Below are 55,183 nucleotides of genomic sequence, written 5' to 3' on the forward strand. Positions count from 1 at the left end.
AAAACCCTCTCCATCCACAGCATTTTCACCCGCCGCCGGGAGGTCTTCTACTGGGCCACCGTGATGGCCACGTTCGCATTGGGCACCGCCGCCGGAGACCTGACCGCCACGACCATGCGGTTGGGCTACCTGGCGTCCGCGGGTCTTTTCGCCGTCCTGATCGCCATTCCGGCACTCGCGTACTGGAAACTGCGGGTGAACGGCATTCTTGCCTTCTGGCTGGCATATATCGTGACCCGGCCGCTGGGCGCGTCTGTCGCCGACTGGATGGGCCTCCCGGTCAGCCGTGGCGGCCTGGACTGGGGCACCGGCACGGTCAGCCTCGGGTTGACCATCATCATCGCCGTTTTTGTGGGATACCTGACGATCAAAGCCCGGCGCGACTGACAACGAACAGCCCCGGACGTGAGACACACGTCCGGGGCCGCCGATATCTGGCTACTTCAGGAACGAGTCGATCTCCTTCGGGGCGATCCACTTGTAGTTGCTGATGTCGGCCATCTTCTTCCAGCCCTCACCGATGGCTTTCGTGGCGGCCCCAAATGCCTCCTTGGCAGTGGATCCGCGGGCAAACGGAGCCTTGGCGTACTTCCAGGCACTCGAACCAAAACTGCTGCCGGCCGCGCTCATCAACCCGGACTGGGCACCGCTGATCATCCCGCTAAGTCCCCACCCCGCGACCTTGTCCGCGTCGACCTTCTCCCCGGTCGCCTCTGCAGCGGCGGTGTTGAGCACGGCACTGCCGATCCCGCCCGCGATCGCACCCACCGCCATCGCGCACAGCAGTGCCGCTGGCCCACAGATCGCGGTCGCCGCGACCCCGGCGAGAATGCCGGCGCCGATGTTCGCCGCCTTGTGCAGGATCTCGTTTCGATGGTTCCACGTCCATTGGGCCGCATCAGTGGCCGCTCTGGCTATCGAGCCAGCGACTTTGGTGGCCAACGCGCCGGCCTGTCTAGCGGCCGTCTTGATGAAGTCCTTCGTCGCGGACGCCACCTTTTTGGCGACTTTCGCGACCTCCTTCACCACTCTCTTGGCGATCTTGATGGCCTTCTTGACGATTTTCTTGACCGTCTTGACTACTTGTTTGACGACCTCGATCGTCTTCTGCACGAAGGTCTTGACGGCCTCGATGGCCTGGTTCACCTTGTTCTGCACCCAGTTGATCACCGGGGCGACCACCTGCACCGCCGCTTTCACCGTGTCCACCACACGGTCGACCACCACCTGCGTCACGGTGGTCACGGCCGAGACAATGCTGCTGAACCACGAGGTCCCGGACGGGTCGGTGAAGGTCACCGGGTTGTTGTTCGCGTACGCATAACCGTTGAGGCTCTGCGGGTTGGTGAAATCCGCCTGCGGGTCAACAGAAATGAAACGGCCTAATGTCGGGTCGTACTGTCTGGCCCCGAGATCGGTCAACCCGGTGGTCGGATCCGTTGTCCCGCCGACGAATCCGCGTTGCCCGGGCCAGTTCGTCGCGACCGCGCCGCGGGTGTTGCCGAACGGGTCCAGCCACCGCCTGGTGATGTTTTGGTCCTGCGTGTCGTCAATCGCGGTGAGCGAGGTGCCGTGCTGGTCCGCGCCGAGCCAGTCGAGCTTGCCGTCGGTCCGTACCGCCACCACCTGCTGACCGTGCCGGTAGTAGCGAGTGCCGCTGAGCGTGGTCCCGTCGGTCTTCAACAGAATTTCGGTGTCACCGAGGTAAAGCGTGGTCCCACTGGTGTCCCGACGCAGGAGCCGGTTGCCGTCCGCGTCGTACACGAAGTCGGTGTTCCGGCCGTCCGCGTTGGCGACCCTGGTCAGGTTGCCGTCCGCGTCCCACGTGTACTTCTCCTGCGCACCTCCGAGAACGCGTTGGATCTGGTTTCCGGTGGCGTCGTACGAATAGTTGTCGACCTTGCCGCCGGCCGGCATTCCAGTGCCGGTGGTGGTCACCTGGTTCACCCCGTGTGGCTGGGCCTGCCCAACCGCGGGATAGCTGTAGGTAGCGGTCGTCGAGCCGGTCGCCCAGGTGTTCGTTTCGGTCTTGCGGTTACCCGAAACGTCGTAAGACCACCCTTCCCAGTACGGTGCTGGGCCACCCAAGGTGCTGGCGCTCGGCGCGGCCGAACAGTCACCACTGGACGGAGTCCACCACGCCGAGGTCAGCCGCCGCTGGTTGTCATAGTTGAAACACTGGGTGTCGTTCGCCTGCGGGGTCTGCGACGGAGTGTCGGCGATCTTGGTGATGTTGCCACTCTGGTCGTACGAATAATGCACGTCCGAAGCCGTCGTCGACTCGGTGAGCGTGGTGGCGTGGCTGAGCCGGCGGGTGCCGGTTTCGTAGTCGTAGAGAAGGTCTACCTCTTTACCGCTGGTGGAGCCCAAAGCGATGGTGCTGACCTCCTGGTACGGCGTGTAACTGGTGTCCCGTACGTAAGTGCTGAGGTTCGATGACACCGTCGTCGGTAGATCGTTGTCATCGTAGCCATAGCTCATGGTCTCGGCCGGCAGGCCGGCCTCCGGCACCGCGGGAAGCGTTGAGGTCTTGACCTCGCCATCCGGGTTGTAGGTGGAACTCGTCGCGTACGTGCCGGCAAGTTTTCCTTCCGAGGCGGGAATGGTGACCTCGGGTACCCAACGGTTTGCCCTGCGGGCTGTAGCCGGTGATCCGGGACGTGTACGCGTTTCCGTTCACCCACCGGGTAGACGAACTCGGCGATCCCATTTCCAAGGTGTCGTAAGTCCATTCGGCCAGCTTGGTGCCGCTGGTCGATCCCGCGTACTCCCCGGTTTTGCGACCAACGCTGTCATACGTGTACGCGACGGTGCTGCCGTTCGCGTCGGTGCTGCTCGTCATCTGGTCAAGATCGTTGTACGTGTATTTGGTGTCGCCCTTGTCCGGGTCCGAGTCCTCGATCTTGCGGCCCCGTACGTCGTACTTGAAACTCCACACATTCCCGGCCGGGTCGGTGACACTGGCCAGTTGTCCCGTCGGCGTGTAGGTGTAGGCGGTCTTGTCGTAACTCCCGGTCGTCGTACTTCCCTTGAACTCCCGGTATTCGGTCAACTGCCCCTTCACGTCGCTGATGCTGGTGGTTGGCGTCTCGCCCTGCTGCGGCGTCACGCTTCCCCGGTCACGGCATACGTGTGCGTCGTCGACCATTGCGTCTTCCCCAGCGACACGAAGCTTTCCACAGTCGGTCGGCCAGCCTGGTCGTACTGCAGGGTCTTCTGAGTGGGCACCGACTTGTCGTCCGGCACCACCAACACGTCGGTCGGCGGTTCGGAGTTGTAATACGGACCGTTGTCCTTGACCTCGAGGCCGCGGTCGTCGTAATAGACATCGGTCAGGGTTTGACCGCCGCCAGGAGCCGGCTCTTTGGTCTGCCGCTTCCGCAACAGGCCGTCGGCGAGGTCGTAGGTGGTCTGCACCGAACCGTCGGTCTGCAACGTCTGGGTTGTCACCACATTCGCCGCACTGTCGCTGAGAGTGTACGAGTAGTGCATATTCGGCACCGATGGGTCATCCGCGGTGACCGCCTTGCCGGCGATGTTCTTACCTGCCTTGGCGGCTGGATCCCCGGCCGGTGTGCTGGAACCAGCGCGGCCCGGCAGCCACACGTCAGTGGTGCGACCAAGTGGGTCGTAAGTCGCTCTCGGTACGCAGGCCGCCCTGGTCGGTCATCCCGGTTTCCTTGCCCCAGGCCGGTTCCAGCTCGGTGGTGGTGACCCCACCGTTCGGATCGGTGGTCACCGCCTTGGTGAGCGGCCCGGCACCAGCAGGCGTGAACGTCGTCGTCGTTTTGTTGTTGAAAGCGTCATCAACCTCGACGGACCGGCCGAGCGCGTCATATTTCGCGGTGTTTACCGTCTGGTAGGTCGGATTGCCGCTGGAATCGAAGCCGGAGAGCCGGTCGGTCCTGGTCACGTCTCCCTTGGTGGGCGGGGTGTCAGACGAGGTCGCGTTGTCGTAGAAGGTCTTGGTGTCACTGACAATCTGGCTTTGCGTCGGAGTCTTGTCACACGAAACCGAAGCCACTGTCTGTCGGGTCGGCTTCTCGGCGATCCCCAGGGTGGCGTTACTCGCGTACTCGTAGCGCGTACAGGTGTCGTCGTTCGGATTGTTGATGATGTCATGGAGGTCATTCGACGCGCGGTCAGCACGCCGTTTCCGTCGTACGTGTTGGTCGCCGCGCTCTGCCGGGTGCCGCCAGTGTCCAGGCTCTCCGTCTGGTGGTTTCCGGCCTGTTGGGTCTGAAACGCGCTCGTCGTCGCCCATGGGCGAACACGGGTCGCGGTCGGCGCGGACACCCACTGGTCGGTGATGGTCTGGTCGAGCATCGCCGTGCCGTTGAATGTCTGCTGCTCCCGCATCTGGCCGGCCAGCGGTGCCTGGTCAGGAACTTGCCCGCCAGTCGAGTCGGTAATGGAAACCGACTTGTGGGTGCCGTCCGACTTGAGATCACCGTCCATGCCACGGAAATACCGCGACTCGGTCTTGGTCTGAGTGGCCGGATTGCTGCCCTTCAGCACGATCACATCGTTGTAACCGCGCCACTGTGCCCAGGTTTTCTGGCCAATGGGGACCAACCCGTCCTCGTCGTCGTGCCGCCACGCCGCCGGACCCGGATATTGCACCTGCGTCACAATGGGTGGGTTCCAGAGAACCGGTCGGTCTCCACCACCTGGGTGACCACGTATTTGTGGAACCAGTCCGTTCTTTCGGTGGTCTGTGTCGGCGGCGTCCACTGCATCGGATAACAGCGTCGGGTGTTCGAGTCCGGCGTTGGAAGGTCGGTCGCGGAACAGTCAGGATCGGAGTAAGTGACGGTCAGGCTGCCACCGGTGCCGTAGTTCACCGCGTGTACCCGCAGCCAGTTCATCGGCGGCAGGTTGTCATTGTTCGTACCGACCACCCTGTTCGCCATCTGCACCGAGTCGAAATTCACCTCGGGTGTCTGGATACTGCCGCCCACCAGGCCGGCATTGGTGATCGCTTCCAACCATAAACCGGCCCGAGTGCCGTCACCGGGATCACGGAAGGAATGCCGCATCGTCCAGGAATCCACGTCCCCGAACGCCGTTCCTCGCCATACCTGAGTCGTCACCTTGGACAGCATTTTGGTGGTGAAGAAGGTGGGACTGAACTTAAGGTCACAGTTGGTCGTACTCGTACACATCTGGTCGAGCGGTGTGTCCGGATAGGTGGTCGGCTGACTGTACGTGCAGGCACTGCCCGGCACGCAGCGTTCCTCGGTGGTGAACAAAACGCGCGCCACCGCCGGTTGGCTGTAGACCTGGCCGTCCTGCTGGCCGTAGTCGATCTCGGCGACGTTGCCGCCTCGTACGTACGAACTGACCGCGGTCGCGGTGTCATTGCGCCCGTAGTTGTTCGTTTCGGTGTCGTAGAAGAAACTCATCGTGTTGCCGTGCGGATCCACGACGTAGTCCAGATTCCACTTGTACGCCTGCGAGCACGACGAGTCGGCGAACGCCGGCTTGTTGCAGGGTTCACCCGCATTGTTGCCAAAGACCGGCACGGTGAACGCTGACTTCGTCTCCCTCTTCTGCGCCGCCGGAATAGCCGGATTATCGTATCCGGGTAGGTGGTTCAGGCCGAAGTAGTACTTCGTGCCGTCCTTGGTGGTGACAATCCAGTATTCGCCATCGTTGTCACCGTTCGCGGCGCCAGTGGCTCGCTGAATCTTCGTACCATCGTCGTTGGCGAGGTGCCACGACTGGTCCTTGTCGTCCTGGATCAGCTCGCCGCCCTTGCCATTCAGGGTAAAGGTCGCATTGTCCGTCTTCCAGCACAGGTCGCCGGTAGTTTTGGTGCCGTTGTTGCCACCGGTGTCCTGCGAGCAGCTCGCGCATAGCGGCGCTCGATCGATCCGCCCGGCGCGAGCTCGAAACCCTCGCCGACCCACGACGGCTGGTTGTTCGTGGTGGACGTACGGCCGTCCACCTCGCCCGACGAATAGTCCAGGCCGAACTGCGGCGCCGGCCCGCCAACGCTCGGCGGCACCCCCATGGGGTACGACCAGTTGAAGTCGCCGGAAGAGCCGCCCACCTGCCAGGTGGCGCTGGGGCTCAGGGCGGTCGAGGTGAAGTCACCAGAGCCACCGGAAGCGGCCGCCTGGACGGCGTAGGTCGCCGGCGTGGCGCCATCCGCGGTCGCGGCCACGTCCGCGCTCAACACACCGGCTCCGTTGTTCTGGGTGAGCAGTGTCTGCGGCACACAGCCAGCTGTCGTAGGCGCCTTCTTTCCAGCATCCACCGCGGCTTGGGCCGCTACCGCACAGTCCGGCAGCCGTACCAACCGCAGCCGGCTGGCCCAGTCGCCGCCGAAGGCATTCCGGAACTGCTGATAGCTGACCTGCAGGTGGACCTGCCCATCCTGCTTCACACCATCACTGCGGCCCACCCGCAGCCACAGGGCGTTTCCCTTGCGGCCCAACGACTCCACTCGTACCCGACTGGGGGGCGAGGCGGTCGCTGCCGAGGTGGCGGCGGTGGCGGCCTTCGCCGGTGCACTCACCCACACCGGCAAAGCGCCGGCCTGGCTCGCCGCGGTGGTCGACTGCGGAACCGCGTTCGCGGACTTGGCCGCTGGCTGAACAGCCGGAGCAACCGTCGCGTCGGCGGTGGCCGGCGCTGGCCAGCTCACCGTGGGCGCCTTTTTTTCACGTCCAGCGTGGCGCCAGCGTCCACAGGCTGTGGCTTGACGCTTGTTTTGGTGATCGGAACAGACTTCTCGTGCTGCGGTTTTGCCACCTGATCTCGCGAACTGCCGAGAAGGCCGGCCACCGCCGCATCCGGTGCGGGCAGGATCAGGGCCGCGGCTGTGAGCGCGGCGACGCTCGCCTGAACCAAACGGTAAAACCGTCGATGGGTTGTCTTGGGAAATGCGGGCATGGCGGTCCTCCTACCGGCCGACAAGGCACGGTCGTGAGGGTCGCATTCGGATCGGCCAGGTTCCATTACTTCGATAATCATCGGAGCTTTAGCGCTTAACACCGATCAGCGGCACAGTGGTCAGCGAACTGTCCACTGGGAAGAACACCCAGCGAGACAAGTAAAAAAAAACGGCTGAAGTGAGGCGCCCGTATGGCCAAGTATAGCTGGCGTTTAATGACCGGAGTTTTGGCAATCGTACTCGCCATTCCGGCTACCGGATCACCAACCGCCACTTATTCATCGGTGGGCGCTCATTCCACCGGCAGCTCGACACACAGCACGGCGAGCGCCCCATTGGCTCCGTCGCACGCTTCGCCGGAGGCGACGGCGATGACAGCCGCGCGAACAACCGGCAAACGCGTGGAGATGACCACGCTGCGTACCGAAACAGGCGAGGTGTTCGCCAATCCGGACGGCACGAAGACGCTCGAACAACACGCCGTACCGGTACGGGTACGACGCGGCAGCAGTTGGGTGGCGCCCGACACCACGCTGCATAAACTGCCAGACGGAACGATCCGGCCAGCGGCCACCGTCACACCGATTGTCCTTACCGGAGGCGGAAGCACCTCCCTGCTGACCCTCGGCAATCCAAACGCGCACATCCAGCTGGGATGGTCGGGCCGCCTTCCCACACCCGTACTGGCCGGCGACACCGCCACCTATCCGAACGTCCTGCCCGGTGTGGATCTCCAGGTGCAGGTTTACGCCGACGGCGGCTTCTCGCACCTGTTGGTCGTACGAAATCGGGCCGCCGCGGTAAATCCGGCATTAACCTCGCTTAGCTATCCGATGACCGCGACCGGGCTTTCCCTGACCAGAAAACCAGACGGAACGACGATTGCGGCCGACAGTTCCGGCAAGGTCGTGTTCAGCTCAGCCACACCGAACATGTGGGACACGCCACCGGCTCCCACCACTGCCGACCAGAAAGCTGCCGCGGCGGCACTCGGCGGGCTGCCGGCCCCTCGGCACGCACCGGTCGCGCTCACTTTAAGTGGCGGCGGTTTGGTCAAGCAGGCAGTCAAAGCCGGCACGGCCCCTTCGCGAAACTACGCATTCCAAGTGTCACCGGACAAAACCATGCTGACCAATCCTGCGGCCCACTTTCCGCTCTATATCGACCCATCACTCAGCGGTGGAATGATCCGCTGGCTGCACGTGAGCAATGGGATGGGGAACCAGTCGGGCGGAACTACGATCGCAGCGACGGTGGCGCGAAGGTTGGCTATGCATGGGGCTGCTCCAGCTACATCTATCGGTCGATGTTCCAGTTCTCCACCGTGAACGGCGCCCAGACCATTGCCGGCAGCCAGATCACCGACGCGAAGATGTTTGTCAACCTCACCTGGAGTCCGACCAGCGGCGCCGCCCCCGGTCGACCTCTTCCAGCTGCCGGACCTGGATCCCAATGCCGCACTCGACTGGGACAACACCGGCGGCTATTGGGGTTCCTATCTCGACGAGCGGTCCGCGGCCGCGCACAACACCACGACTCCGATGTCATTCCTTGGCGACAACCTGAAAAACAGCGTACAAGCGGTGGCGAACAGCCGAGCCACCTCGATCTCGCTGGGGCTGAAGGCGCCAAATGAGAGCGGCTGCAACAGTGCCAGCGAATCCCAGTGGAAGAAATTCGACCCAGCCTCCGCGGTCATGTCCATCACGTACAACAATCCGCCGCGAGTCCCGCGCGGACTGAATCTCGTACGGCCGATGCCCTGCGGAACCGCGACAGCACCGACCGCGATTGACACCGCCTCCCCGCAGTTCGCCGCCACCGGAGACGATCCCGACGCCGGCGACTCCATTACCACTACGCTGCAGATTCTCAATTCATCAGGAGCCGTTGTCTACCAGGACCACGTGGGTCCGACAGTCAGCGGTGCGTCATTTTCGTGGGCACCGGTGCCCGCCGCGACCCTCGGCGAAAACACGGTTTATCACTATCACGCCTTTACCACCGACGCCGTGGTCCAAGGACCCTCCACTGACGACTGCTATTTTCTCGTCGACTCGGTGAGTCCGAACGTTCCGCAGATCCAATCGACCGACTATCCGAATGGCTCGGCGGTCATTCCGGCCCGTACGGTCGGCAAGGTGACCTTCAGTCCGGCCACTGGCGACACCGATGTCGCCGCGTACAACTACGGTTTCTCACGTGACAAGGTGAACGAGCGCGTCAACGCCGCCACCGACGGCACCGCGACCGTGCCGATCACCGTCACCCCGCCAACCACTGGCCTGCCGACGGCCCGGCTTTACGTGCAGGCCGTCGACAGGGCCGGCAACGTCAGCGACGTCAGCGACGGCTGGCTGTTGGTGGCACTGCGCAACAGCACGGTAAAACACGTACGCGGCGACACCAACGGTGACGGGAAAGCGGACGTGACCGCGGTTTTCGACCAAGGCTTCGGAAGTACGTCCGTGTGGAACGTCACGTCTGGAGGCAGCGGCTTCGTCAACGGCGTGATGGGCTGGCACAGCAACGAAGGCGGCGGCTTCGCGCTCTATCGCACTCGTACGGTCCAGGGTGACTTCGATGGCGACGGCAAAACGGACATGGCGATCTTCCGGGAGGGCTCCGGCCGGCAGATCTGGCTCTATTTGCTGATGTCCGACGGCCTCGGCTACAACGCGATGCCATACTCGTGGACCAGCGGACCGAACGGCTTCCCACTGAGCACCGCCCGGATCGTCAGCGGTGACGTGGACGGCGACGGCAAGACCGACCTGGTGGTCCAGAACGCCAACGCCGACGGCACCTGGCAGGCGCTGGTTTTCCTGGCCTCCAACAATTTTTCTCCGCACCGGCCAACTGGGGCATGTCCGCGGCCGGCACCACCTGGGCGCAGAGCAGCCCGCTGATCGGCGACATGAACGGCGACGGCAAAGCCGACCTGATGAGTATGCGCAGCCTCGGTAACTGCCAGACCGAGGTCGACCTCTACACTTCCACCGGCACCTCCTTTTCCGCCGCCAGCAAGGTCTACGACTCCGGCGCGAACGGATTCTGCTGGGAGAAGGCCAAACCAGTGGTGGCCGATGTCAACGGCGACGGCAAGGACGACATTGTCGCGCTCTACGAATACGCGGCAACCGACTACGGCTTGACCGTCTTCCAGTCCTCCGGTACCAGCCTGACGAGTTCCTCCTGGCTGCGCCGCAGCGGTGCGACGGACCTGTCCCAGGCCATCTTCACCGCCGGTGACTATGACGGAGACGGCAAAGCCGACGCGGCGATCGTCCTTGGCGGCGGCGCGGCCGGACACCAACAGGTTTACAGCTTCCATTCCACCGGAACATCGTTCGCTGATTCCACCCTCGGGTGGGATGGTGAGGTAGATGCTTCGGCCGGGCCGAAGTTCGACCTGGAACACCGAGAATACGAGCTGGTCAACCGTAACAGCGGCAAGTGCCTGAATGTTTCGCACGTGAGCCTGGACAATGGCGCACCTTTTATCCAATACACCTGCCTGCCGGTCGACCTGAACGCCCGGTTCCGGCTCGATTCCATCGGCGGCACAGACCAATACAGCATCATGCCGATGCACAGCCAAAACAAGTGCGCGGATGTGGTCAACGGCAGCCAGGACGACAACGTCCAGGTCCAGCAGTATGACTGCGGCGCCGGCAATGGTGAGCCGTTCGCCTGGCAGCAGGTGAAAATCGAGTACGTCGAAGGGGCCAGCTCCGACACGGTCGTACAACTACGGTTCGCGCACAGTGGAAAGTGCGCCACTGTCGCCAATGCCGGCCTCGACGACTACGATCTGGTGCAGCAGGACACCTGCGGTCAGGCTTCGAACCAGCAGTGGATTCTGCGCCCGACGTACAACGCCACCCAACTCGGCGAGAACGGCACCGCCCGCTACCGGATCGAGACCGACACCAATCACAACATGGTGCTGGACGTGACAAACTGCCAGCAACAAGATGGCGGCGACGTACGAATGTGGGACTGGGTGCCGGGAAGTCCGTGCCAGGGCTGGGAACTACAGAGCCTCGGCGACGACGTTTACCGAATTATCGACCCGGACGCCAACAAACCACTGGATATCACCGGCTGCTCGAAACTGCCACATGGCGAAGTCGCCATCTGGACGGACGGAGAATGACGCGGACGACTGTCAACTCTGGCGGATCGAGCCCAGCGGCACCACCGGCAGCTACAACGTGTCCTCACTCGGCACCCGGCCTTTCGATGGACGTCGCCGGCTGCGACGCCAACCCCGGCGCCGACGTGATCACCTGGACGTACTGGGGCGGGCCCCTGCCAGCGCTGGTATTTCAAGAAGCTCTAAACCCACCGCGAAGGTGACGTTGCAGGGATGGAATGCCCATTTTTCCACCCCACAACGTCACCTTCGCGTGGATCCTGCTGAACGTACGGCATCAGCCGCCGTTGATCATCCGGCCGAGGCCGGCGCTGTCGCCATTGAAGACATCCAGGTCGGTGTTGCCAGATGTGCCGGGAACGCTGCCGGTCGAGGTCCACTGCCAGAACGTGTAGACGCCGAAGCCGCTGGGCATTGTGGGGCTGGAACCGCCCCAACTGGCCGCCCAGAGCGGATTGGTGGCGGCGAAGGCGTTGCTGCCGCCGGTGCACGGGTCCCACCAGCCCTTACTTGTATAGATCACCGCGTCCCGGGTGGTCACCGCCTTGTATTCGGTGGTGAAATCCCGAATCCACTGCACCACCATCTGAGCCTGGCTCTTGCCATAGCACGTGGCATGGCCACTGCGGGATTCCAAGTCGACCGCGCCCGGCAAGGTCAGCCCATCTCGCGACCATCTTCCACCGTGCGCAAGGAAATAGTCAGCCTGTGCAGTGCCTGTGGAGGCGTCCGGGATGGCGAAATGGTACGCGCCGCGAGGGACTCCAGCGTTGTACGCGCCGACGTAGTTCGCGCCGAAAGTCCCGTCGATGAAGTTAAGGTTCTCGGTGGCTTTGACATACGCGAACTGTTGCCCGCTGGCTTTCACCGAGCTCCAGTTCACTGGCGGATTGTTGTTGGACACGTCCAATCCCGGCGGCCCGCCCAGCGCGCGGCGGCGGCCGGCTGGGCCGGGATCGCCATGATCAGCCCGGCGGCGGCCACCACGAGCCAGCGCAGGACGGTTTTGCCTCGACGGTACGCAGGCGCGACTGCAGTGGACATTCGCATCCCCATTCCTCAGGTTAGGCGGTGTGCCCTTGACGTACTCCTGAATCACAGGGAAAACAAATGACATCTGTCAGAAAGCGCTGATTTGACACGCGTGCGAGCGAATCCGGCGGTGCCGCAGCCGGGCCACCGGCCGCGGCGGGCGCGACGAGCGGCGGTGCCGGCCAGCGGCCTGCTCGGCGGCGAGCAGCCTCTCCGCGGCGCCGGCCACCGCGGCCGCGGACGTCGGCCGATGCCGGGGATCCTTGCGTAGCAAGGAAGTCACCAACCGGCGCAGCGGTGCCGGTACGGTCAGCGGCAGCATCGGCGGATCCTCCTCGACGTGCGCCTTCACGGTGCTGGTCTGGGTGTCGCGTACGAACGGTGGCTCACCCGTCAGGCACGCGTACGCCACGGCGCCGAGCGAGTAGAGGTCGGACGCGGGCGTGGTCTGCTCGCCACGGGCCTGTTCCGGGCTGAGATAGGTGGCGGTGCCGGTGATCTGGCCGGGTCCGCTGACTGGCGACTCGTCGACTGCCTGCGCGGCCGAAATCGGCGATCTTCACGGCGACTTCGGCGGCGATCAACAGATTGGACGGCTTGATGTCGCGATGCACGACCCCGGCATCGTGGATGGCCTGCAGCGCCTCCGCGACCTGACAGACGATGCCCGAGCGTACGGCTGCCGCCCACCGGCCCCTGCACCCCAAGCTCGCCGGCCAGCGTCGGCCCGTCGACCAGCTCCATCGCGAGGTACGGCACCTCGTCGCCCTCGCTGTAGTCGTACACCTGCACGACGCCGGGATGGTGAACACGCGCTGCCGCCCGCGCCTCCCGGCGGAACCAGTCCAGGCACTGCTCGTCGGCCGAACAGGCCTCATGCAGCAGTTTCACCGCCACCTGCCGGCCGAGCCGGCTGTCCACCGACTGCCACACCTCGGCCATCCCGCCGCTGCCGACACGCCGGGCGAGCCGATAGCGACCCGCCACCAGGTCCCCCCCCTTCGCGGCTCTCGTTGCCGGCACGCGCCACCCCTTTCAGCGAAGCCTCGCCTTCGCTCTGGGGGTTCCCGCCAACCGGCCGGGTCAAACCTCACAGCTCGAATCTGCCGCTATCGCTGATCGGTCGATCGATCGTCGTCCCGCCGAACCGCCCGGTGGTTCACGCGGACGCGAGCAAGCCGAGGATGCCGTCCACAGCAACGGTGAATGGCTCGGCCGAGCCGGCCGCGCGGGCCAGCACATAGCCGCCCTGCAGGACCGCGACGACCGCGGTGGCGGTCGCGGCGGGATCGAGCGTCGCGGCTATCTCGCCCTGGTCACGCCCCTGCGCCAGCACCTCGGCGAGGCGCCCGCGCAGCCACCGCAACGTCTCGTCGACCGGCTGGCGCAGGGAGTCGTCGGCGATGATCTCCGGGTCTGGGTGAGGCCGCCGATCGCACAGCCCTTGAGCACGTCCCGCTCGCGGCGGAGATAGCCGGTGATCCGCTCCATCGCCGTCCCGGGCCTGGAAAGCTGAGCGTCGATCTGCGCGCGCATCTGCGCCGGGTACGGCTGATCGCGGCGCGAGCCAGGTCCGGCTTGCCGTCGAAATGGTGATACATGCTGCCCTGGCCGACACCAGAACGCTGCTGGATCGCTTTCGGGCTGGTGCCGACATATCCGCGCTCCCACAGCAGTTCGCGGGTGCTTTCGATCAGGCGCTCGGACGTACTCATGACGGCCACTATACCTACCAGTAGGTACAGGCGTCACCTCAGCGCAGCAGCGGAAGCAGAAAAGTGGTCGCGAAGGCGCGGAGATCCTCTTCGGTATCCAGCGGGATGTGGCCGCGGGGCGCGAAAAGAACAGACAGGCCGAGCCGAACCATCACCTCGGCGGTCGCCTCCGGGTCGGCCAGGCCCAGCGGCTCCGGGGTGTCCATCAGCTGCGCGACCAGCAACAATCGGATCGCCGCGAGAGCGCCCTCGGAATCCACCGTCAAATAAGGAAGAGTCGTCTCCGGCTCGGAGGCCAGCAGCTTGGTCAGCAGGGAGTCGTCCCTGGCCAGCCGTACGCCGGCCACGAAACCCTCCACTACCCGTTCCTGGACCGTCGGCAAACTGGCCACTCGCCGGGTGACGTGCTCCATCATCCGGCTCACCTCGCGTACGGCCACTACCCGTACCAACTCCGGTTTGTTCGCGAAGCGCCGATAGATGGTGGCGCGGGCCAGACCGGCCCGCCGGGCCACGTTCTCCACACTGGTGCGTTTCAGGCCGTAGTCACGCAGCTCCGCGAGCGCCGCGTCCAGGATCCGGGCGGTCAGCTCTCGTCGTCGGCGGGTGCGTCGTACGAGTTCATGGGGGTCCGAGCATATCGGATCGACCAGCCTCTTGATACAGAGAGACAAAGTTTGATATCTGTATACGAGAGGAAGGTGGCGACGATGACGGCGACAGCTGTTCCTTCGACCCGGCCGCAGCCGGACCTGATGACGCTCGCGTTCTGGGTTCGGCCGCAAGCGGAGCGGCTGGCGGCTTTCGCGCGACTACGCGCCGAGCCCGAACCGGCCTTTTTCGACATCCCCAAAGTGCCCTTGTTCCCTTCTGGCACTGGGGCGTACGCGCTGGTCACGCACGCCGACGTGACCGAGGCCAGCCACCGTCCGAAGCTGTTCAGCAACGAGCCGACGGCCAACGCGATGGTCGATATGCCGCGCTGGCTCGCGCCGTACTTCGGCTCGATGATCAACATGGACGACCCGCGGCACGCGCAAATCCGCCGGGTGGTGGCGCAGGCGTTCACCCCGCGCACGCTGGAGAACATCGAACCGGACCTGCAACGGCGGGCGACCCGGATCGTCGACGACCTGATCGCCACCGGACCGCGTGACTTCGTCGAGCAGGTCGCCGCCCGGCTGCCGGTCGAGGTGATCTGCGACCTGCTCGGCATCCCGGAGCGCTACCACCGGCGGATTGTCAGCCGTACGAACGTGATCCTGGGCAACACCGATCCGGAGTACATCGGCCTGTCCCGAGACCGGCTGCTGGCCGGCACTGTCGGGCGCACCGAGATGATGTTCGCCTCAGCGCGGCTGATCCGGGCCGGGCGGGATCTTTTCGGGCTGGTGCGCAGGCTCGGCCAGGAGCGTCGACGACAGCCCACCAATGACGTGATTTCCCGGCTGGTGAACGCGAACGTCGACGGCGAGTCGCTGACCCCGCAGGAACTGGGATCGTTCTTCATCCTGTTGGTGGTCGCTGGCAACGAAACGACGCGGACCGCGCTCGCGCACGCCCTGCATCTGTTCACCATCCACCAGGATCAACGCGACCTGCTGCTGTCCAACTTCGACGGCCACATCGCCGGCGCGGTCGAGGAAATCCTGCGGTATGCCACGCCGGTCATCCAGTTCCGTCGTACGGTCACGCAGGACTGCGACCTGAACGGCACGCAATTCCACGCCGGCGACAAGGTCGTCCTGTTCTACAACTCGGCTAACCGGGACGAAAGAGTATTCGAGGATCCAGACCGCTTCGACATCACCCGCTCCCCCAACCGGCACCGAGTTTCGGTGGCCCCGGCCCGCATTACTGCCTGGGCGCGCACCTGGCTCGCCGGGAAATCACCGTGCTGCTGCGAGAGGTTTTCACCCGGCTGCCGGATATTCGTACGGTCGGCGAGCCCGAGGCGCTGCTGTCGAACTTCATCAACGGCATAAAGCGGATGCCCTTCGATTTCACCAACCCGACTGGCGAGACGGCACCACTGGGCCCGGATTCGTTGACCTGGCGGTATTTCGGCGACACCCGGATGCTGCTGGTCGGGCCCCGAGCCGGCGTGCTGCAGAACATGCTGCCCGCACTGGGCCAGGGCGTGCTGGATCATTCAGTCTTCTTCTCCGAGACCCTCGCTCGCCTGCGCCGCTCGGTCGGCCCGATCCTGAACACCGTCTACGGCGGTTCCCGGGCTCGCCAGACCGGGCACCAAGTGCGCGACTTTCACCTGAAGATCAAGGGCGAAATGCCGGACGGCACGCGATATCACGCGCTCGACCCAGAAACGTACTACTGGGCGCACGCCACGTTTCTGGACAACATGATCTACGGGATCGAGACCTTCGTTCGCCCCCTTTCGTTGACGGAGAAGGAGGAGATCTATCGGGAGTCCAAGGTCTGGTTTCGGATGTACGGGGTGAGCGATCGCACAATGCCGGCTGACTGGACGGCTTTCCAGGCGTACTGGCAGAAGATGCTGGACGACGGGATCGTGGCGCACAAAACGGCCCGCTACGGTGTCGGCTACGTGACCAAAGGGCTGCCGGCGCCACCGAAAATGCCGGGCTGGCTGTGGCGTACGGTCCGGCCGCCGGCCAATGCGGTGGCCGCGTTCCTCACCACCGGCGGGATGCCACCCTCCACCCGCGAACAACTCAAGCTGCCCTGGACAGCCGCCGACGAGCGGCGCTATCGACGCTTCGGGGCGCTGGTCCGGCGGACCGATCCGGTCTGGCGGTTGCTGCCCGAGGCCGTACGCTATCTCCCGCAGGCGCGAAAGGCTTTCGCCCGCGACGGCCATCCCAGGAGGTCCTGATGCTGACCAAAGAAACGTCGTCGTCCATCGCCGATCGGGTCGGCGAGTTGCGAACGACGTTCCGCAGTGGTCGTACGAGACACCCTGCCTGGCGACTCGCGCAGCTCACCGCGCTGGAGCGGATGCTCACCGAGCGGGAAAGCGATTTCGCGCAGGCGCTGGAGAAAGACCTGGGCCGGTCGGCGGCCGAGTCCTGGCTGGTCGACCTGGCGCCGACCACGGCCGAGTCGGCGTTCGCCCGCGGGAACCTGCGAAAGTGGATGCGCGACCAACGGGTGGGGCTGCCACTTGGCGCACTTCCGGGCCGTGCCTGGTATGCGTACGAGCCACTGGGGACGGTCCTGATCATCGGGCCGTGGAACTATCCGGTGCACCTCACGCTCGCGCCGCTGGTCGGTGCGCTCGCGGCCGGCAACACCGTGATCCTCAAGCCGTCCGAGCACGCCCCACACGTCAGCACGGCTTTGGCCCGGCTGGTCCCGGAATATCTCGACCCGACCGCCGTCACCGTGGTGGAAGGAGCCGTCGCCGAGACACAGGAACTGATCGATCAGGCTCTGGACCACGTCTTCTTCACCGGTGGACCGGAAATCGGCAAGGCCGTGATGGCCGCGGCCGCTCCACACCTCACTCCGGTGACGCTGGAGCTGGGCGGCAAGAGCCCGGTGATTGTGACCGCGGACGCCAACATCGCGGTCGCGGCCAAGCGGATCGCGTGGGCGAAGCTGATGAATTCCGGCCAGACCTGCATCGCACCGGACTACCTGCTGGTCGAAGAACCCGTACGAGACCAACTGGTCGACAAGATCGCCGCCGCGATCACGGCTTTCCGTACGGATGATGGCAAAGGCGTGCCGCTGGCCACCGACCGGCAGGCGACCAGGCTGAAACGTCTCCTGGACAGTTCTGGCGGCCGTACGGTCACCGGCGGCACCCTGGACTCCTCGACTCGCCGGTGTGAGCCGACGATCATCGTCGATCCGGACCATGATTCCGCGGTGATGACCGAGGAGATCTTCGGGCCGATCCTGCCGGTTCTCACCGTCGACTCGCTCGACACCGCCATTGATTTCGTACGTCAGCGACCTAAACCGCTGGCCGCGTACCTCTTCTCGTCTTCCAAACAGGCGCAGCGGCGAGTGCTCGCCGAGGTGAGCAACGGCGGGACGGTCATCAACCACCTGATGTTCCACGTGCTGGTCAGCCAGTTGCCGTTCGGTGGGGTAGGCGTCAGCGGCATGGGCAGCTACCACGGCAAATGGGGATTCGAGACGTTCAGCCACCGCAAATCGGTGCTACGCAAGCCCATCTGGCCCGACCTCGCCGTTCTTTATCCGCCGTACACGGAAAGCAAGCTGCGGATGCTGCGGAGGTTCATGTGATCACCGGAAAGACCGTCGCGATCACCGGCGGCGCTCGCGGTATCGGCCTCGCCACCGCACGGACGTTGCTGGCCGCTGGCGCGCGGGTGGCGGCGATCGGCGACCTGGACGGCGAGCTGGCCGGCAAGGTCGCCGCCGAGCTGGGCTGCGTCGGCATGCAGCTCGACGTCACCGATCGGTCGTCTTTCGCTCACTTCTTGGACGAAACCGAAAACCAACTGGGACCGTTGGACGTACTTGTCAACAACGCTGGCATCATGCCGTTGGGATCCTTCGCCGAGGAAAGCGACGACCTCACCCGGCGGATTGTCGACGTGAATCTGCACGGGGTTTTGCTGGGCAGCAAACTCGCGATCGCCCGGATGCTTCCCCGCCGCAGCGGCCACATCATCAACGTGTCTTCTGGCGTGGGTCGCGTCGCGCTTCCCGGCGCCGCCACCTACAGCGCGACCAAATACGCGGTGATTGGCCTGACCGAGGCGACCCGCGCCGAACTGGCCGACACCGGCATCGATGTTTCCTGTGTTATCCCGATGATTGTCAACACCGAACTCGGCGCCGGCCTGGTTCGGGTCCGCGGCGCTCGTACGGTCAGGCCGCCGACGTGGCTGCGGCCATCGCGAAGACGATCGAAAAACCGCGCTTCGACCGGTGGATTCCCCGCTCGGGCCGCTTTCTCTACTTGTCCGCGACCCTGCTTCCGCGCCGCTGGGCCGAAGCGTTGGGACGGGCCACCGGCGCCGCGCGGGTGTTGGCCACCCCGGACCAGGCCGCCCGTGGCGCGTACGAGAAACGTGTCCGCCAGCTCTGAGCTAGCCGGAATACCACTGGAAAAATGCGTACGCGACGAAACCGGCGCCGAGAGTGCTGAGGTTGACGGCGAAAACCCGCAGGACACGACTGACCAAGGAAGGCACCGGGAACCCACTTCCCGGGTGACGTCATGGAACAGACGTCGATGTCCTCCAAGGCTCACCCACATTTGGCGACCAGGCGGTACGCCTTCCATCCTGGCAACTGACCGCCCCCGACGACAGCACCGGTCAGCACCTGGCCGCGTCCGGCCAGGGCGGTACTGTGCCGGCCATGAAAGCCCCGCCCGGTCGCATGGGTTCTGGTGGCGGCATGCGCGGAACTGGCACTGGCCGCGTTCGGCCTCGTTTTCACGCCTACCGCGGCCCGCGGCAGCGGCCTGCTCGGCCTCGCCGGAGTGGCCGTGGCCCAGGCGTTCTGCGTGCTGGCGGTCGGGTACGGGCCGGTGTCGCTCCGGCGCGCCGAACCGGTCGCGGTGCGGACCGGCGTGACGGTCGGGGCGATCGCCGGGCTCCTCTACGGCGCCGAAGGCCTGGCGGAATATCTGAGTCCAGCGGTAACCGACGCCAGCGTCACGATCGGCTGGATCATCGTGGCGGGTTTCGCCGGATCAAGCGTTGTCGCCGCTGTGATCGCGAGCGTACGAGCCGGATCCGTACGAGCCGGCGTGACCGCGGCTTTCTCCAACGCCATCACCGAATATCTCGTCTGGTATCCGACCGTGCTGCTCTGCTACTACTTCTTCCGTACGAGCACGAACATCGACCGGGTCTGGCGAGCCGAGGGCACGTACGACGACTTCGCACGCAGCGGGATGACGGACCTGCGGGCCTTCGTTCTCCAGGATTTCTGGGGCGCTGGGTTCTTCCATCTCGTCGCCGGCTGCTGATTCTCGCCGCGCTGCTGGGTACGGCGACGGCATGGGCGGTCCGCGTGCTGTCGCGACGCTAATACTCGCCACGTACTACTTGGGGCGTACCATGACCTGAGGGTCCGCCGAGGAAAAGAGAAGGACATTGCAGGCCAACGACTCCCAGACGCTGGTGCTCTGCGCGCTTGCCGGTGGTCCGCTGCATGGGTACGCGATCAATACGGCGATCGAGGAACTGAACGGCGAGCGGCTCGGGCCGGGCAGTCTTTATGGTGCTTTGGCCCGACTGGAGGCGAAAGAGCTGATCGAGGCACTCGGCGAGAGCGGCCGTCAGCGTCCGGTCCGGCTCACCCTCGCCGGTCGCGAGGTGCTCGAACGTGAACTGCGGTCGATGGCACGGGTAGCCGAGGTGGGCCTGCGCCAGCTCGGGTTGCGGCCGGCATGACGGTCATCCATCTGCTGGTCAGGCTCTATCCGGGGCCTTTTCGGGACCGCTGGGGCTCCGACTTGGCGGCCGAAGCCGGCCGTACCGGACCGAAGTCGTGGCCAAGCCTGCTCTTCGGGATCGCCGACAGCTGGCTGCATCCAGTGATCTGGCCGGCCACGTCGAATGTGGAGCGTCGATATCGCGCGACCGCGATGGCGCTCATTGTCGCGTTTTCAGGTTGGCTGCTCGGGCATGTGGTCGGCGAGCTGGACGCTGTGTTCCCCACCGGGACGGCGCGTGGTTGGCCGCTGGCCACCGCCGACGTGGCCATGCTGGTCGGGCTGGCCCTGCTCGCGCCCATGCCTCACTGGACTTTCGCCACGATCACCACGATCGCGCGGCGTGCCACCCGCGGCCTGGCCGTGCCGGCCACGCTCGGAGCCGCGGTGGCCGTGCTCGCCAACTCGGTGGACGCCGCCACCGTGCCGGCCGTCCGTCGTACGCATCACCGCCCTCCTGTGTTGGTGGCTCGCCCTGATCGCCGGCGGCATCCAGAGCTGCCGGATTTTCGCCGAACTGCAAGACGAAGTCACGGTGCCGCCCTCTCCCACCCGACTGCTGCTGGGCATCACGGTGGTGGCGGTGGCGCTCGCCGTCCCCGGCTCGGTGATCGTGGCTTCTTCGGTGGCGGGCGGCCGTTTCGACCTGTTGGGGGCCGCCCTCGGGACCGGCATCCTGCTGCTGGTGTTGGCATTCGTCGCTACTCTGCGCGATCTGCGCCACCTCACCTCACCTCACCGCCCGGACGGCAGCACCTCTGGATAACGTGCGGACGGACCGGTGAGCAGTGGTTCGGCCGTGCCGCGAACGACATGGTCCGTGAATGCGACCACGTACGCATTCACGATGGTCAGCCCTCGATCGCCGTCGATGGGACCCAGCGGGATCAACGTATTCACCGGCGGCGCCAGATAAAAGGCCGCGTACGGTGAAATTGAAATGCTGGGTGCCGGAAATGCTGTAACGCCAGGTCGGGCCAGTGCTCGCGGTCAGCAGCGACCGGGCGATCGTGCGCTGCTCACTTTCCTGCCCGTTGGCCGGTTGACAAAATCCGGTCACACAAGAGTTCGCACTGCCCAGGATCATCATCGGCGCCTGCACGCCGCCCTTGACGACACTCCCGAACTGGGCACCATCCAGGTCAACCGCACCGCCGCATCGAGCATCGAGATGACATGCCTGCAGCGAAGCGGCGCCGCCAAATGAGTGTCCAATGTAGACGACCCGGCCACCGCCCAGTTTCGCCGCCACGAAACGGGCGTCAGCGGCCCAGAGGTCAACGAGTCGGGTCCCCTGGACCGCATCTGGGTCATCTGGATTGCCAGCGGTGGTACTGGTGACCGTACGACCACCGATGACCGTCAGATTGGCACTGTAGGTCGGCGTGATGCCGGCGACCAGATATCCGTGACTTGCCAGGTTTTCCGCGATCGTGGTGAAATATGCCGCGGACAGACCCATTCCGGGCTCCAGCACGACCAGCGGAAACTTTCCGCCGGCGGCCGGCGCACCGTCGTACGAATGACCTTGCAGCAGGCCGAAACTCCCTTCGAAGAGGCCCGGCCCGAGGACCGGAAAATGCAGCTGGGACCACAGCCCCGGTGCGTACGGCCCAGCGGCGCCGGTCGCTCGCGCGGCTGGATACCACAGCCAGACCGACAACTCCCGCCGGGTTCCTGGCACCGGCGCGAGCGGGTCGACTCGGCTGCCGTCCGTCCAGTCGAGCAATTTTCGACCCACTGTAAAGAAACCCGTCGGCGCCGGCAGCGCAGACGGCTGGGCTCGGGCGACGGTCACCGCCGCGACATAGCTGGCAATCAGCAACACGGGCGTCAGCGCCACAGCCGTCACCACCCTGACCCAGCGGCGTTTTATCCGCCAACCGCGCACGCACCAGCCGAGAAATCCCACCACCGCCCCGCTCGCCGCGCCGACGGCCACGATCCCAGCCAACTGCGCAGCCGTACGAACTTCACTGTCGTGGCCCATCAAAAACCCAGCCGGCGTCGCGCAACGCGAAGGCCGCCGGCGCACCCAACGCGGCGAAACCCACGACCGTACGGCCAAGCCTTGCCGGACGTGGAACGATCCGCAAAACCCCATTCGCCATCATGCAGAAGGCGAACAGCCCAGCCGCGTAAGTCAAGACCGCTACCGCGAAGAGAAGCGGATCGAGGCCACCTTCGCCCACCGCCAGCGCGCCGGTCACCACTAGGCTCGCCGCCGCGGCCACCAACAGAGCACTGAAGGTGAAGTGCCGCCGCACAAACCCGGCGGCGCCGGCCGCCGGGATCCGGAGCCACGCCAACACGGTCACCGCATCCCCGAGCCAGTCGCCGTCCGGCTCGGCGCCCCGGAACGCCAACCTCTGCAGGAAAAAGCTGACGACCGCGAGCGCGGCCAAGGCCACCAGACCGTACCCCAGCCACTGTGTTCCAGCGGTCCAGTGAACTCGATCAGCGCCGGCCAGCACGGCCATCGCGTCCGCGGCAACCGTGAGCGCGACCAGCAGCGTGGCCAACAGGACGGACCGCAATAACTGCCAGATCCGGCCGGACAGACCGAGACACATTCTCGCCACTAGCAGAACTACCAGTGTGGGCACCAAAAATTCGCTAAAGGACACGACAGAGTCGTACGGGTCGTCCTGCCACGGACTCACCGCACGTACCGAATCGACCTGCGTCGTCACGAACGCGGAGACGGTGAACAGGACCGCTGTGACAGTTGACACGAACAAGGCCAGTCGGGTGCGAGTCAAGGAAACCCTCTCTCGAAAGGACACCTCACCGGTGAGGCTCGAGAGGGATAGTACACGTCGCGTACTACTCGTCGCGTACTACGCCGGCCACCAAAAGTGGACGCAGTGGCGTACGCGCCAGCCTCACCAGTAGTGGCGCCAGCGCGGCGACCAGCGGAATCATCAGCGCCGCCGTCACCGCGAACCCGATCAGCAGCCCGCTGATCACGTCACTCGGATAGTGCACGCCGACGTAGACCCGCGCGAATGCGAGCAGGCAGGCGAAAACCACCGCCACCAACCCGAGCCGGCGGTGGATCAGCAAGATGCCGGCGGCGAGCGCCCCGGCGACCATCGCATGATCGCTGGGAAACGAGCTGTCGGCGGCATGCGGCAGCAGCTGCAGGACATGCGGCATCGCCACGAACGGGCGCGGCCGGTTGATCAGCGGGCCGAGCAGGTAGCTGCTCACCGCCAGCGCGACCACGCCGGAAAGACCGGTGGCCAGTACGCCGGCCATCGACCGATAGCCATCCCGTTCGCGGCGTACCCGCCACCAACAACACCCCAACACGAGGACCAGCCCGACCAAGCCGCCCCACAGCGCGTACGCGGCCATAAAGCCGTGCACCCAGGGAGTGGCCGCGGCGAACTGGTTGATCTGCAAGAAAAGCGTGCTGTCAGGCCCCCCATAGACGCGACTCCCCACCAGTGTTACTACAACAATTGTCGTAGACTGTACTACGACGAACCTTGTAGTAGCCTGAGAGCCATACCGAACGGTCGTCATCAGGTACATATAACAACTGTTATGATGTGCTCGTGACCGGTGGAGCGTTGTTCGTTGCGGTGTTCCTGGCCTGCGCCGTCGAAGCGGTCGAGGCGGTGACCATCGTGTTGGCCGCTGGCACGGCCCGACACTGGCGGTCCGCCGGCCTCGGCGTTGGTGCGGCCCTGCTCACCCTCGCCGCCATCGTCGCGGCCCTCGGGCCAGCCCTCACAGCCGTCCCACTCAACGGCCTGCGGTTGGTGGTGGGCGGGTTGCTGCTGGTTTTTGGCCTGCAATGGCTGCGAAAAGCGGTGCTCCGCGCCAGCGGCCACAAGGCGTTGCACGACGAGGACGCGATTTTCCGTACGCAGCTGGGCATCCGCGGCCACCGCGACCGTCCAGTCCCGCGGCATTGTCAAGGACTGGTACGCCTTTATCCTGTCCTTCAAGGGAGTCCTGTTGGAAGGTCTGGAAGTCGCGTTCATCGCCCTCACTTTCGGTAGCAACCAGCACAATGTGCCGCTGGCCGCAGCCGCCGCACTGGTGGCCGTGGCCCTGGTCGCCAGCGCGGGTTTCGCCATTCGGGCGCCGCTCGCCCGTGTCCCGGAGAACACCCTCAAATTCGTCGTTGGCGTGATGCTCACCGGCTTTGGGATTTTCTGGGCCGGCGAAGGCGCCGGCGCGCAATGGCCGGGAGCGGACACCGCGCTTTTGGTCATCATTCCGGTGATCGCGCTGCTCGCGCTCGGCCTGACCGCCTTGCTCCACCGCACCTCACCGCCGCTGGAGGTCATCCCGTGAGGAAATTCGCCGCCTTCTGGTACGACTTCGTGGTCGGCGACGATTGGCGAGTCGCCGTCGCGGTCGTCATCGCGCTGGCACTCACGTACGGACTGAGCCGTCTTGGCCTGCCCCGCCTGGTGGGTGCTGCCGGTGGCCGTCGCGCTCGTCCTCCCTTGGAGCCTCTGGCGTGCGCGGCGGCGGCCGTGACCGAGAGTCGTGGCTGGCTTTTGCTGGTTTATAAGGTGCCTTCCGAGCCGACTCGGCTGCGCGCGACCGTGTGGCGGCGGCTGAAGGGCATGGGCGCCATCTATCTGCAGAGCGAGCGCCGCCGCCGCGCTGCCGGCCGGACCGGCCGCTGAGCGGGCGCTGCGCAAACTCCAGCACGAGATCGTCGGCATGTCCGGCACGGCCGTGCTGATGAACTGCTCGGTGCTGGTGGGCGAGCACGACGTACACGCGGCCTTCCAGGCGGCGCGCGACGACGAGTACGAGGAAATCGCCGACAAATGCCAGGATTTCCTCGCACAACTGGAAAAGGAATACGTGGCAAATCATTTCACCTTCGCCGAGCTGGAAGAGAACGAAGAGGACTTGATCAAGCTGCGAAACTGGTTCGCGAAGATCGTCGACCGGGATGTCTTCGGCGCACCCGGCCGCGCGGCGACCGCCGAGGCGTTGCAAACCTGCGAGGCGGCACTGGAGAAGTACGCGGCGCGTTTTACGTCGAGGAAGCCGAAAGCCGGTAACCTCGGCGCTGTCGAAAGGGGACCGCAGGTGCCGACCGATCGTCGCGGCTACGGGCGGCTGGCCGACGAGGTGTGGCAGGTCCTCGTCGCCGCCGAACACCCCCTCACGCCCGCCCAGGTGCGCGCGGCCCTCGACGGCGACTTGGCCTACACGACGGTGATGACCGTGCTCGGCCGGCTGGTGGAGAAGGGCATAGCCACTCGCGAGCGAGCCGGTCGTGCGTACGCGTACACCGCGGTCGCCGACCAGGCCGAGCTGACCGCGCGGCGGATGCACCGGCTGCTGGACGCCCGCGACGACCGGGCCCGGGTGCTGGCCAGGTTTGTCAATGAGCTGTCCGCCGACGACGAGAAGCTGCTCGGCGACCTGCTCGGACCGGACGACGATGACCGTCGCGGTCCTCGCCTGCCTGGCCGCCACTGCGATTTTCGCTGTTGTGGGGCCAATAGTCGGACCTCGACTGCCACCGGCCGGCGGCGTACGACTACTGGTCTGCGGCAGCGTGCTGACCGCTGGATCATCCGCTTTCGCGCTCGGCGCGATGGCCTTCCTCGGGCTGGCACAATTCAGCGAGGTCGCGGAATGGGGCGGTTGGTCGCCCACGGTCGTACGCGCCGGCACCGACCTCCCACCGATCGTCAGCGCCGGTTGTGGCGCCGTCGTCGTCCTGGGGGACCGCGGGGTGCGCTGTCGTCGTCGCGGTCCAACGAGGCCGCGCACTGCTCGCGGTGCGCCGCTGCTGTGCCGGTCTCGGCTCGCCGGGCAGCGTCACGGTCGTGGAGAGCGACACCGCGGATGCCTTCACCACGCCCGAAATGGCCGGCCGGATCGTGATCACCACGGCCCTCCTACGGGTCCTGACCGCCCAGCAGCGGCACGCATTGCTGGCCCACGAGCGATCGCACCTGGCTCATCGACACAGCTGGTGGCTGCTCGTCGCCGACCTTGCCGCCGGGGTGAACCCGCTGCTCAGACCCACTGCCACGGCCATCGCGCAAGCGGTGGAGCGGTGGGCCGACGAAGACGCGGCCACGGTCGTCGGCGACCGCCGCCTCGTCGCCACCGCGGTCGCGACCGCAGCCCTCGCCCGCCGGCGCAGCGTCTCCCCCGGCCTCGCGGCCGCCGGCGGGCACGTGCCCCGGCGCGTACGAGCGCTGCTGGCACCACCCCCTCGCCGGCGGCCCATCCTGCTCGGCACGGTCATCGTCTTGCTGGCCTGCACGGCCGCGGCGACCATCGCGGTGGAACGCAGCGGCGACCAGATCTTCGACCGCGCCGGCATCTCCAACAGTCGCTAGCGGGAGACTAGGGCGCCATCTCCAGCACCGTCGTCAGCGGCACAAATCCGAACCGCTGATAGAAGCGGATCGCATCGTGATTTGTGGCGTACGCCGTCACCGCGATCCGATCGGCACCGCGCTCCCGCGCCCACTGCCGGAACGTGTCCGCCAGCCGAAACCCAACGCCACCGCTGCGATGCTCCGGCCGTACGTACAGGCTGGCCAGCGTCGCGACACTGACCGGCCGCATCTCGCTCGGCTCAGCCCACAGCCCGGTGAGATGCCCCACCACCTGCCCGTCCGCCACCGCGACCAGCGTCAGCCTGTTGGTGTCCGGCAGATTCTCCGCGAACCTGCGCTCACCGTGCTGGCGCGGCCAGTCGGTGTTGACCGTCGGGTCGCGGGTGCCCGCGTCCTCCGCGAACAAGGCGATCGAAGACGCCACAAACCCCGCCACATCCGCCGGCACAGCCGGCCGAATCTCGACTTCACTCATGCCACCTACGCTAATCGCTGTCCCACCGCTCTCAAACGGGAATTCGGATCTGCCGGCCCAAGGGAACGGATCCGACGACTAGCCAGCTCGCCCCGCCGCTATACCTGGCCGCAAATTCCACTCCACTATCTCCTCAGAGCCACTCCCACCCACCTGCCCTGCCGACAGGCGATAGGCCGTATCCAGATCATCGAAAACTGTCAACAGCGGTAGATCGCGTGCAGCCGTCGGTTCAAGTGCGGCGCGCAACAGAATGCGGTCCGTCCAGAGCTCCATCGTCAAGAACGTGAGCGCACTCTCCGGCAGTGCTTCCATCAAACGAAAACCCTTGGCAGGCTCGCGCCGCTGGGAAGCCGAGTCGAGGTCTCGTCTATCGGCACAACAGTCTTGCCGTACGCCTCATCCTCAGACCGGACTATCAGTGAAGTTGCCGTTTCGCTGACTCCAGGGACGAAAACCCGATCCATTACCTCCGGAGTATGCGAGCTCCAGCCAGCTCCCGACACAGCGCGAAATGCCGTTCCCCCCATCATCGGCAACGCCAAGCGCCGATCGGCCGTCGCTCGCGGTCATCCGGAGGTTCACCCGATGGGGCCAGAGTTCCACGGTCAGCAGCACACCCATCCCGGCGATGTGCTTCACCGGCACAAGAATCCTGGGAAGCGGGAAAGGCTGGCCCATGGCACTACTCTAGCGTTGGGCCGGCGAGTGGCCGGAACGATGCTGAGGTCACAAGGCAATGTAGCCGGGCCGCTGGGCAGATGTCCCGCCCAGCTGCCCAGCTGCATTGACCGCTAGTTGGGATTCTGTGCGTGGGTCAGGGTTTCCCAGGCGACGAACAGGCTGTTCGTACCCGCCGGCCGGTTGTTTTCCGTCAGCGTCTGGGTGTTGGCCATGGCGTTGCCCAACCGGAAGCTGAGCGCGTTGAAGCCGACCTCGGTGACTGGGCCGAGGCCACGGTTCACCGACCCTTTGCACAGCCATGAAGGGGGCCCGGTGCCCAGCTCGTACAGGGACTGGAAACCCAGCGCATACCGCAGCCGAGTGCCAGTGTCACCGGTGTAGAGATCAGTGCCCTGGATGCGAGACGTCTCCGCGACATCGGAAATGGAAGCGATCCCGTAGCCGGTGTGAGTGAAGTCCCGACACGTTTCCTGGGTCAGACCATTGACAAAGGTGCTCTGACCTTGCCAATAGCCGATGATCTGCGCGCTGGTGTTCAGCCCGCTACCCGGGACGGTCTTGGGCAGCGAACCGTCCGACGTCAGGTAAACGTACGCAGGCACCCGCAGCAGGTATTTGGCCATCGCCTTGTCGTAGTTCGACTTGTCGTCCAGGAACACCGAAATACCAACTGCCGCCTCCATCATGGCGAGTTCCCAGTTGCCGTTGCTGTTGCTGCCCTTGATCACCACCGGCAGGTAGACATTGCGCAGCATGGTGGCGAAACGGTTCATGTTCGGCCAGCCGCCGGTGTACGTGTAGCGGATGATTTCGGCGGCCCGCGGCCACACCGAGCCGGCCCAACCGGTCTGCAGCGGCGCGTTGCTGTTGGTGTGGTTGGTGATCGTCGCCGACCACGCGTCCATCAGCCGGATGGCTTCGGTGGCATAGCTCGTGTTGCGGGTGACATACCACGCGAGCGCATCGGTGTAGGCGGCGATCGCGTCCTGCCGTTCGTCCGTACAGCCCAGGTTCGGGTCCGAGTAGGGGCCGCATTCGACCACCGAGCGCGGCTTTGGCGTACGCGAAAGAGACGCGTACGCACTGCCGATCATCTGATCGTAGGCCGCTTTCCACGGCTGCGCGTTGGCGTTTACCTTGGTGCGTACGAAGTCCAGCTGGGCCTGGCTGACCAGCACGCCGGGATGGACGAAGGTGGCCGGCGCGGCGACCGCGGGCGTGGTCGCCAGCGGAGCCGTGAACAGGGTCGCGAGCATCGCGATCAGGAGCAAGAAGATCTTTGCGGGACGTTTCCTGGACATGGCACTCCCCGGTGACGGCGAAGGCTGAAAGTGACCCGGATCACCCGTGGATGACGTGCCTCAGTTTCATGTCCAGGACATCGGCCGTCAAGACCTTCGAGCACCCTTTTTATTCAACAAAAACTAAGACGTTCACACCCATGAATTCACTGTTCAGCGGACTGAATATTTCGGCTCAGCTGAATTGATCCACCCGAGCCGCGACAAACTCCCGCATGGACCGCGCCGGCGTCACATGAAGTTGCGGGTGTGCAGCGCGGACAGGTCGGCCGCCTCGTCGGCAGGGAAACCCAGGTGCACCAACCGGCGTTGGCGTCCATCGTCCATCTCCGACTGCAGCTTCTGTACGGCGTCATAGCCGTTGGCGATCGCCGCCGGTGTCCAGTCGCCGGCCGCGAGGATCACCAGCGAGTCGAAAACGTCCTGGTTGAGCCCAGCGGTGTCCACCAGCGCCGCGTACCTGCGCTCCACCGCCGCCCGCATGCGGCTTCGCACCGACGGGTCCTTTTCGGCCTGGTGCTGGAGATGTGCGACTCCGAAAGCCACATGCCGGGCTTCGTCTCGGCGGGCCAGCCGGGTGACCTGACGCGTCACCGGATCCGGCGCGTGCCGGTCGAGAAACTCCAGTAGATTGAGAAAACTCCCCTCCCCCAGCACCGACAACAAAAATGACGCCATCGAGAACTCGGCCTCGGTCAGCAGGGTGGCCAGCGACTCTCGCCCACTGGCCGACGACGTACCCATTTCCTTACCACGCAACAACGCTCGCCGGGTGAAAACCTCCATGTGCCGCGCCTCATCGGCGGCCTGCACCGCCAGCAGCTGCAGAACTTCCCGGAAATGCGGGTGAATCCGGGCCAGCAGCTTGGCCGGGATGACCAGCGCGGCCTGCTCGTTTTCTACCAAATAGGTCATCACTTGTACGACCGCCTGCTCGATCTCTGACGGCAACACGAAATCCGCATTCCAGTCAACAGCGGTGTTCGGATCCCACTGCGCGGAGGCAGCGTGGGCGTAGAGTGCCGGGGCGATCTCCGCCCACACCAAGTCGCGATCGGTGATGTCGAAGGGCGTCTTCGGTCCGCCACCCTCGACAAGGGCTCCTCGCGCGGCCAGTCCAGTCCTCAGTCTGTCGGCGGACGGACTGCTGACGATGCCCTCGACGGCCGCACCGCCGGCTCGTTGGGCCCCCGCCCAACGATCCAGATCAGCCTGCCCTCGTACGATCCGCGCCGGTTCTCCCGCACCGGGGTCGAGCCGCTGGCTGATCCGATGCCCGGACCGCCGGCACCAGGCCTCCACATGCACTCGCAGAGCCGGATCCGTGCCGTGGACGACGAGTTCTTCGCCTGGATCCAGGGTTTTCAGCGCCTGTTGCAGCAGGATGTGCGCCCCACGCTCGAAACCGAGGTTCTCCAGGTCCAGCAGGTGGTCGGTCATGGCGTGTATTCCGCCGCGGTCACCCGCCCCTGCTCATCGTAGAAACCGTCCTCGTCCACCGCCGTTTCCAGCAGCACGTAGCCGGACTCACGCCCCTCCCGCCAGGCGGTCAGACCCTCCAGATCCAGCAACGGCCTGACCTCCGCGTCCGCGTACGACATGGACAGCAGTAATTCGCCAAAAGTCGCCAAGCTCAGGCGTGGACCCGTCGACCACCGTCATGTTGCAGTGGTCGTACGGTGCTGTCTGACCGATGATTCTGGTGCTACCGGCGGGGAAAGTGCCTTCCCGGCCGAACAGCAGGTGATTCGCGTCGATCACCGCGACAGCCTCGACCTCGCCGGCGATCAACGCCCGAGCCGCGTCCCGCTCCCCGCCGATGTGGTCGCCATGCAGGCCGACACCCACGTCGTATCGCCGGATAGTGACGTTCTCGCCAGGCGTCAATCCGGCCGTACGCAGGAAAGAACGCGGGATCAGGGTACCCTGCGGCGAGTCGACCGCACCGACCCCGACGGCCTGGTCCTTAAGATCGGCGGGCTTCTCGTACGCGGAGTCGCTCCGCACCACGATCACCGAGGTGAGATCGCGGTCAGTGTCGCGCATGACGAGCGGGCGCACGGCCCGGCCACCGCTTCGCGCCAGCCGCTGGGACCGGATCCATGCCAGCGGCGAGTTCCAGGCCGCCTGGATCCGGCCAGCGACCAGATCTTCCACCTGCCGCTCACAGTTCGAGTAGAGCACGTAGTCGAACGGCAAGTCGTGGTCCCGCAGCCACGTCCGGAAGCCGTTCCAGATGGTGACGACCTTCGGATCGTACGCGACCGCACCCATGATCAATGTCATCGACTTTTCCTTTGAACACGGGAAGGCCGAAGGTGGCTCACCCGACGAAGTCACCAGCCGTCAGACTATAGGCGGGTCATTAGGGTGTCCATACTCGTCGTACGACATGCCGCTTTTGCGCCACCCACCACCCGAGCGGTGTCCCCTTCCGGCCGCCGGTTTAGCGTTCAAACGGATACCGCCCGCAGCGGCTCTGCCATCGGCCAGAAAGCAGCGAGGTAGGCCATTCGACTGCCGCGTCAGTGGACCCCGCGAGGATGCCGGTCACCGACAGCGTTCAGCTCAATCCCGCGCTCCATCTCGTCTCCGTCGCCGACCAGGTCGTCAATCGCAGATCAGAATTCACCTCATCCTTTCCTGATGGGATAGCTGGCAGCGGATCACCCGTTTCGAGCAACGTTTTCAAACCGGACAACAGATGTGGCCAGCCGCCACCGATCATTTCCGGCAGCGCGGAACCGGGTTCGAAACCGTCATGGAGCACGGTCAACTTCACGAGTTCACCGAGTGGCTCGAGCTGGAATGTCACCTTCGACCGGCGCTCGGCGGCAAGGGCGGCCCGTACGTCCTCGGCCAACCCCACCGCCTCGGCGAACTCCGGGGTGAAGGTGTGCCACGTGTACGAAAGTCGCTGGTACGGATCAGACTCGAGGACGACCTGGGCTGGATCGGCGATGATCGCGCCATTCTGCTCCCAGGTCATCGTCGAACCGACTTTCCAGTCGGTTTCAAAGTTTGCCTGCCAATATCGACGGGTAAATGCAGGCTCCGTCAACGCCCGCCACAGCCGTTCCGGAGTGGTTTTGATGTACGTCGTATAGACAAACTCGTCCATCGGCTCGAGCTCCAATGCTGTCTTGAGATCGGCGAGCGCACGAACTCGCTCGCGGTCGTATTGGTTGATCCATCGCTGGGCGATCGCGTTGATCGGCTCGGCGTTCAGGTAATGCAGTTTTTCCCGACCCTGCCACACGATCGCGACGAGGTTCGCCGCTTCCAGGACGGCCAGGTGTTTGCTGACCGACTGCCGCGCCATCGACAGCCCCGCGCACAACTCACGCAGCGTCTGGCCGTTCCGCGCGTTCAGATTGTCCAGCAGCCGGCGCCGGCTCGCGTCGGCCAGCGCCTTGAACACCTCATCCATTCGCCATCCTCACATGCAGCCGTTCGGCTGCCTCAGAGGATAGGCAGCCGAACGGCTGCATGTCAACCGCCACACTGTTTTGAGATGTTGATCTTGATTAGTTGGCTCGTACGAAAAAAGATGAAGCTGCGCAACCTGGGCCTGTCGCCGGGGCGACCGTTTGTGGCGGGCAGAGCTGGAAGAGCGACGAATATTCCGCCTCTGTCGCGGCTGCGAAGAAGACCGGTGCGGTGGTGTACGTCGCCCGGCGAGGTCCTGGGTCAGGTCTGATTTTCACAGTGGCACCACGTGGAGACGTATGGGCGGCCTCATTACCGCCTCGTAGAAAACAAGCAGTTGAGTATCGGGCCAGAGCGCTTTAAAAGGGAAGTTGTCCACAGGGGGGTTAAGTGGTCCGTTTCTTATCCACAGAAACGAAAACTGACGCCCCGACTGTCGGTAGCGACCAGTAAAATTGGGTCATGAGCAAAAAACGAAGGCGACCAGAATTCACCGACCCGAACAAGCAGCCGTGGCGGACCATGCCACCGAGCTGGGTTCCTCTGCAGATGCTGGAGGAACTCGACCGGTACGGCCGGGCCGACGCGGACACCGCGCTGGCCGCGATCGAAACCTTGGATAAGGTGATTTCGTACACCCAGGCGATGCAGATGCGGTTCATGAACCGCTTCACCAACGCCCGCCCCGCCGTAGGCGCACCTCCAAATACGCGGCCGGTGAAATCGCCGCCTCGCTGACCTGGAGCCTGTCAGCGGCCCAGAAACGACTGAATTTGGCGTACCAACTCGTCCACGAACTCCCCGGCACCATGGCCGGGATGTCCCACGGTCACCTTGACCTGCGTAAAGCGTTCACGTTCGCGGACCAGGTCGGCCACCTCTCACCCGAAGACGCACAGAAAGTCGAAGAGAAAGTGCTACCCGGCGCCGACTCCAAGACGCCTCGATCGATCCGAGACAGGGCCCGCCGGGAGGTCATCAAAATCGACCCCGCCGCCGCCGAAACCCGCCGCAAGAAACTAGTCGCCGAGAGGCGAGTAGAAAAACAACCCTGCGAAGACGGCATGGCTCTACTGGGCGCGTTCCTGCCCGCCGAATCCGCAGAGGCGATCTACCGTCGCATCGACACGATCGCCCGCAGCCTTAAAACCAAAGACGAGACTCGGACGATGGACGCTTTGCGAGCGGATGCGTTGACCGATCTGTGCCTGGGCGTGCCCAGCAACGTACGCACCAAAATCGAACTCCGTGTCGACGCCACCACGCTGATGGGTCTGGACGACAACCCAGCTATTTTGAGTGGCTATGGTCCGATGACCGCGCAACGCGCCCGCGAACTGGCTGGAGATGAAAGCAGTGAGTGGTACCGAATTCTCACCGACCCCGTCAGCGGAGTGGTCATCGACCATGGCCGTACGCGCTATCGCCCCACCAAGGCACTACGGGATTTGGTGAACGCACGGGACCAGCGATGCTGCGGCCCAGCCTGCAACAGGCCGGCGGCGACGTGCCAGTTCGACCACACCATCCCTTTCCGCGACCCAGAAGGTAAAAAACCGCGTACGACAGCACCGGACCAGCATGCAAATTCCACAACGACATCAAAGAACACGGCTGGACCGTCACCCAACCCACACCAGGACGATTCCTGTGGACCAGCCCCACCGGACGAACGTACGACGTCACACCCAACGGACGAATACCCACCACCACCGTTCTAACGGCAGGAACGGCGCCCCGCGAACCCGGGCTCACCACCGCCAGCGAGAGTCGCCCTGCGTGTCAGGCCGAAAACACCGTTCATGGCACAGTCCCGCTTTATTCGTTGGACGCGTACGTGTCCAACAGGGAGCCGAATTTGGCGCGGGCCGCCTCTCGGCGGGTGGGGACGTGCTCGGTCGGCACGTCGGCTGGTCGGTAGTCGCGCAGGATCCGACGGGCGACCGTCACCTTGTGCACCTCGTCCGGGCCGTCGTAGATCCGGGCCGCGCGAGCGTGCCGATACATCGCCTCCAGCGGCAGGTCGGTGGTGTAGCCGAGCGAGCCGTGCGCCTGAATGGCCCTGTCGATCACGTTGTAGAGCACCGAAGCGCCCCAGAACTTGATCATCGCGATCTCGCTTAACGAGGCAGCTACGCCCTCGGTGTCCATTTTCCAGGCCGCGTGCAACGTCATCAGCCGGGCGGCCTGCATTCGCCGCGGAGCTGGCCACCCAGTCCTGGACGAGCTGTTTGTCGGCCAGCACCGACCCGTGCACATAGCGGCTGACCGCCCGCTCGCAGAGCATGTCGAACGCTCGGCGCGACTGGCCGAGCCAGCGCATGCAGTGGTGGATCCGGCCCGGTCCCAGCCGCTTCTGCGCCAGTACGAAACCGTCGCCGACCTCCCCGATCAGATTTTCCACCGGCACATGGACATCCTCGTAAATGATCTCGGCATGCCCACCGGGCTCGCCGGTCCGTTCGTACGGGTGCCCCATGGTCGGGATGTCGCGCAGGATCCGGACTCCAGGAGTGTCGACTGGTACGACGATCATCGACGCCCGCCGACGCGGTGCCGCGTCCGGATCGGTGACCACCATGACAATCAGGAAATCGGCCGTCGAGCCGTTGGACGTGAACCATTTGTGGCCGTTGATCACCCATTCGCCGCCGTCCCGTACGGCCCGGGTGGTCAGCAGGGTCGGGTCGGCGCCTGCTGCGCCCGGCTCGGTCATTGAGAACGCGCTGCGCAGTTTTCCTTCCAACAATGGATACATCCAGCGCTGCTTCTGTTCTTCGTTGGCGCCCAAAGCCAACAGCTCGGCATTGCCGGAATCCGGCGCGTTGTTCCCGAAAACGCTGGGAGCATAGGCACAAGCACCGAGAATTTCGTGCATCAGCCCCAGTTTCACCTGCCCGAAGCCACCACCGCCAAGCTCGGGCGGCAAATGCGCGGCCCACAACCCCTGCCGCTTCACCTCTTCCTTCAACGGCTCGGTCAGTTTCGCCAACAGCTCACGATCCGGCTCGAGCGTTTCCAGCGGCATGATCTCGTCTCGTACGAAATCACGCATCCAGGCCAGTTTTTCGCGGCGAACTCCGGTTCGGTGCTGAAATCCCAGGCCATCGAAAATCCTTTCAGGACAGGTAACCCATGGCGGTCACGAGAGCTCCAGCGCGATCGTCGCCTGAGTGTGCTCTTGCTCGGTTCGTACGTCCGCGTCAAACCCGTCAGCGCCCATCACGCCGGCCAGGTATCTGGCTCGTACGCCAGCGCCGATGCACGCCCCTCGCCAGCGCGCGAAAGCCTCGTAGAACGGCAGTTCCGACACATCCCGGCCGGAGAGTTTCGCATAGTGCTCGGCGAGTTGTTCCCTGCTGGGAAAACCTGGCGCAGTACTCGGGCCCTCAATGGTCGGCGGCACATCATCGCCGGGCTGGCCCCAGGACGCACTCAGCCAGCCGAGATCGGCGAGCGGCTCACCCACTGTCGCGAGCTCCCAGTCAAATACCGCCAAAACCCGGCCGTCTGAACCAAAAGACAGGTTTCCAGGCCGAAAATCACCGTGCACGATCCCCGTTCGCTGCGCTGGTACGTGCGTGGACAGCGCGTCATGGACACGGTCCAGCAGCACGAGGTCCGGCGAACCGGACTGGTGCAGCTGCCGCCGCCACCGTCGCAGCTGCCGCTCGACGTAGCCCTCCTCGCGTACGAGATCACCGAGTCCGACCGTCACTGGATCGACCGCGTGCAGCCTCGCCATCACCTCAATCAGACCAAAACTCGCTTGCTGTCGAGCAGTCAACGCGAGTGCTGCGGCAGCTTCCTCGTCGGCCAGCACCAGCCCATCGACGAATCCCATCACGTAGAACTCGGCGCCGGTGACAGCCGGATCGGCGCAGTACGCCAACGGTTCCGGTACGGGCACCTCGGTCGAGGCCAGAGCCGTCACGAACCGCCACTCCCGGCGCATGTCATGGGCAGTACTGAGTACCCCACCGGTGGGCGGACGGCGCAGCGCACGTACGACACCAACGGCGTCGGTGACGCGATAGGTCAGGTTCGATCGTCCACCGGACACCAACGAAAACTCGACCGGCTCGACCAAGCCGTCGATATTTTCGGCGAGCCACCGGCCCACCGTCGCCGGCTCGATACCGGACAGGCTCGGCATCGCCTAGAAGCCGCTGAACTTGGGCTGCCGGCGGGCCAGGAAACGCGGCGACCCCTTCGGCGACATCCTGACTGCGCAGCAAATCCGCCTGTCCCGCCGTCTCCCGATCGATCGCGGCCAACAGGTTGTCAATGGTGGTCGCGTTAATGGCCCGTTTCGTCTCAGCGTACGCGAGCGGCGGTCCCTGCACGAGTTTTCCCACCACCGCGGCGACTTCTTCGTCGTCGTACGAGTCATCGTCGACGACATGACTGATCAGGCCCCAGTCGGCGGCCTGCGCGGCGGGGATCCGCTCGGCCAGCAACGCCATCCGCATCGCTCGCGCGCGCCCGATCGCGGCTGGCACCAGCATGGTCGCGCCGCCGTCTGGCATCAGCCCGATATTGACGAAAGCGAGCAGAAAATAGGCCGAATTCCTGGCCATCACCAGATCGCCGGCCAATGCCAGCGAACAACCGACCCCGGCGGCCAGCCCGTTGACCGCGGCGACGACCGGCTTTCCCAGCTCGCGCAAGGCAAGCACGGCCCTGTTCGCGGAATGCAGCGTGCTGTCGCCGCCGCTGGGGCCGGCCAGGTCCGCGCCCGAGCAGAAGGCTCGGCCGGCACCGGTCAGCACCAGCACCCGGATCGCCTGGTCCGCGGCGGCCTGGCTGACCGCCTCGGTCACCCCGTCGAGCACCGACGCGGTAACCGCGTTCAGGTGGTCGGGACGGTTCAGCGTCACCCGCAACACCGGCCCATCCCGCTCGACGAGCAGTTCCTCACCTGTCATTGCCCGCTCCCTGCCGCTGGAAGTGATGGAGCGCACAGTATCGCGTTTAGCGATCGTTAGGTAAGTGACGTGAACAACGCCTCAGCGCAGCAGCCCACCCAGCAGCATCCCGAGCACCACCGCGATCACTCCCGCGAAGATGCTGCCGCCGACGTTCAGCAGCGCGAGCCCGCTCGCCCGCTTCTCGTACAGCCGCACGGTCTCGTAGCTGAAGGTGCTGTACGTGCTCAGCGCCCCACAGAAACCGGTCCCCACCAGCACGAACACCGGACCGGACGGACAGAGCCGCGCCGGCCAGCACGCCGAGCACGAACGACGCCACCGCGTTGACCGTCAGCGTCCCCCACGGAAACAGCGACGGATGCCGGCTCCGCACGAACCGGTCGGTGAGATAGCGCAGCGGTGCACCGACGGACGCGCCGACGGCTACCAGCAACAAATTCCAGCCCGTCATCCGGCAGACTTCCCGAACACCCGGCGGGTCACCGCGACACCGCACCACGCGGCCGCCACCGCTACCAGCGGCGTCGTCACCAGGTAGGCCACCGCCACCCCGACCGCGGCATGATCGGCGAGCGCCACGACATCCGAGGCGTACGTGGAAAAGGTGGTGAAGCCGCCGAGCACGCCGACGCCCAGGAACGGTCGTACGAGCCGATTGACCGTGAAGGCTTCGGTGACAACCACCATCAGAACTCCGATGAGCAGGCAGCCGAGCGCGTTGATGATGAAGGTGGCCAGCGGGAAGCCCGTGGTTGGTTGGTGCGGCAGTGGCGACCGACAGCAGATAGCGGGCCTCGGCGCCGACTACCCCACCCGCGGCGATCGCCAGCAAGATCGGACCTTGGCGGGTCCGCACTTTGAGGTCGACGTCCGGATCGATGGGTTCTTCCTGCACGCACCCTCCCATGCTCACCGTAAGGCACCGCGGCGGCGGAACACCGCCGGCCGTCGTAGTGTTTGCCCTGGCGAGACGATTATCGAGGAGGAGCCAGAAGATGCGTGCAGTGCGGGTGCCTGAGCACGGTGGAGCCGACGTTTTGACCGTGGTCGACCTCGATCCGCCGACGATCGGGCCGGACCAGCTGTTGGTACGCACCGCGGCGGCCGGAGTGAACTACATCGACACGTACCAACGGGACGGCATCTACCCGATCCCGACGCCGTTCACGCTCGGTCTGGAAGGCGCCGGTGAGGTGCTGCAGGTCGGCGCGGAGGTGTCCGGCTTCGCCGTCGGGGACACGGTGGCCTGGAAACAAGCCGCCGGCAGCTACGCGGAGCAGGTCGCCGTGCCGGCCGCCGAAGCCGTGCCGGTGCCAGCCGGGGTCAGTGCGGAGAACGCGGCGGCGGTCATGCTGCAAGGCCTCACCGCGCATTACCTCGCCACCTCGACGTACCCGATCCAGCAGGGCGACTGGGCGGTCGTGCACGCTGGCGCTGGCGGCGTCGGGCTATTGCTCACCGAGATCATCAAGAAGCGCGGCGGGCACGTACTGGCCACCACCTCGACTCCAGAGAAGGCCGAGCTGGCCCGCGGCGCCGGCGCCGACGAGGTCGCCACATATGAGGATTTCGCCGCTAAAGCCAAGGAACTGACCGAGGGCAAAGGCGTCGCGGCGGTCTACGACGGTGTCGGCAAGACAACCTTCGACGAGAGCCTGTCCGCGCTGGCGATCCGCGGCTACATGGTGCTCTACGGCGGCGCGAGCGGCCAGGTTCCACCACTGGACCCGCAGCGGCTGAACAGCGGCGGGGGTCTCTTCCTCACCCGGCATCGCGCTGCCGCATTACACCCGCGACCGCGCTGAGCTGCTGTCCCGTACGAACGAGCTGATGAGCTGGATCGCCGACGGCTCCCTGACCATCCGGATCGGCCACCGTTACGACCTGGCCGACGCCGGTCAGGCGCACAAAGACCTGCAAGGCCGCCACACCACCGGAAAGCTCCTCCTGACCGTCTAATGTGGTCAGCGTGAGCGAACCACTGTCGGGTAAGCAGTTTGTCCTGAAGTACGGCGACGCCGAGGCGGTCATCGTCGAAGTCGGCGGCGGTTTACGGACGTACACCGCCGCCGGCCGGGACATTGTCGCCGGCTACCCAGAAAACGCGCTGTCACCACGTGCCGCGGGCGCAGTTCTCGTGCCGTGGCCGAACCGGTTGGCCGGCGGCTCTTACATCTTTATGGAACAGCTGCATCAGGCCGCGATCAGTGAGCCGGCATTGCACAACGCGAACCACGGCCTCGGCCGCTGGTCGCGGTGGACCTGTCTTCAGAACGAAAATTCGGTGACGCTGGCGTGGACCGTGCCGCCGCAGGGTGGCTATCCGTTCCAGCTGGACGTACGCACCACGTGGACGCTGGACGCCGATGGCCTGCGGGCCGAGCACGAGGCCGTCAACGTCGGCGACAAGGTGGCACCCTTCGGGTTGGGCGTTCATCCGTACTTGTCCATCAACGGCGCCGACCGGGCGGACGTGACCGTACGAGTGCCGGCGAAGCTCAGGGTTCTGGTCGATGACAACAAAATCCCGACCGGCACCCAGCCGGTCGACGGGACTCCGGACGATCTGCGTACCGGCCGGCCGCTGACCGAGGTCGGCCTCGATCTCGGGTTGGCCGCGCTGGAAAGAGATTCCGACGGACGAGCTGTCGGCGGCGTCAAACATCCCGGAGGCGGAGCCAAAATCTGGTTCGGCCCGGCCTTCGACTGGATCCAGCTCTTCACCCCGGACGCGCTCGGAGACCATCCCGCCTCGGTCGCCATCGAGGCCGATGAGCTGCCCTGCCAACGCATTCAACTCCGGTGACGGGCTCGTCGTTCTGGCGCCAGGCGACCGCTGGACCGGCAACTGGGGCATCACGCCGCTTTAACCGCCGCGGCAACGGCCGCGATCGCTTCGTCGAAGCGATCCGGCCTCAGCGCGGCGAAACCGGTGACCACGCCTGGGAAAAGCGGTTCGCCAGATGTGTACGACGAGAGCGCCGCCAGGTGAATCTGGTGGCGACTTTCCAGCAACGCGGCCACTTCCGCGTCCGCGTACGAGGCCGGCAACCTGATCACCAGGTGCAGGCCCGCGTCGATCCCGATCGGCTCCCAGTCCGGCAGGTGTTTCGCCAGCGCCGCGAGGAAAGCGTCGCGGCGCCGTCGGTATTCTGGCCGTGTGCTGCGCAAATGCCGGTCATATCCGCCGGTACGCAGGAAATGTTCGAATCCGGCCTGCTCGAAGGTGCCGCACCCGCGGCTGCCGAACCATTTCGCGATCACCGCCTCGGCACGCAATGCCGGCGGAGCGACCAACCAACCCAGGCGTAGCGCTGGCGCGAGGGTCTTGCTGACAGTGCCGACGTACGCGACCCGACCCGGGTCGATTCCTTGCACAGAGCCCAAAGCAGCGCGGTCGTAGCGATATTCCGCGTCGTAGTCGTCTTCGATGACCAGTCCGTCGACCGCACCGGCCCACTCGAGAAGTCCACGCCGGCGTTCGGGACTAAGCGCGACTCCGAGCGGGTATTGGTGCGCCGCGGTGACAACTACCGCGCGACAGTTGGTACGTGCCAGCGCATCAACTCGCAGACCGTCGTTGTCGACCGGCACGTGCACTGGCGCCAGACCGTGAAATCTCAGCAACTCGGCCAGATCCGGGCCACCCGGATCCTCGACCGCGACGTGGCGGTGACCTTGCGTACGCATGCTGTGGAACAGCAAGCCGAACGCATCGAAGGTGCCATGCGTGACGATCACGTCGTCCGCGCCGGCTACCACGGCTCGTACGCGGCCAAGATATTTCGCCAGCTCAGCACGCAGTCCGGGCAGCCCGGCCGGGTCCGGGTAGCCAAGGCCAGCATCCGGCAGCTCGGCCATCCCGCGCGCGGACGGACGCCAACCAGGCCGACCGCGGGAAGGCCGCCAGCGACGGCAGGCCCGGGCCGAGGTTGTAGCGCCACGAACCGCGCCGCGCGGTTGGCGTCGGCGCTGAGTCGTCCGTACGCTCCGGCGCTGTGGGCGGTGCGACGCGCGTCCCGGAACCTCGCTGAGCGACCAAATAGCCTTCAGCGACCAGCTGGTCGTATGCGGCCGAGACCGTGCCGCGCGCGACTCCGAGCTGCCCAGCCATGTCACGCGACGACGGAAGCCGGGTACCGGCGTGCAGACGGTCGGCCCGGATTTCGTCACGCAGCGTACGCTCCAAGCCACGCCCCGGTCGCGTACCGTCCACTGCCGGCAGCAGTAACTCCCGAAAAGTGGACCAAGTCTCCTCCATAAGAGTGGATCTTAAAGATGTGCCACTCGACGCGCACCCTCTATTCATGAACGTCATCGTCCAAACCCGACCGAGCACGGCCCCGACCCGGAATCCGTGGATCACGGTCACCATGTTGCTGATGGGCGTTTTCGTGGTCGGCGCGAACGCGACCATGGTCAACGTCGCCATTCAGCCCACCACGGAGTCCCTCGGCGCGTCGCTGTCCGGAAGTCTGTGGATTGTCAACGCATATTTGTTGGCTTTCGTCTCACTCCTGCCAGTTTCGGGCCGGCTCGGCGACCTGTACGGCCCGAAACTGCTGCAGCTGCTGGGGCTGGCGAGTTTCACCGCAGGCTCAGTGCTGGGCTTCCTGGCGCCCGATGTCGGCTGGCTGGTCTTCGGCCGGGCTGTGCAGGGCCTCGGGGCCGCATTGGTCACCCCCCAGGCCATCGCGATGATCGCCCGGATTTTCCCAGCGGAGCGACGCGGTCGAGTTTTCGGAGTCTGGGGCGTCGTCGCCGGCCTCGCGGTCGGTCGCGGCCGGACCGATGCTGGGCGGCTTGGTCGTGTCCACGCTCGGATGGCGCTGGATTTACGGCGCGGCTGGCCTAGTGGCGGCAGTTGCCTTCGCGTTCTCCTTTGTTTGGCTGCCGAATCTGGTCAGCGTCCGGCGGCCGCGCCTGGATCTGCTGGGTACGGTCCTGCTGACCGCGGCCCTGTCACTGGTCGTTTTCGGGCTGATCGAAGGCGAACCGCGGCAATGGGCTGAGCCCATTGGAGCCATCATCGCGGTGGGGCTCGGGATCTTCGTGGTTTTTGCGGTCGTACAGTTCCAGCGGCGAGACCGCGAACCGCTGGTCCCGCTGGCCGTCCTGCGATCCCCTGGTTTCGCGCTCATGTCCGCCGTCGGCGCGGCGTTGACCTGCTCGGTGACCGCAATGGTGTTCCTCACCGCGATCTATCTCCAGTCAGTGGCCGGCCTGAGCGCTTTTGAGGCCGGCCTGATCATCGCGGTCGCGCCGATGATCTCGCTGCCTTTCGCGTGGCTGTCGGGTTGGCTCACCGATCGGTACGGCGGATTTCTTCCGTTGCTCAGCGGCTTGCTGCTGATGACGGCCGGACTCGCCGGTCTGCCGCTGGCGTTGACGAACTGGCAGGGTTTGGTGGCGGCACTGACAGTTTTTCGGTGTGGGCATGGGCATTGTGTACGCGCCGCCGGGCACCCTGGCGATGGCGCACATCGACCCGGCGCTGGCCGGCGCCGCGTCCGGCACCATGAACACCCTGCGGGCGCTGGGAAACTCACTCACCAGCGCGGTGGTCGCGGCCTGGCTGCAGATCAGGCTGGCCAACGTACCCACCGGCTTGCGGATCGCCAGCAGTGGGCTGACCACCGCACTGGAAGGCACCTACTGGATTCCGGTCGTCGCGCTCGCCGCCGCCACGCTCGCCTGCGGCGTCCGCGTTCGCACGCTCAGCGGTCGCGGCTGATTTCCCAAAAAGCGACCGCGGCGGCGGCGGCGACATTCAGCGAGTCGACGCCGCCGCTCATCGGGATTTTCACCGCCACGTCGGCATTCGCGACCGCGGCAGCAGTCAGCCCGGGGCCTTCCGCGCCGAGCAGCAGGGCCGGTCGCCGGCGATCGTCGGCGCTCAGTTTGTCCAGATCGACCGCGTCCGGCGCCAAAGTCATCGCCAACACCCGGAAACCAGCGTCCCGCACGACTTTCAGCCCACCGGGCCAGTCGTCCAGCCGGGCGTACGGGATGGCGAAGACCTCGCCCATGCTTACCCGTACGCTCCGGCGGTAAAGCGGATCAGCGCACGACGGCGACAACAGGACGGCGTTGATGTCCAAAGCAGCCGCACATCGAAAGATCGCCCCGATATTGGTGTGGTTGTTGACATCTTCCATGACCGCTATCCGGCCAGCGGTGGCCAGCAGGTCGGCGACCGCCGGCAACGGCCGCCGGTGCACCGAGGCGAGCAACCCGCGATGTACGTGAAAACCCGTGGTGGCCTGCAAAACTTGCTGGTCGGCGGCGTAGACCGGCGCACCGGTGACCGCGCCGAGATCGGCCACCGCGTCGGTTCGCTTGCTGTCCACCAGAATCGACCGAAGCTGGTATCCGGCTCGTACGGCCCGGCGCAGCACCAACTCGCCCTCGGCAATGAAGAGTCCGTGCGGCGGCTCGAAAGCCGTCCGTAGGTCGACATCGGTGAGGCAGCGGTAATCCGCCAGCCGCGGATCGTCCGGATCGGTCAGGGTTTCGAAGGCCACCCCTACGTCAGTCCTGCTGGCCGTTCGGACCGGCTTTTCCCATCGCCGGACCGCCCACGTTCGCGGCTGCCTCGGCGACCGCCTTCTCCGCCGCCACCACCTCTGGACGCTCCACATACGCGTCGGAGTCCTTCAGGGCCGGTGGCCGTGGCGCCGCCGGCTGCGCGGCCGCCGGCTGACTCGCCGCGTCGCCGAGCTTGCCGACGACATTGCCCAGACCTTCCAGCGCACGACCCAGCTCGGACGGCACGATCCACAGTTTGTTGGCGTCTCCCTGGGCGATCTGCGGCAGCATCTGCAAATATTGGTACGCCAGCAGCTCAGGATCGGGCCGGCCGTCATGAATCGCCTGGAAAACCGTCTCGATGGCCCGCGCCTGACCCTCGGCTTGCAGGATCCGGGACTCCCGGTCACCCTGCGCCCGCAGGATCGCGGCCTCTTTTTCACCCTGTGCGGTCAGAATCTTGGACTGCTTGACACACCTTCCGCGGTGAGGATCGCGGCTCGCCGGTCCCGCTCGGCGCGCGCTGCTTCTCCATCGAGTCCCGAATGGACGCCGGCGGCTCGATCGCCTTCAGCTCCACCCGATTGACCCGAATGCCCCAGCGACCCGTTGTTTCGTCCAGGACCGCCCGAAGTTGGCCGTTGACGTGGTCGCGGCCGGTCAGCGCCTGCTCCAGGTTCATCGAGCCGACCACGTTTCGTAGGGTGGTGACGGTCAACTGCTCGATGCCCTGAATGAAGTTCTCGATCTCGTACGTGGCGTCTTTCGCGTCCGTCACCTGGAAGTAGATGACGGTGTCGATGTTGACAAGCAGGTTGTCCTCGGTGATCACCGGCTGCGGCGAAAAAAGACACCACTCGCTCGCGAAGGTCGACCAGCGGGCGTACCCGGTCCGCGAATGGCAGCACCAACGCGAGGCCCGGCTCCAAAGTGCGCAGATAGCGGCCGAAGCGCTCGACCACGGCGGCCCTGGCCTGCGGGATGACCCGTACCGACCGGAGCAGCGACACCACCACAAAAATTACGGCTATGCCGACCAAAAGCAGAAGCAAAAGACCCAGGATAGAGTCCATTACGGTTCCTTCCACACCAAGGCTGTGGCGCCCTGAATTTTCAGGACGTGTACGGTCTCACCGATCTCGATCTGCTGGGTGGCGTCGAAAGGACGTGCTGTCCATTCCTGGCCGGCCACTTTCACCAGTCCGGACTCCGGTCCCACCCGCTGGAGCACCTTAGCGGTCTCCCCCACCAGGGCCGCTGCGCCATGCCGGAGCGTCGGTCCCTGACTGATCTGCCGTTTCGCGATCGGGCGCACCAGCACCAGGGCGAGACCCGCGACCGCCACGAACAGCGCCAGCTGGATCGGCAAACCAGCGCCGAGCGCCGCGCCACCGGCGGCGGCCAGCGCACCGGCCGCGAGCATGATGAAGACGAAGTCGAGCGAGAAAATCTCGACGACTGCCAACCCCGCCGCGAGCACGAGCCAAATCAACCAGGCCATAGTTCATCATCCCACCGCAGGCCCGGCTGTGCTCTTACAAAATGGCTTCAGTCCTCTGTGAGAACAAAGTCGACGAGCCGCTCGACCGCACCGAGCAGTTCCCACTCCAGATCGTTGAAATCGCGTACCGAAGAGCGGACCCGGCGCCACATCTCGTGCACGTCCGAAACGCCCAGCGCGGCGCAGACGCCCTCTTTCCAGTCCTGGCCACGGGGCACCTTCGGCCAGGCCCGGGATGCCCACCGAGGCGGGCTTCACGGCCTCCCAGATGTCCACGTACGGATGGCCGGTGACCAGCACGTACGGGTTGCGCAGCTCGGCCACGATGCGACTTTCCTTGCTGCCGGCCACCAGATGGTCGACCAGTACGCCGAGCCGCCGGCCCTTGCCGGGGCCGAAGTCGGCCACCACCGCGGGCAGGTCGTCGACGCCGTGCAGCGGCTCGACGACCACGCCCTCGACCCGCAGGTCGTCGCCCCAGACCTGCTCGACCAGCTGCGCGTCGTGCACGCCCTCGACATAGATCCGGCCGGCCCGTGCCACCCGGGCCGGCGCGTTCGGCACCGCGACCGATCCGGACGCGGTCCGCCGAGGCTGCGGCGCGGCCACTTCACGTACCGGCCGCTGGAGTGTCACCAGCTTGCCCTCGAGCAGAAAACTCGCTGGCAGCAAGGGGAAAATCCGCTGGTTGCCGCGCCGGTCCTCCAGCACGACCTGGTCCGAGAGGCAGGAGATGACGGCCCCCGCAGAAGCCCGACTCAGCCTCCTCGACGACCAGGTCACGCTCCGCCGGAACCGTCTCGATCCGTCGACGGCGCGGGTCCTTGGGGTCTTTGCCCATAATGTCCGGTCCGTAATCCATGCTGCGCACGGAAATCACGCTAACGATTCTGGTGACGGGAGCGACGCTGACGCGCCGTCATTGCTTACGCTTGATGACGTGAGTCTTCGGTCCGGCCGGATGGTGGCCTGGTTACGGTCGTGGCGCACCGGACTGGTGCCGTACGACGACGTGGTGTCGGCAGTGCTTGGCGAGGACGGCGAGCACGAGGTCGCCGACCTTCCCGGCGCGGCACACGCCGTGCCGCTGCCCTATGCCCTCAAAGAGCTGTCCCGGATCTCGCCGGACAGCATCCGGCTGGTGATGCCGGTGCCCGGTGACCCGCGTGGCCTGCCGGCCTCCTCCGGGCTGGCCCGGGCAGGCCTCGCGGTCGGCGAGGTGGTTCGCTGCCCGGAGTTCGGGCTGATCCCGGAGGTGACCTCGCGCGAGTCGGGGTCCGGGGTGCAGTGGGAGACCGTGGTGTGGCGCTGCCACCCGATCGTTTTCGACCCGCTCAACCCGCTGCCGCTGGTGGACGATTTCTGCACGGTCGGGGAAGCCGAAATGCAGCTCGCCCAAGCCCTCCTGCAGACCACCGACCTGCTGGTCGACCTCGACGTGGCCCGCTGGCGGCCGGAGCTCGCCGACGCCCTTATGGACCTCCGAAAGGCCGGCCGCTCGCATGAGCTGCCGCCGGGCTACTCGCCACGCGCGGAGCGTGTCCTGCATCGGGCCGAACTGGTCGCCGGGATCGTCGATCTGGCCGGCGAGGACGACGGCGGCGCGACCAGCACCCAAGAGGCCAACCTGCGGGCCCAGGCGCTTCGGCCACTCGCCGCCGCCGCCCGGCAGGCACGACTGGCCGCGTACAACTCCCCCATTCGCTGACCGCATCCGGCCAGGTGGGCCTGGTAGTGTCGCTTCCCTTGCGAAAGCACCAAGAACTCGAAGACGGGATGTCAGTGATGGTCGCGTGGCCGAACCATCTGCTGACTCTCACTGAGTGGGACGCGCTGCCTGAGGACACCAGCCGCCATGTCGAGCTGGTTGACGGAATGCTTGTCGTGGCGCCCAAAGCAACCCCGCGACATCAATTCGTCAGACACCAACTGGCCGCAGTGCTGAACAGTCAACTGCCGGTCGAATGGGTGGCGATCCCCGAAGTCGAGGTCATCGTCGACGCGACCCATCCACCCACCGTCCGCGCCCCGGACGTGGTGATCACGTCATCGGAGATTCTTGATACGAATCCGCCTCGACTACCAGCGGACCAGGTCGTCGTCGCCGTCGAGGTCATCTCGTCCGGTTCGCGCTGCGCCGATCGCGTCACCAAATTGGTCGAGTACGCCGAGGCCGGCATCCCCCGGTATTGGCTGTTCGATCTGACCACGCCGTTGTCTGTGCGGACGTACGAGCTGTTCGATCGTGCGTACCAGCTGACCAACGACATGGTCGGCGGTGTATTCAGCACGGACACGCCGGCACCGCTTCGGATTAATGTGACGTCGCTGGGTCGGCGCTGACCGTTTGATAATTTATCGATACAAGATGACGTTTTCGTCATCTTGTATCGGTAAAAACGAGCGAAACGCCGGTTTCAAGGTGCTAAACGTCAATCGTGGTTACCAGTCACCTCTGGTGATCACGACACTGGTGACCACGCCGTAGCCGTCCGGGATGTCGACCTGCTGATCCGGCGCGAAATTGATGACGTAGCAGCCGTTCGGAGTGTTGACCGAGAAGTAGCCGTAGAACGCGCCGCCGTACATGCGATAGGAGACGAAGTCCGTCCCTATCGAGCCGGCCAGCGCATAGCATTTGCTACCACCGGAAAGCACCTGGAAGGTCACCGAAACCTGGTCAGGGGGTGCTTCGTAGATATTCGGGCTGACGTCCTTGGTCGCCACCTGACTGGCATTGATCGGCGCTGCCACCGAGGCCGCCGGAGCCAGCAACAGGGCGAATCCAACAATTGTCGCGGCAACCGCCGCACGTGCGGTAGAACGGAAGACTCGAGTACGCATGATGCGACCCTTCTGTCAGGCGATTTCCCTTATCGCCACAGAGAACGCATCTACGCCGCAGATGTCACACCTGGTCACGGAACTCAGCGGCCAAGTAGCGCCACTGTGCACGATTCGGTGCACGCGTCCGGCCCAGCGCCGAAGGTGCCCAGCGCACGAGGCTCACTCCCGCTCGTACGCTCCAGAACCAACTCCCGGACCATCTCGACAAATCGCCGGTCCACTCCAGGAGTGGCGGCTCGCGCGAAGCCCAGGCCGAGTTTGTACGCGGTGTCCTTGGCCTCGTTGTCCAGGTCCCACAACACCTCAAGGTGGTCGGACACGAAACCGATCGGGCTGATCACCACATCGGTGACGCCGTCCGCGACGATCGCCTGGAGGTGGTCGTTCGTTCACGTCCGGCTCCAGCCATGGCACGTGCGGCGGCCCGCTGCGGCTCTGCCACACGAGATCCCACTGGGCGTTTTGGCGCGGCCTCTTCGGCGACCAGCCGGGCCGCCTCCCGCAACTGCCGCGAATAGAGGTGCCCACCCGGTCCGGCCTGCGCGTCCATCCGGCTGGGGATGCTGTGCGCGGTGAAAACCAGCCGCGCTTTCGCCCGCCGCGCTGGCAAAAGTGACGCGTACGCACCTCGTACGGCGTCCACGTGCGGCTCGATGAAACCGGGGTGATTGAAAAATCGGCGCAGCACCACGGTTTCCGGTCCACCCGGCCCGATCTCGGCATGCGCTTTGGCAAGATCTTCCTTGTATTGCTGGCAACTGGAGTACGAGCAATAGGCCGACGTGACGAAAACCAGCGTCCGGCGAATGCCGTCCTCTCGCATCTGCCGCAGGGTGTCGGCCAGGTAGGGATTCCAGTTTCGATTTCCCCAATAAACCGGCAGTTCCAGACCGTTGGCCGCGAAGTCGGCGCGGATCGCGGCCAGCAACTCGCGGTTCTGCCCGTTGATCGGCGAGACCCCGCCGAAGTGGTGGTAATGCTCGGCCACCGTGGCCAGCCGCTCGTCTGGGACTCCCCGGCCACGGACGACATTCCGTAGGAACGGCATCACGTCGTCCGGCCCTTCCGGGCCACCGAAGGACAGCAACAGCAGCGCGTCGTACGACTCAGTCACCCCACAAGTTTTACACGCAGTAGAAATCGCTCGCGGCCCGCACCGCGATCTGCGATCGTCTTCGGGTGCCCCAACCGATCCTGCGTACCGACCGCCTGCTGCTGGTCCCGCTGACCGACCGGCACCTGGAACTGGAGATCGAGCTCGACTCCGACCCGGAAGTGCTCCGCTACCTCGGCGGCCATCCGCGGTCAAGGGACGAGGTCATCGCGTCCCACCGCCGGCGGATGGCCCTGACGGAGAAGGTGGACGGCCTGGGGTTCTGGATGGCGTTCGTTCGGTGGCTCGACACCGCCGGCCAGCGAGGATGACGGCGAGTTCGTCGGGCTGTTCATGCTGCCGCCGGCGCACGGCCCCGACCAGCCCGATGACCCGACCGTCAGCGATCTGGGCTACCGCCTCGCCCGGCGGTTCTGGCGACAGGGCCTGGCCAGCGAAGCGTCCCTGGTTCTGTTGCAGCACGCCTTCGACACCATCGGGCAAAACCGGGTAATCGCCCAGACCATGGCCACCAACGCTGGGGCCCGTGGCGTGATGGAACGCATCGGAATGCGCTATGTGCGTACGTATTTCCCTGACTGGGACGAGCCCCTGCCCGGCGCGGACCACGGTGAGGTCGAGTACGAAATGACCCGCCAGATGTGGCACGCCCGCTGACGGCCAAGCGGCCGCAATGCCTCATCGCGTGCGTCTGGCCAGGATCTACCGACTCGGGTCGGTCTCCAACATCCTGGGGAAGGCAGCCGAACTTGTACGCGCGATGCTCGACGATGGATAACGCCGCACCCTCAGATGTCGAGGAGGTGCAGGAGGTCGCTCGCTAGGTCTGGCGTGCTGGCGGCGATGAATTTTTGGCGCCGATCCATGGCGGCGGCAACGTCTCCAGGCGACTCGAGACGATAATTAAGCGGGATCGCCTGGCCCGTCAGATCGATGACGACCCCTCCAGCGGCGTGCAATATATAGTGACCTGGATAGAGATCCCAGACGGCGAACCCTTTCGCGAATTCGATCGTAGCGTCCGTGAATCCGGCTGCGACGTGGCAGAGACTGATGGAACCGAAGTCAACACCAATGCGTCCACGACTCTTACCGTCGCCTGACGTCTCGCTTAGCCTTTCCATAAGGCGGCGCTGCGTCGCCAGTGGCAAAAACCTTTCCAAAGGTCGCATGAGATAGTTGGTCACTAGTGCTGAGGGCACGTCTAATAGCGGATGGACATTCATTGGAATGGGGTCCATTCCAGCCATGACTATACATGCGTGATCTTCCCCGCCCTACATCTCGAGCGGCTACGTACAATTGAACGTGATGGAAAATGTCACCAACAACCGCAACTAACGGCCTGGCAAGTTTTCGCGAGTACACCATTATGTGCGTGTATCCTTGCAGTGCGCGAACCGCAAGTTCGCTCGTGTCAAGCGGATCAATTAAGACCAACAGATCTGGATCCGGATTGCTGCCGACGACCTCCGGGTCGGCCTCCTCCGATGCATAGATAAACTCGGGCAGCCGTTCCTCGAGCATGCTTCGATAGAGTTTATGCAACCGAATATCGAACTCCGACAGAAAATTATCGTCGTGCCGCAGGTTGTCTTTCTCGCCGTGTTTGCCCGTGACTGCGGACTCGATCAGCCGAGGCCGGATATCTGCGATGATTGCCTTGACTATGTCTACGACGCTATTGGCAAGCTCGGGTAACGTGAAGTCGCTCATGCCTATTCCTTCCCCTCGTTTCGCGAGGGCACCTTCGACCGACGAATGGGGAAGGTCGCGCGAGAGATCGGGACCACGACACCCGAGTTCGCCGCAGCCAATGGGCACGGTTCTCCCGTTCAATTCTGGGCTTTTTTTGGTTCCTGATATAGAAGGCCCTTTGGTCGAACGACCTCGGGTGGACCGGGGCCAGGACGGCTACTTCGGCGGCTCCGCGCCGACGGCGTGGAAGCCGCCGTCGACGTGCACGATCTCGCCGGTGGTGGCCGGGAACCAGTCGGACAGCAGCGCCACGATCGCCTTACCAGCCGGCTCGGTGTCGGTGAGGCTCCAGCCCAGCGGGGCGCCGGTCTCCCAGAGGGTCTCGAACTGCTCCGAACCCGGGATCGACCGCATCGCCATGGTACGAAGCGGGCCAGCGGCGACCAGGTTCACCCGTACGCCCCGAGGCCCGAGATCGCGAGCCAAATAGCGGTTCGTCGACTCAAGGGCGGCCTTCGACACGCCCATCCAGCCGTACACCGGCCAGGCCTTGGTAGCGTCGAAGTCCAGCCCCACCACGGCGGCTTTCTCGCCGAACAGCGGCAGGCAGGCGCGGGTCACGGCGGCGTACGACCAGGCCGAAATCTGCACGGCCGGGCCAACATCGGCCCACGGCACGTCAACGAAGCCATCGCCCATGGCGTTCTGCGGGGCGAAAGCCACGGAGTGTACGACGCCGTCGAGGCCGTCGACATGCTCACGCAGGCGCCCTTCCAGCGCCGCGTAGTCCTCGTCGCTCGTCACGTCCAACTCGATCACCGGCGCCTCGGTGGGCAGCCGCCTGGCGATCCGGCGGGTGATGTTCAGCGCCCGACCGAAGCTGGAAAGCACCACCTGGGCGCCCTCCTGCTGGGCGATCCGGGCCGCCGCGAAAGCGATCGACGCCTCCGTCAGCACACCGGTCACGAGCAGCCGCTTGCCTTCGAGCAACCCCGTCACGGGCCACACCTTTCGTTGTCAGTGAAGAAGAGTTAGTGACCCATACCGAGGCCGCCGTCGACCGGGATGACCGCGCCGGTGACGTAGTTCGCCGAGTCGGAGGCGAGCCAGGTGACCACCTCGGCGACCTCGGCGGCGCTCGCCATCCGGCCAAGCGGGATCTGCTCGAGAATGGCTTTCTTGCGGTCGTCGCCGAGCACCGCGGTCATGTCGGTCTCGATGAACCCGGGCGCGATCACGTTCGCGGTGATGTTCCGGCTGCCCAGCTCGCGAGCCAGCGATCGGGCCAGCCCGACCAGCCCGGCCTTGGAAGCGGCGTAGTTCGCCTGCCCAGGTCCACCCGTCAGACCAACGACCGAGCCGATGAACAGCAGCCGGCCCCAGCGCTTGCGCAGCATCTTCGAGGTCGCCCGCTTGGCTACCCGGTAGGCACCGGTGAGGTTCGCGTCCAGCACCGAGCTGAACTGGTCCTCGCTCATCCGCAGCAGCAGCGTGTCCGCGGTGATGCCGGCGTTGGACACCAGCACCTCGACCGGCCCGAACTTCTCCTCGACCTCGGTGAAGGCCGCGTCGACCGAAGCCGCGTCGGTCACGTCGCACTGGACGCCGAACAGGCCGTCGGGCGCGCCGCTGCCGCGGTGCGTCACCGCGACCTGGTCGCCGCGCTCCGCGAACGCCCGCGCGATCGCGAGTCCGATGCCTCGGTTGCCTCCGGTGACAAGGACGGTCCGGCTCAATGCGCCTCCACTCGTACGTACATCCCAGCTCAGTCCACCTGCCAGGCTATCCGTACGCCCCGCGCCCCATGGTCAGGGGATTTACAAACCTGCGCCGTCCACCTTGTCGATCCGCCCCTTGTCCCCTCGCCGACTCCGTGCGGTTAGGGCAGACGCTGCGTCCAGATGAGGGACATGACGGCGCCGGCGAAGCCAAAGAGCAGGGCAATGCCGACGAACCACTGGGTGATCTCGCGGGACTCGGTGCGGTAGCCAATCGAGCTGCCCAGGTCGTTGTAGACCTTCTTCAGAGCGTCCGCACTGACCGCGTCGTAATACTGGCCGCCGGTGTCGGTGGCCAGCTTGTGCAGCGCGTCCTGATCAACTGGTACGGGCACCTGACGGCCAGACAGCTCGACAGTGCCTTCCTGGGTGCCGAACGCGATCGTCGACACCGGCACCTTGGCCTTCTTGGCGGCCGCGGCCGCCTGGTCGTTCGGCCGGCCGAAGGTGGTGTAGCCGTCCGAGAGCAGCACGATCCGGGCCGGTGGCGGGCCTTGCGCGCCGTCAGCCGGCACGCTCGCGATCGCGTCCAGCGAAGTGAAAACGGCCTCACCGATCGCGGTCGACTCCTGCAACTGCAGAGCGTCGATGCCGGCCATGATCTGCTGATGGTCCTTGGTGGGCGACACCTTCACCGAAGCCGCCTTCGCGAAGGACACCAGGCCGACGTTGTACGTGTCCGGCAGCTCATTGACGAACAGCTTCGCGGCCGCCTTCGAGGCGTCGATGCGGTTCGGCGTCACGTCGGTGGCCTGCATCGACAGCGACACGTCCAGCGCGAGGATGATCGTCGCCCGCTCCAGCGGGCACCCTTACGTCCGCGGACGGTTTCGCCATCCCGGTCGAGAGCACCAGCATGCACAGCAGGAACGCGGTCGCGGCGAGGTGCCGGCGCCAACCCGGCGCCTTCGGGGCGATCCGGGCCAGCATCGAGACGTTGCTGAAGCGGACCGCATACGTCTTGCGGCGCAGTTGCATCCACACGTACCCGCCGACGAGCGCCAACACGGCGAGCACCAGCAACAGCCACCACGGGCTGAGAAAACGGATCATCGAGTCATTCCACGGGTCTGGCCGCGACGCTGCGCGGCGACGAAGCGGACGATGTCGACCAGCCAGTCGGAGTCGGTACGCAGCCGCAGGTGCCCGGCCCCCGCCCGGCGGATGGCCGCCGCGATGGCCGCACGCTGCGAAAGTGCCGCTGCAGCGTACTTCTCCCGAAAACGCTTGTCACCGGTGTGGACCTCATGGGTACGCCCGGTTTCGGTGTCGATAACGGTCAGCACGCCCACGTCCGGCAGCTCCAGTTCGCGCGGGTCGACGACCTCGATGGCCAACACGTTGTGCCGGACCGCGAGCTTGCGCAGCGGTCGCTCCCAGCTCGGCTCGGTGGCCGGGTCGACCGCGTCCGGGGTGAGGAAGTCACTGATCACCACGGCCTGGCCGCGCCGTCGCGGCGGCCGGTTGAGCATGTCGACGGCGCCGGCGAGGTCGGTCGGCTCCCCCGGCTTGGCCCGCGGCGCCTGGGCGATCCGCCGCAGGAGGCCCTGCGCGGCCTGCCGTCCCGGCCGGGCCGGCAGTCTTACGGACCCTTCGCCGTTGACGACCACCGCCCCCAGCCGGTTGCCGCCTCGTACGGACAGGTGCGCGATGGCCGCCGCGCCGGCGATGGCGAGGTCACGCTTTTCGCAGCGTGCGGTGCCAAAGTCCAGGCTCGCGGACAGGTCGACGCAGAGCCAGGTCTCCAGCTCGCGGTCGGCGATGGTCTGCCGGACGTGCGGCACGGTCGTACGAGCGGTGACCGCCCAGTCCATCCGGCGCACGTCGTCGCCTGGCCGGTATTCCCGGGACTCGCCGTTCTCGCTGCCGGGACCGGGCAACAGGCCCAGGTAGTCGCCCTGCAGCAGGCCATCCAGCTTGCGGGTGACCATCAGCTGCAGTCGGCGCAGCACCACCTCGGCGCGGTCGTCGTCCAGCCGCGGCGGGCCACCGCCAATCGCGTCCTGTGGGCGGCTTCCGGGTCGCGCCGAAGGCACCGCGGGCGGGTCGGCCCGACCAGCGCCGACCGAGCGCAGTCGTCTCACGCCGGCCGCTCGGTGTCCGCTGCCCAACCGCCGTCAGCGGTCTTGTTCAGCGAAGTGGTGGGCTGGCCGGAGGTCGGCCGGGCATGCGCGCGCGCGCCGGGCGCTGGCGGCACCGGCGGCGGCCCGCCCAGGGTCGGCTGTGCCCCGGCCGCTGCGGCAGTGCCGGCTGACCTGGCAGGGCCGGCTGACCTGGCAGGGCCGACACCGGCACCGGCCGGCGCGGAGCGGCGCTCTGTCGGGGGGCCACCGTCGGCAG

At 65.5% G+C, this 55,183-nt stretch carries 64 protein-coding genes and 11 pseudogenes (2 of these 75 only partly in view); 28 read left to right on the plus strand and 47 right to left on the minus strand.

The window, feature by feature from the left end; translation table 11 throughout:
• On the plus strand, positions 1-387 hold the end of the coding sequence (locus GNX96_RS17430; protein ID WP_279580632.1) for a COG4705 family protein. 390 nt of this gene lie to the left of the window's left edge; the window shows 387 of its 777 coding nt (coding positions 391-777); the start codon falls outside the window, past its left edge; it ends in the stop codon at positions 385-387.
• A gap of 51 nt (positions 388-438) precedes the next feature.
• On the opposite strand, the gene GNX96_RS17435 is transcribed toward GNX96_RS17430, so the two are convergent.
• From GNX96_RS17435 to GNX96_RS52615, 7 genes are all read right to left on the minus strand, one after another.
• Positions 439-2,481, minus strand: a complete 2,043-nt coding sequence (locus GNX96_RS17435; RefSeq protein WP_279580633.1) for an RHS repeat-associated core domain-containing protein — start codon at positions 2,479-2,481, stop codon at positions 439-441.
• Entirely contained in the window at positions 2,462-3,109 is a 648-nt protein-coding gene (locus GNX96_RS17440; protein ID WP_163568916.1) for an RHS repeat protein, read from the minus strand. The genes GNX96_RS17435 and GNX96_RS17440 overlap by 20 nt, the downstream gene beginning before the upstream one ends.
• The gene (locus GNX96_RS17445; protein WP_163568917.1) at positions 3,106-3,606 is read right to left on the minus strand and encodes a hypothetical protein; all 501 of its coding nucleotides are present in this window, start codon (positions 3,604-3,606) and stop codon (positions 3,106-3,108) included. Before GNX96_RS17445 ends, GNX96_RS17440 begins: the two co-directional genes overlap by 4 nt.
• A 1-nt stretch (position 3,607) precedes the next feature.
• Positions 3,608-3,913 (minus strand): hypothetical protein, encoded by a 306-nt coding sequence (locus GNX96_RS17450; RefSeq protein WP_163568918.1) that lies wholly within the window; start codon positions 3,911-3,913, stop codon positions 3,608-3,610.
• The gene (locus GNX96_RS17455) at positions 3,910-4,632 is read right to left on the minus strand and encodes a hypothetical protein (RefSeq protein WP_163568919.1); all 723 of its coding nucleotides are present in this window, start codon (positions 4,630-4,632) and stop codon (positions 3,910-3,912) included. The genes GNX96_RS17450 and GNX96_RS17455 overlap by 4 nt, the downstream gene beginning before the upstream one ends.
• Positions 4,629-5,912, minus strand: coding sequence for a hypothetical protein (locus GNX96_RS17460; protein WP_163568920.1), 1,284 nt, complete (start codon positions 5,910-5,912; stop codon positions 4,629-4,631). Before GNX96_RS17460 ends, GNX96_RS17455 begins: the two co-directional genes overlap by 4 nt.
• Positions 5,913-6,648: 736 nt before the next feature.
• The gene (locus GNX96_RS52615; protein ID WP_279580634.1) at positions 6,649-6,900 is read right to left on the minus strand and encodes a hypothetical protein; all 252 of its coding nucleotides are present in this window, start codon (positions 6,898-6,900) and stop codon (positions 6,649-6,651) included.
• Positions 6,901-7,272: 372 nt separating this feature from the next.
• On the opposite strand from GNX96_RS52615, the gene GNX96_RS17465 reads away from it, so the two are divergent.
• The 3 genes from GNX96_RS17465 to GNX96_RS17475 are packed head-to-tail and all read left to right on the plus strand — an operon-like array spanning position 7,273 to position 11,060.
• The gene (locus GNX96_RS17465) at positions 7,273-8,229 is read left to right on the plus strand and encodes a hypothetical protein (RefSeq protein ID WP_163568921.1); all 957 of its coding nucleotides are present in this window, start codon (positions 7,273-7,275) and stop codon (positions 8,227-8,229) included.
• Positions 8,230-8,277: 48 nt separating this feature from the next.
• A complete protein-coding gene (locus tag GNX96_RS17470) occupies positions 8,278-9,810 on the plus strand; it encodes an FG-GAP repeat domain-containing protein (RefSeq protein WP_163568922.1) in 1,533 nt (510 codons plus the stop codon).
• The gene (locus tag GNX96_RS17475; protein ID WP_163568923.1) at positions 9,768-11,060 is read left to right on the plus strand and encodes an RICIN domain-containing protein; all 1,293 of its coding nucleotides are present in this window, start codon (positions 9,768-9,770) and stop codon (positions 11,058-11,060) included. The genes GNX96_RS17470 and GNX96_RS17475 overlap by 43 nt, the downstream gene beginning before the upstream one ends.
• Positions 11,061-11,337: 277 nt before the next feature.
• On the opposite strand, the gene GNX96_RS17480 is transcribed toward GNX96_RS17475, so the two are convergent.
• From GNX96_RS17480 to GNX96_RS17505, 8 genes and pseudogenes are all read right to left on the minus strand, one after another.
• A complete protein-coding gene (locus GNX96_RS17480) occupies positions 11,338-11,964 on the minus strand; it encodes a GH25 family lysozyme (protein ID WP_163568924.1) in 627 nt (208 codons plus the stop codon).
• On the minus strand, positions 11,940-12,104 hold the full coding sequence (locus tag GNX96_RS17485; RefSeq protein ID WP_279580635.1) for a hypothetical protein: 165 nt from the start codon (positions 12,102-12,104) through the stop codon (positions 11,940-11,942). The genes GNX96_RS17480 and GNX96_RS17485 overlap by 25 nt, the downstream gene beginning before the upstream one ends.
• A 76-nt stretch (positions 12,105-12,180) precedes the next feature.
• On the minus strand, positions 12,181-12,591 hold the full coding sequence (locus GNX96_RS17490) for a protein kinase domain-containing protein (protein ID WP_279580675.1): 411 nt from the start codon (positions 12,589-12,591) through the stop codon (positions 12,181-12,183).
• A complete protein-coding gene (locus tag GNX96_RS63830; RefSeq protein ID WP_390624047.1) occupies positions 12,479-12,904 on the minus strand; it encodes a protein kinase domain-containing protein in 426 nt (141 codons plus the stop codon). Before GNX96_RS63830 ends, GNX96_RS17490 begins: the two co-directional genes overlap by 113 nt.
• Positions 12,816-13,115 (minus strand): annotated as a pseudogene (locus GNX96_RS63835) (protein kinase domain-containing protein); the annotation flags it as partial. The gene GNX96_RS63830 and the pseudogene GNX96_RS63835, both read right to left, overlap by 89 nt.
• A 136-nt stretch (positions 13,116-13,251) precedes the next feature.
• Entirely contained in the window at positions 13,252-13,428 is a 177-nt protein-coding gene (locus GNX96_RS63840) for a TetR family transcriptional regulator C-terminal domain-containing protein (protein ID WP_390624042.1), read from the minus strand.
• A complete protein-coding gene (locus GNX96_RS63845; protein ID WP_390624043.1) occupies positions 13,409-13,807 on the minus strand; it encodes a helix-turn-helix domain-containing protein in 399 nt (132 codons plus the stop codon). The genes GNX96_RS63840 and GNX96_RS63845 overlap by 20 nt, the downstream gene beginning before the upstream one ends.
• A gap of 38 nt (positions 13,808-13,845) precedes the next feature.
• Positions 13,846-14,481 carry a TetR/AcrR family transcriptional regulator gene (locus tag GNX96_RS17505; RefSeq protein ID WP_163568927.1) on the minus strand — a complete coding sequence of 212 codons (636 nt, stop codon included), beginning with the start codon at positions 14,479-14,481 and terminating at the stop codon, positions 13,846-13,848.
• A gap of 36 nt (positions 14,482-14,517) precedes the next feature.
• Between GNX96_RS17505 and GNX96_RS17510 the strand changes: the two genes are divergently transcribed.
• The 6 genes and pseudogenes from GNX96_RS17510 (at position 14,518) to GNX96_RS17535 (ending at position 20,175) form a co-directional block, all read left to right on the plus strand.
• A complete protein-coding gene (locus GNX96_RS17510; protein ID WP_163568884.1) occupies positions 14,518-15,792 on the plus strand; it encodes a cytochrome P450 in 1,275 nt (424 codons plus the stop codon).
• 5 nt (positions 15,793-15,797) lie between these two features.
• Positions 15,798-16,664 carry an oxygenase MpaB family protein gene (locus tag GNX96_RS17515; RefSeq protein WP_163568968.1) on the plus strand — a complete coding sequence of 289 codons (867 nt, stop codon included), beginning with the start codon at positions 15,798-15,800 and terminating at the stop codon, positions 16,662-16,664.
• Entirely contained in the window at positions 16,664-18,046 is a 1,383-nt protein-coding gene (locus tag GNX96_RS17520) for an aldehyde dehydrogenase family protein (RefSeq protein WP_279580638.1), read from the plus strand. Before GNX96_RS17515 ends, GNX96_RS17520 begins: the two co-directional genes overlap by 1 nt.
• Positions 18,043-18,857 (plus strand): annotated as a pseudogene (locus GNX96_RS63850) (SDR family oxidoreductase). The gene GNX96_RS17520 and the pseudogene GNX96_RS63850 overlap by 4 nt, the downstream one beginning before the upstream one ends.
• 306 nt (positions 18,858-19,163) lie before the next feature.
• Complete coding sequence (locus tag GNX96_RS17530; RefSeq protein WP_163568928.1) at positions 19,164-19,748, plus strand: hypothetical protein; 585 nt, start codon at positions 19,164-19,166, stop codon at positions 19,746-19,748.
• A 127-nt stretch (positions 19,749-19,875) separates the two neighbouring features.
• Positions 19,876-20,175: a PadR family transcriptional regulator gene (locus GNX96_RS17535; protein ID WP_163568929.1), complete on the plus strand. Its 300-nt coding sequence runs from the start codon at positions 19,876-19,878 to the stop codon at positions 20,173-20,175.
• 25 nt (positions 20,176-20,200) lie between these two features.
• Here the strand turns inward: GNX96_RS17535 and GNX96_RS17540 are convergent, their stop codons facing one another.
• Together GNX96_RS17540 and GNX96_RS17545 are read right to left on the minus strand one after the other, a co-directional pair.
• Positions 20,201-20,380, minus strand: coding sequence for a hypothetical protein (locus GNX96_RS17540; RefSeq protein ID WP_163568930.1), 180 nt, complete (start codon positions 20,378-20,380; stop codon positions 20,201-20,203).
• Positions 20,381-20,390: 10 nt separating this feature from the next.
• A complete protein-coding gene (locus GNX96_RS17545) occupies positions 20,391-20,750 on the minus strand; it encodes a hypothetical protein (RefSeq protein ID WP_163568931.1) in 360 nt (119 codons plus the stop codon).
• Between the two features lies 1 nt (position 20,751).
• Between GNX96_RS17545 and GNX96_RS17550 the strand changes: the two genes are divergently transcribed.
• Positions 20,752-20,982 carry a hypothetical protein gene (locus GNX96_RS17550; protein ID WP_163568932.1) on the plus strand — a complete coding sequence of 77 codons (231 nt, stop codon included), beginning with the start codon at positions 20,752-20,754 and terminating at the stop codon, positions 20,980-20,982.
• Here the strand turns inward: GNX96_RS17550 and GNX96_RS17555 are convergent.
• The 3 genes from GNX96_RS17555 to GNX96_RS17565 all read right to left on the minus strand — a co-directional run bounded on the left by GNX96_RS17555 (position 20,947) and on the right by GNX96_RS17565 (position 23,624).
• Positions 20,947-22,206, minus strand: a complete 1,260-nt coding sequence (locus tag GNX96_RS17555) for an alpha/beta fold hydrolase (protein ID WP_279580639.1) — start codon at positions 22,204-22,206, stop codon at positions 20,947-20,949. The genes GNX96_RS17550 and GNX96_RS17555 overlap by 36 nt on opposite strands.
• The gene (locus GNX96_RS17560; RefSeq protein WP_163568933.1) at positions 22,190-22,951 is read right to left on the minus strand and encodes a hypothetical protein; all 762 of its coding nucleotides are present in this window, start codon (positions 22,949-22,951) and stop codon (positions 22,190-22,192) included. The genes GNX96_RS17555 and GNX96_RS17560 overlap by 17 nt, the downstream gene beginning before the upstream one ends.
• Before the next feature lie 91 nt (positions 22,952-23,042).
• Positions 23,043-23,624, minus strand: a complete 582-nt coding sequence (locus GNX96_RS17565; RefSeq protein ID WP_279580640.1) for a phosphatase PAP2 family protein — start codon at positions 23,622-23,624, stop codon at positions 23,043-23,045.
• Positions 23,625-23,779: 155 nt separating this feature from the next.
• On the opposite strand from GNX96_RS17565, the gene GNX96_RS52635 reads away from it, so the two are divergent.
• From GNX96_RS52635 to GNX96_RS17590, 5 genes are read left to right on the plus strand one after another with little or no spacing between them, the layout of a single operon-like run.
• Positions 23,780-24,229 (plus strand): hypothetical protein, encoded by a 450-nt coding sequence (locus GNX96_RS52635; RefSeq protein WP_279580641.1) that lies wholly within the window; start codon positions 23,780-23,782, stop codon positions 24,227-24,229.
• A complete protein-coding gene (locus GNX96_RS52640; RefSeq protein ID WP_279580642.1) occupies positions 24,186-24,527 on the plus strand; it encodes a hypothetical protein in 342 nt (113 codons plus the stop codon). Before GNX96_RS52635 ends, GNX96_RS52640 begins: the two co-directional genes overlap by 44 nt.
• Positions 24,524-24,868, plus strand: a complete 345-nt coding sequence (locus GNX96_RS52645) for a hypothetical protein (protein ID WP_279580643.1) — start codon at positions 24,524-24,526, stop codon at positions 24,866-24,868. Before GNX96_RS52640 ends, GNX96_RS52645 begins: the two co-directional genes overlap by 4 nt.
• Positions 24,869-24,875: 7 nt before the next feature.
• On the plus strand, positions 24,876-26,090 hold the full coding sequence (locus tag GNX96_RS17585; protein ID WP_313885692.1) for a Chromate resistance protein ChrB: 1,215 nt from the start codon (positions 24,876-24,878) through the stop codon (positions 26,088-26,090).
• A complete protein-coding gene (locus tag GNX96_RS17590; RefSeq protein WP_163568935.1) occupies positions 26,033-26,554 on the plus strand; it encodes a M56 family metallopeptidase in 522 nt (173 codons plus the stop codon). The genes GNX96_RS17585 and GNX96_RS17590 overlap by 58 nt, the downstream gene beginning before the upstream one ends.
• A gap of 7 nt (positions 26,555-26,561) precedes the next feature.
• On the opposite strand, the gene GNX96_RS17595 is transcribed toward GNX96_RS17590, so the two are convergent.
• The 6 genes from GNX96_RS17595 to GNX96_RS17615 all read right to left on the minus strand — a co-directional run bounded on the left by GNX96_RS17595 (position 26,562) and on the right by GNX96_RS17615 (position 32,447).
• Positions 26,562-27,032 carry a GNAT family N-acetyltransferase gene (locus GNX96_RS17595; protein ID WP_163568936.1) on the minus strand — a complete coding sequence of 157 codons (471 nt, stop codon included), beginning with the start codon at positions 27,030-27,032 and terminating at the stop codon, positions 26,562-26,564.
• Positions 27,033-27,826: 794 nt separating this feature from the next.
• Entirely contained in the window at positions 27,827-29,017 is a 1,191-nt protein-coding gene (locus GNX96_RS17600; protein WP_163568937.1) for an alginate lyase family protein, read from the minus strand.
• A 231-nt stretch (positions 29,018-29,248) separates the two neighbouring features.
• Entirely contained in the window at positions 29,249-30,457 is a 1,209-nt protein-coding gene (locus GNX96_RS17605; RefSeq protein WP_163568938.1) for a ferritin-like domain-containing protein, read from the minus strand.
• Positions 30,454-30,588, minus strand: coding sequence for a hypothetical protein (locus tag GNX96_RS52650; protein ID WP_279580645.1), 135 nt, complete (start codon positions 30,586-30,588; stop codon positions 30,454-30,456). Before GNX96_RS52650 ends, GNX96_RS17605 begins: the two co-directional genes overlap by 4 nt.
• Positions 30,545-31,303, minus strand: coding sequence for a phosphate/phosphite/phosphonate ABC transporter substrate-binding protein (locus GNX96_RS17610; RefSeq protein WP_279580646.1), 759 nt, complete (start codon positions 31,301-31,303; stop codon positions 30,545-30,547). The genes GNX96_RS52650 and GNX96_RS17610 overlap by 44 nt, the downstream gene beginning before the upstream one ends.
• A 277-nt stretch (positions 31,304-31,580) precedes the next feature.
• Complete coding sequence (locus tag GNX96_RS17615; protein WP_163568939.1) at positions 31,581-32,447, minus strand: ArsR/SmtB family transcription factor; 867 nt, start codon at positions 32,445-32,447, stop codon at positions 31,581-31,583.
• A 461-nt stretch (positions 32,448-32,908) separates the two neighbouring features.
• Here GNX96_RS17615 and GNX96_RS17620 point away from each other — a divergent pair, with 461 nt between their 5' ends.
• Positions 32,909-33,184, plus strand: a complete 276-nt coding sequence (locus GNX96_RS17620; protein ID WP_163568940.1) for a hypothetical protein — start codon at positions 32,909-32,911, stop codon at positions 33,182-33,184.
• Entirely contained in the window at positions 33,169-34,167 is a 999-nt protein-coding gene (locus tag GNX96_RS17625) for a DUF222 domain-containing protein (protein WP_279580676.1), read from the plus strand. The genes GNX96_RS17620 and GNX96_RS17625 overlap by 16 nt, the downstream gene beginning before the upstream one ends.
• 97 nt (positions 34,168-34,264) lie before the next feature.
• Here the strand turns inward: GNX96_RS17625 and GNX96_RS17630 are convergent.
• The 6 genes and pseudogenes from GNX96_RS17630 to GNX96_RS52655 form a co-directional block, all read right to left on the minus strand.
• A pseudogene (locus tag GNX96_RS17630) lies at positions 34,265-35,554 on the minus strand (acyl-CoA dehydrogenase family protein).
• A 34-nt stretch (positions 35,555-35,588) separates the two neighbouring features.
• Complete coding sequence (locus tag GNX96_RS17635; RefSeq protein ID WP_279580677.1) at positions 35,589-36,509, minus strand: phosphotransferase family protein; 921 nt, start codon at positions 36,507-36,509, stop codon at positions 35,589-35,591.
• Positions 36,403-37,374, minus strand: a complete 972-nt coding sequence (locus GNX96_RS17640; protein ID WP_163568942.1) for an enoyl-CoA hydratase — start codon at positions 37,372-37,374, stop codon at positions 36,403-36,405. The genes GNX96_RS17635 and GNX96_RS17640 overlap by 107 nt, the downstream gene beginning before the upstream one ends.
• Positions 37,375-37,455: 81 nt before the next feature.
• Positions 37,456-37,641, minus strand: coding sequence for a fluoride efflux transporter FluC (locus GNX96_RS61180; RefSeq protein ID WP_313885689.1), 186 nt, complete (start codon positions 37,639-37,641; stop codon positions 37,456-37,458).
• A gap of 79 nt (positions 37,642-37,720) precedes the next feature.
• Positions 37,721-37,828 (minus strand): annotated as a pseudogene (locus GNX96_RS63855) (hypothetical protein); the annotation flags it as partial.
• Positions 37,825-38,163: a fluoride efflux transporter FluC gene (locus GNX96_RS52655; RefSeq protein ID WP_313885693.1), complete on the minus strand. Its 339-nt coding sequence runs from the start codon at positions 38,161-38,163 to the stop codon at positions 37,825-37,827. The pseudogene GNX96_RS63855 and the gene GNX96_RS52655, both read right to left, overlap by 4 nt.
• Between GNX96_RS52655 and GNX96_RS52660 the strand changes: the two genes are divergently transcribed.
• The 3 genes and pseudogenes from GNX96_RS52660 (at position 38,051) to GNX96_RS17660 (ending at position 40,183) form a co-directional block, all read left to right on the plus strand.
• Complete coding sequence (locus GNX96_RS52660; protein ID WP_279580647.1) at positions 38,051-38,395, plus strand: hypothetical protein; 345 nt, start codon at positions 38,051-38,053, stop codon at positions 38,393-38,395. The two genes, GNX96_RS52655 and GNX96_RS52660, sit on opposite strands and share 113 nt — an antisense overlap.
• Positions 38,373-39,336 (plus strand): annotated as a pseudogene (locus tag GNX96_RS17655) (quinone oxidoreductase family protein). The gene GNX96_RS52660 and the pseudogene GNX96_RS17655 overlap by 23 nt, the downstream one beginning before the upstream one ends.
• 10 nt (positions 39,337-39,346) lie before the next feature.
• The gene (locus GNX96_RS17660; RefSeq protein WP_163568943.1) at positions 39,347-40,183 is read left to right on the plus strand and encodes an aldose epimerase family protein; all 837 of its coding nucleotides are present in this window, start codon (positions 39,347-39,349) and stop codon (positions 40,181-40,183) included.
• A gap of 50 nt (positions 40,184-40,233) precedes the next feature.
• On the opposite strand, the gene GNX96_RS17665 is transcribed toward GNX96_RS17660, so the two are convergent.
• Positions 40,234-41,238 (minus strand): aminotransferase-like domain-containing protein, encoded by a 1,005-nt coding sequence (locus GNX96_RS17665; RefSeq protein ID WP_279580648.1) that lies wholly within the window; start codon positions 41,236-41,238, stop codon positions 40,234-40,236.
• Positions 41,171-41,638, minus strand: coding sequence for a GntR family transcriptional regulator (locus tag GNX96_RS52665; protein WP_279580649.1), 468 nt, complete (start codon positions 41,636-41,638; stop codon positions 41,171-41,173). The genes GNX96_RS17665 and GNX96_RS52665 overlap by 68 nt, the downstream gene beginning before the upstream one ends.
• Before the next feature lie 121 nt (positions 41,639-41,759).
• Between GNX96_RS52665 and GNX96_RS63860 the strand changes: the two are divergent.
• From GNX96_RS63860 to GNX96_RS52670, 3 genes and pseudogenes are all read left to right on the plus strand, one after another.
• Positions 41,760-42,134, plus strand: a pseudogene (locus tag GNX96_RS63860) (MFS transporter); the annotation flags it as partial.
• A gap of 34 nt (positions 42,135-42,168) precedes the next feature.
• Positions 42,169-42,750: pseudogene (locus GNX96_RS63865) on the plus strand (MFS transporter); the annotation flags it as partial.
• Positions 42,751-42,814: 64 nt separating this feature from the next.
• Positions 42,815-43,111: a hypothetical protein gene (locus GNX96_RS52670; protein WP_279580651.1), complete on the plus strand. Its 297-nt coding sequence runs from the start codon at positions 42,815-42,817 to the stop codon at positions 43,109-43,111.
• Here GNX96_RS52670 and GNX96_RS17680 read toward each other — a convergent pair.
• The 4 genes and pseudogenes from GNX96_RS17680 to GNX96_RS17695 form a co-directional block, all read right to left on the minus strand.
• Positions 43,095-43,901 carry a TrmH family RNA methyltransferase gene (locus tag GNX96_RS17680; RefSeq protein ID WP_279580652.1) on the minus strand — a complete coding sequence of 269 codons (807 nt, stop codon included), beginning with the start codon at positions 43,899-43,901 and terminating at the stop codon, positions 43,095-43,097. The two genes, GNX96_RS52670 and GNX96_RS17680, sit on opposite strands and share 17 nt — an antisense overlap.
• 7 nt (positions 43,902-43,908) lie before the next feature.
• Positions 43,909-44,978 (minus strand): annotated as a pseudogene (locus tag GNX96_RS17685) (SPFH domain-containing protein).
• Complete coding sequence (locus GNX96_RS17690; protein WP_163568947.1) at positions 44,978-45,406, minus strand: NfeD family protein; 429 nt, start codon at positions 45,404-45,406, stop codon at positions 44,978-44,980. Before GNX96_RS17690 ends, GNX96_RS17685 begins: the two are co-directional and overlap by 1 nt.
• Positions 45,407-45,453: 47 nt before the next feature.
• Positions 45,454-46,268 (minus strand): annotated as a pseudogene (locus tag GNX96_RS17695) (DUF3097 domain-containing protein).
• A 78-nt stretch (positions 46,269-46,346) separates the two neighbouring features.
• On the opposite strand from GNX96_RS17695, the gene GNX96_RS17700 reads away from it, so the two are divergent.
• Both GNX96_RS17700 and GNX96_RS17705 read left to right on the plus strand, forming a co-directional pair.
• Positions 46,347-47,114 (plus strand): hypothetical protein, encoded by a 768-nt coding sequence (locus tag GNX96_RS17700; RefSeq protein ID WP_279580653.1) that lies wholly within the window; start codon positions 46,347-46,349, stop codon positions 47,112-47,114.
• A gap of 77 nt (positions 47,115-47,191) precedes the next feature.
• On the plus strand, positions 47,192-47,749 hold the full coding sequence (locus tag GNX96_RS17705; protein ID WP_163568948.1) for a Uma2 family endonuclease: 558 nt from the start codon (positions 47,192-47,194) through the stop codon (positions 47,747-47,749).
• 99 nt (positions 47,750-47,848) lie between these two features.
• On the opposite strand, the gene GNX96_RS17710 is transcribed toward GNX96_RS17705, so the two are convergent.
• Together GNX96_RS17710 and GNX96_RS17715 are read right to left on the minus strand one after the other, a co-directional pair.
• Complete coding sequence (locus GNX96_RS17710) at positions 47,849-48,250, minus strand: hypothetical protein (protein ID WP_163568949.1); 402 nt, start codon at positions 48,248-48,250, stop codon at positions 47,849-47,851.
• A gap of 83 nt (positions 48,251-48,333) precedes the next feature.
• A pseudogene (locus GNX96_RS17715) lies at positions 48,334-49,301 on the minus strand (ferrochelatase).
• 131 nt (positions 49,302-49,432) lie between these two features.
• On the opposite strand from GNX96_RS17715, the gene GNX96_RS52675 reads away from it, so the two are divergent.
• Complete coding sequence (locus GNX96_RS52675) at positions 49,433-49,678, plus strand: GNAT family N-acetyltransferase (protein WP_279580654.1); 246 nt, start codon at positions 49,433-49,435, stop codon at positions 49,676-49,678.
• Between the two features lie 22 nt (positions 49,679-49,700).
• Entirely contained in the window at positions 49,701-50,024 is a 324-nt protein-coding gene (locus tag GNX96_RS52680) for a GNAT family N-acetyltransferase (RefSeq protein ID WP_279580655.1), read from the plus strand.
• Positions 50,025-50,155: 131 nt separating this feature from the next.
• On the opposite strand, the gene GNX96_RS52685 is transcribed toward GNX96_RS52680, so the two are convergent.
• The 7 genes and pseudogenes from GNX96_RS52685 to GNX96_RS17750 all read right to left on the minus strand — a co-directional run.
• Positions 50,156-50,554, minus strand: coding sequence for an inositol monophosphatase family protein (locus tag GNX96_RS52685; protein ID WP_279580656.1), 399 nt, complete (start codon positions 50,552-50,554; stop codon positions 50,156-50,158).
• A gap of 727 nt (positions 50,555-51,281) precedes the next feature.
• Positions 51,282-52,064 carry an enoyl-ACP reductase FabI gene (fabI, locus tag GNX96_RS17730; RefSeq protein ID WP_163568950.1) on the minus strand — a complete coding sequence of 261 codons (783 nt, stop codon included), beginning with the start codon at positions 52,062-52,064 and terminating at the stop codon, positions 51,282-51,284.
• 32 nt (positions 52,065-52,096) lie between these two features.
• Complete coding sequence (gene fabG, locus GNX96_RS17735) at positions 52,097-52,801, minus strand: beta-ketoacyl-ACP reductase (protein WP_163568951.1); 705 nt, start codon at positions 52,799-52,801, stop codon at positions 52,097-52,099.
• 143 nt (positions 52,802-52,944) lie between these two features.
• Positions 52,945-53,613, minus strand: a complete 669-nt coding sequence (locus GNX96_RS17740; protein ID WP_279580657.1) for a VWA domain-containing protein — start codon at positions 53,611-53,613, stop codon at positions 52,945-52,947.
• The gene (locus GNX96_RS52690) at positions 53,531-53,896 is read right to left on the minus strand and encodes a BatA domain-containing protein (protein ID WP_279580658.1); all 366 of its coding nucleotides are present in this window, start codon (positions 53,894-53,896) and stop codon (positions 53,531-53,533) included. The genes GNX96_RS17740 and GNX96_RS52690 overlap by 83 nt, the downstream gene beginning before the upstream one ends.
• Positions 53,893-54,774 (minus strand): DUF58 domain-containing protein, encoded by an 882-nt coding sequence (locus tag GNX96_RS17745; protein ID WP_163568971.1) that lies wholly within the window; start codon positions 54,772-54,774, stop codon positions 53,893-53,895. Before GNX96_RS17745 ends, GNX96_RS52690 begins: the two co-directional genes overlap by 4 nt.
• Before the next feature lie 199 nt (positions 54,775-54,973).
• Positions 54,974-55,183 (minus strand): annotated as a pseudogene (locus GNX96_RS17750) (AAA family ATPase); it runs 1,006 nt beyond the window's last position.

The sequence above is a fragment of the Fodinicola feengrottensis genome (genome assembly GCF_010993775.1).
Classification (GTDB): domain Bacteria; phylum Actinomycetota; class Actinomycetes; order Mycobacteriales; family HKI-0501; genus Fodinicola; species Fodinicola feengrottensis.

Bases quoted from the DNA above. Each gene is read 5' to 3' on its own strand.
- GNX96_RS17555 (WP_279580639.1), bottom strand. From the start codon at position 22,206: ATGGGCCACGACAGTGAAGTTCGTACGGCTGCGCAGTTGGCTGGGATC.
- GNX96_RS63845 (WP_390624043.1), bottom strand. From the start codon at position 13,807: ATGAGTACGTCCGAGCGCCTGATCGAAAGCACCCGCGAACTGCTGTGG.
- GNX96_RS17595 (WP_163568936.1), bottom strand. From the start codon at position 27,032: ATGAGTGAAGTCGAGATTCGGCCGGCTGTGCCGGCGGATGTGGCGGGG.
- GNX96_RS52615 (WP_279580634.1), bottom strand. From the start codon at position 6,900: ATGCCCGCATTTCCCAAGACAACCCATCGACGGTTTTACCGTTTGGTT.
- GNX96_RS17665 (WP_279580648.1), bottom strand. From the start codon at position 41,238: ATGGCCGAGCTGCCGGATGCTGGCCTTGGCTACCCGGACCCGGCCGGG.
- GNX96_RS17705 (WP_163568948.1), top strand. From the start codon at position 47,192: ATGGTCGCGTGGCCGAACCATCTGCTGACTCTCACTGAGTGGGACGCG.
- GNX96_RS17435 (WP_279580633.1), bottom strand. From the start codon at position 2,481: ATGAGCTATGGCTACGATGACAACGATCTACCGACGACGGTGTCATCG.
- GNX96_RS17600 (WP_163568937.1), bottom strand. From the start codon at position 29,017: ATGTCCAGGAAACGTCCCGCAAAGATCTTCTTGCTCCTGATCGCGATG.
- GNX96_RS52680 (WP_279580655.1), top strand. From the start codon at position 49,701: ATGCTGCCGCCGGCGCACGGCCCCGACCAGCCCGATGACCCGACCGTC.
- GNX96_RS17640 (WP_163568942.1), bottom strand. From the start codon at position 37,374: ATGACAGGTGAGGAACTGCTCGTCGAGCGGGATGGGCCGGTGTTGCGG.
- GNX96_RS17620 (WP_163568940.1), top strand. From the start codon at position 32,909: ATGAGCAAAAAACGAAGGCGACCAGAATTCACCGACCCGAACAAGCAG.
- GNX96_RS17475 (WP_163568923.1), top strand. From the start codon at position 9,768: ATGTCCGCGGCCGGCACCACCTGGGCGCAGAGCAGCCCGCTGATCGGC.
- GNX96_RS17515 (WP_163568968.1), top strand. From the start codon at position 15,798: ATGCCCTTCGATTTCACCAACCCGACTGGCGAGACGGCACCACTGGGC.
- GNX96_RS52670 (WP_279580651.1), top strand. From the start codon at position 42,815: ATGGGCATTGTGTACGCGCCGCCGGGCACCCTGGCGATGGCGCACATC.
- GNX96_RS17485 (WP_279580635.1), bottom strand. From the start codon at position 12,104: ATGTCCACTGCAGTCGCGCCTGCGTACCGTCGAGGCAAAACCGTCCTG.
- GNX96_RS17465 (WP_163568921.1), top strand. From the start codon at position 7,273: ATGACAGCCGCGCGAACAACCGGCAAACGCGTGGAGATGACCACGCTG.
- GNX96_RS52690 (WP_279580658.1), bottom strand. From the start codon at position 53,896: ATGATCCGTTTTCTCAGCCCGTGGTGGCTGTTGCTGGTGCTCGCCGTG.
- GNX96_RS17690 (WP_163568947.1), bottom strand. From the start codon at position 45,406: ATGGCCTGGTTGATTTGGCTCGTGCTCGCGGCGGGGTTGGCAGTCGTC.
- GNX96_RS17510 (WP_163568884.1), top strand. From the start codon at position 14,518: ATGACGGCGACAGCTGTTCCTTCGACCCGGCCGCAGCCGGACCTGATG.
- GNX96_RS17745 (WP_163568971.1), bottom strand. From the start codon at position 54,774: ATGGTCACCCGCAAGCTGGATGGCCTGCTGCAGGGCGACTACCTGGGC.
- GNX96_RS17605 (WP_163568938.1), bottom strand. From the start codon at position 30,457: ATGACCGACCACCTGCTGGACCTGGAGAACCTCGGTTTCGAGCGTGGG.
- GNX96_RS17540 (WP_163568930.1), bottom strand. From the start codon at position 20,380: ATGAGCGCCATCGCGGTCGCGCGATATCGACGCTCCACATTCGACGTG.
- GNX96_RS17610 (WP_279580646.1), bottom strand. From the start codon at position 31,303: ATGACATTGATCATGGGTGCGGTCGCGTACGATCCGAAGGTCGTCACC.
- GNX96_RS52665 (WP_279580649.1), bottom strand. From the start codon at position 41,638: ATGGAGGAGACTTGGTCCACTTTTCGGGAGTTACTGCTGCCGGCAGTG.
- GNX96_RS17710 (WP_163568949.1), bottom strand. From the start codon at position 48,250: ATGCGTACTCGAGTCTTCCGTTCTACCGCACGTGCGGCGGTTGCCGCG.
- GNX96_RS17615 (WP_163568939.1), bottom strand. From the start codon at position 32,447: ATGGATGAGGTGTTCAAGGCGCTGGCCGACGCGAGCCGGCGCCGGCTG.
- GNX96_RS17520 (WP_279580638.1), top strand. From the start codon at position 16,664: ATGCTGACCAAAGAAACGTCGTCGTCCATCGCCGATCGGGTCGGCGAG.